The sequence below is a fragment of the Streptacidiphilus jeojiense genome (assembly GCF_000719095.1).
In the GTDB taxonomy this organism is placed as follows: Bacteria; Actinomycetota; Actinomycetes; order Streptomycetales; family Streptomycetaceae; genus Streptacidiphilus; species Streptacidiphilus jeojiensis.
Genome location: NZ_JOEH01000010.1, coordinates 226310 through 282334, shown reverse-complemented (window position 1 = coordinate 282334; position 56025 = coordinate 226310). Strand labels below are relative to the sequence as shown.

The 56025-nt window shown below is 70.9% G+C and carries 50 protein-coding genes (2 of these 50 only partly in view); 22 read left to right on the top strand and 28 right to left on the bottom strand.

Annotated elements, in window-relative coordinates; translation table 11 throughout:
* Positions 1 to 1075 carry the 5' portion of an efflux RND transporter periplasmic adaptor subunit gene (locus IF29_RS43600; protein ID WP_084714331.1) on the bottom strand. The gene continues 503 nt to the left of window position 1, outside the view, so the window shows 1075 of its 1578 coding nt (coding positions 1-1075); its start codon is at positions 1073 to 1075; the stop codon falls past the left edge of the window.
* A 215-nt stretch (positions 1076 to 1290) separates the two neighbouring features.
* Between IF29_RS43600 and IF29_RS0116060 the strand changes: the two genes are divergently transcribed.
* Positions 1291 to 1869 carry a hypothetical protein gene (locus IF29_RS0116060; RefSeq protein WP_030254825.1) on the top strand — a complete coding sequence of 193 codons (579 nt, stop codon included), beginning with the start codon at positions 1291 to 1293 and terminating at the stop codon, positions 1867 to 1869.
* 21 nt (positions 1870 to 1890) lie between these two features.
* Here the strand turns inward: IF29_RS0116060 and IF29_RS0116055 are convergent, their stop codons facing one another.
* The 5 genes from IF29_RS0116055 to hisC form a co-directional block, all read right to left on the bottom strand.
* A complete protein-coding gene (locus IF29_RS0116055; protein WP_051725378.1) occupies positions 1891 to 2544 on the bottom strand; it encodes a hypothetical protein in 654 nt (217 codons plus the stop codon).
* Positions 2545 to 2611: 67 nt separating this feature from the next.
* The gene (locus tag IF29_RS0116050) at positions 2612 to 3667 is read right to left on the bottom strand and encodes an ABC transporter permease (protein ID WP_030254820.1); all 1056 of its coding nucleotides are present in this window, start codon (positions 3665 to 3667) and stop codon (positions 2612 to 2614) included.
* A complete protein-coding gene (locus IF29_RS0116045; RefSeq protein WP_084714328.1) occupies positions 3664 to 4563 on the bottom strand; it encodes an ABC transporter ATP-binding protein in 900 nt (299 codons plus the stop codon). The genes IF29_RS0116050 and IF29_RS0116045 overlap by 4 nt, the downstream gene beginning before the upstream one ends.
* The gene (locus IF29_RS42045; RefSeq protein ID WP_037595368.1) at positions 4563 to 5921 is read right to left on the bottom strand and encodes an efflux RND transporter periplasmic adaptor subunit; all 1359 of its coding nucleotides are present in this window, start codon (positions 5919 to 5921) and stop codon (positions 4563 to 4565) included. The genes IF29_RS0116045 and IF29_RS42045 overlap by 1 nt, the downstream gene beginning before the upstream one ends.
* A gap of 202 nt (positions 5922 to 6123) precedes the next feature.
* Positions 6124 to 7221: a histidinol-phosphate transaminase gene (gene hisC, locus IF29_RS0116035; protein WP_030254815.1), complete on the bottom strand. Its 1098-nt coding sequence runs from the start codon at positions 7219 to 7221 to the stop codon at positions 6124 to 6126.
* A 288-nt stretch (positions 7222 to 7509) separates the two neighbouring features.
* Between hisC and IF29_RS0116030 the strand changes: the two genes are divergently transcribed.
* The 3 genes from IF29_RS0116030 to IF29_RS43595 all read left to right on the top strand — a co-directional run bounded on the left by IF29_RS0116030 (position 7510) and on the right by IF29_RS43595 (position 11416).
* On the top strand, positions 7510 to 8625 hold the full coding sequence (locus IF29_RS0116030) for a LacI family DNA-binding transcriptional regulator (RefSeq protein ID WP_030254813.1): 1116 nt from the start codon (positions 7510 to 7512) through the stop codon (positions 8623 to 8625).
* Positions 8626 to 8758: 133 nt separating this feature from the next.
* Positions 8759 to 9958, top strand: a complete 1200-nt coding sequence (locus IF29_RS42040; protein ID WP_084714325.1) for a metallophosphoesterase — start codon at positions 8759 to 8761, stop codon at positions 9956 to 9958.
* A 360-nt stretch (positions 9959 to 10318) separates the two neighbouring features.
* Entirely contained in the window at positions 10319 to 11416 is a 1098-nt protein-coding gene (locus tag IF29_RS43595) for a hypothetical protein (protein ID WP_051725377.1), read from the top strand.
* Positions 11417 to 11455: 39 nt separating this feature from the next.
* Here IF29_RS43595 and IF29_RS0116015 read toward each other — a convergent pair whose 3' ends face one another.
* Positions 11456 to 12487, bottom strand: a complete 1032-nt coding sequence (locus IF29_RS0116015) for an aspartate-semialdehyde dehydrogenase (RefSeq protein WP_030254806.1) — start codon at positions 12485 to 12487, stop codon at positions 11456 to 11458.
* Between the two features lie 11 nt (positions 12488 to 12498).
* Here IF29_RS0116015 and IF29_RS0116010 point away from each other — a divergent pair, with 11 nt between their 5' ends.
* The 3 genes from IF29_RS0116010 (at position 12499) to IF29_RS44390 (ending at position 17694) form a co-directional block, all read left to right on the top strand.
* On the top strand, positions 12499 to 12738 hold the full coding sequence (locus IF29_RS0116010; protein WP_030254804.1) for a hypothetical protein: 240 nt from the start codon (positions 12499 to 12501) through the stop codon (positions 12736 to 12738).
* Positions 12739 to 12955: 217 nt separating this feature from the next.
* A complete protein-coding gene (locus IF29_RS44395; RefSeq protein WP_198037461.1) occupies positions 12956 to 15319 on the top strand; it encodes a right-handed parallel beta-helix repeat-containing protein in 2364 nt (787 codons plus the stop codon).
* A gap of 113 nt (positions 15320 to 15432) precedes the next feature.
* A complete protein-coding gene (locus tag IF29_RS44390; protein ID WP_063757511.1) occupies positions 15433 to 17694 on the top strand; it encodes a right-handed parallel beta-helix repeat-containing protein in 2262 nt (753 codons plus the stop codon).
* A gap of 69 nt (positions 17695 to 17763) precedes the next feature.
* Here the strand turns inward: IF29_RS44390 and thiC are convergent, their stop codons facing one another.
* Positions 17764 to 19608: a phosphomethylpyrimidine synthase ThiC gene (thiC, locus tag IF29_RS0115995; protein WP_030254798.1), complete on the bottom strand. Its 1845-nt coding sequence runs from the start codon at positions 19606 to 19608 to the stop codon at positions 17764 to 17766.
* Positions 19609 to 19861: 253 nt separating this feature from the next.
* Between thiC and IF29_RS0115990 the strand changes: the two genes are divergently transcribed.
* Positions 19862 to 21241, top strand: coding sequence for a YibE/F family protein (locus IF29_RS0115990; protein WP_051725376.1), 1380 nt, complete (start codon positions 19862 to 19864; stop codon positions 21239 to 21241).
* Positions 21242 to 21316: 75 nt separating this feature from the next.
* On the opposite strand, the gene IF29_RS42030 is transcribed toward IF29_RS0115990, so the two are convergent.
* The 3 genes from IF29_RS42030 to IF29_RS0115975 all read right to left on the bottom strand — a co-directional run bounded on the left by IF29_RS42030 (position 21317) and on the right by IF29_RS0115975 (position 22740).
* Positions 21317 to 21526 carry a hypothetical protein gene (locus IF29_RS42030; protein WP_037595365.1) on the bottom strand — a complete coding sequence of 70 codons (210 nt, stop codon included), beginning with the start codon at positions 21524 to 21526 and terminating at the stop codon, positions 21317 to 21319.
* Between the two features lie 188 nt (positions 21527 to 21714).
* Positions 21715 to 22419 carry a thiaminase II gene (gene tenA, locus IF29_RS0115980; protein ID WP_232242167.1) on the bottom strand — a complete coding sequence of 235 codons (705 nt, stop codon included), beginning with the start codon at positions 22417 to 22419 and terminating at the stop codon, positions 21715 to 21717.
* A 3-nt stretch (positions 22420 to 22422) separates the two neighbouring features.
* On the bottom strand, positions 22423 to 22740 hold the full coding sequence (locus IF29_RS0115975; protein WP_030254792.1) for a cupin domain-containing protein: 318 nt from the start codon (positions 22738 to 22740) through the stop codon (positions 22423 to 22425).
* Between the two features lie 145 nt (positions 22741 to 22885).
* On the opposite strand from IF29_RS0115975, the gene IF29_RS0115970 reads away from it, so the two are divergent.
* Positions 22886 to 23263, top strand: coding sequence for a phage holin family protein (locus IF29_RS0115970; RefSeq protein WP_030254789.1), 378 nt, complete (start codon positions 22886 to 22888; stop codon positions 23261 to 23263).
* 27 nt (positions 23264 to 23290) lie between these two features.
* On the opposite strand, the gene IF29_RS0115965 is transcribed toward IF29_RS0115970, so the two are convergent.
* Positions 23291 to 23701: an SsgA family sporulation/cell division regulator gene (locus IF29_RS0115965; protein WP_030254787.1), complete on the bottom strand. Its 411-nt coding sequence runs from the start codon at positions 23699 to 23701 to the stop codon at positions 23291 to 23293.
* Between the two features lie 518 nt (positions 23702 to 24219).
* Between IF29_RS0115965 and IF29_RS0115955 the strand changes: the two genes are divergently transcribed.
* A complete protein-coding gene (locus tag IF29_RS0115955; RefSeq protein WP_030254785.1) occupies positions 24220 to 24777 on the top strand; it encodes an NUDIX domain-containing protein in 558 nt (185 codons plus the stop codon).
* Positions 24778 to 24804: 27 nt separating this feature from the next.
* Here the strand turns inward: IF29_RS0115955 and IF29_RS0115950 are convergent, their stop codons facing one another.
* From IF29_RS0115950 to IF29_RS0115935, 4 genes are all read right to left on the bottom strand, one after another.
* A complete protein-coding gene (locus IF29_RS0115950) occupies positions 24805 to 26238 on the bottom strand; it encodes a globin domain-containing protein (RefSeq protein WP_232242166.1) in 1434 nt (477 codons plus the stop codon).
* A 435-nt stretch (positions 26239 to 26673) separates the two neighbouring features.
* Positions 26674 to 27012, bottom strand: a complete 339-nt coding sequence (gene trxA / locus IF29_RS0115945) for a thioredoxin (protein WP_030254779.1) — start codon at positions 27010 to 27012, stop codon at positions 26674 to 26676.
* 1 nt (position 27013) lies between these two features.
* Positions 27014 to 27433, bottom strand: coding sequence for a MerR family transcriptional regulator (locus tag IF29_RS0115940; protein WP_030254776.1), 420 nt, complete (start codon positions 27431 to 27433; stop codon positions 27014 to 27016).
* A 72-nt stretch (positions 27434 to 27505) separates the two neighbouring features.
* Positions 27506 to 28387, bottom strand: a complete 882-nt coding sequence (locus tag IF29_RS0115935) for an MBL fold metallo-hydrolase (protein ID WP_030254774.1) — start codon at positions 28385 to 28387, stop codon at positions 27506 to 27508.
* Between the two features lie 173 nt (positions 28388 to 28560).
* On the opposite strand from IF29_RS0115935, the gene IF29_RS0115930 reads away from it, so the two are divergent.
* On the top strand, positions 28561 to 29646 hold the full coding sequence (locus IF29_RS0115930) for an NADH:flavin oxidoreductase/NADH oxidase (RefSeq protein ID WP_030254772.1): 1086 nt from the start codon (positions 28561 to 28563) through the stop codon (positions 29644 to 29646).
* A 24-nt stretch (positions 29647 to 29670) separates the two neighbouring features.
* Here IF29_RS0115930 and IF29_RS0115925 read toward each other — a convergent pair whose 3' ends face one another.
* Positions 29671 to 31068: a serine hydrolase domain-containing protein gene (locus IF29_RS0115925; RefSeq protein ID WP_030254770.1), complete on the bottom strand. Its 1398-nt coding sequence runs from the start codon at positions 31066 to 31068 to the stop codon at positions 29671 to 29673.
* Between the two features lie 114 nt (positions 31069 to 31182).
* Here IF29_RS0115925 and IF29_RS0115920 point away from each other — a divergent pair, with 114 nt between their 5' ends.
* Positions 31183 to 31578 carry a VOC family protein gene (locus tag IF29_RS0115920; protein ID WP_030254768.1) on the top strand — a complete coding sequence of 132 codons (396 nt, stop codon included), beginning with the start codon at positions 31183 to 31185 and terminating at the stop codon, positions 31576 to 31578.
* Between the two features lie 24 nt (positions 31579 to 31602).
* Here IF29_RS0115920 and IF29_RS0115915 read toward each other — a convergent pair whose 3' ends face one another.
* Positions 31603 to 32319 carry a helix-turn-helix domain-containing protein gene (locus IF29_RS0115915; protein WP_030254767.1) on the bottom strand — a complete coding sequence of 239 codons (717 nt, stop codon included), beginning with the start codon at positions 32317 to 32319 and terminating at the stop codon, positions 31603 to 31605.
* 197 nt (positions 32320 to 32516) lie between these two features.
* Between IF29_RS0115915 and IF29_RS0115910 the strand changes: the two genes are divergently transcribed.
* A complete protein-coding gene (locus IF29_RS0115910; RefSeq protein WP_030254765.1) occupies positions 32517 to 33461 on the top strand; it encodes an NADP-dependent oxidoreductase in 945 nt (314 codons plus the stop codon).
* Positions 33462 to 33556: 95 nt separating this feature from the next.
* Here IF29_RS0115910 and IF29_RS0115905 read toward each other — a convergent pair whose 3' ends face one another.
* Entirely contained in the window at positions 33557 to 34162 is a 606-nt protein-coding gene (locus tag IF29_RS0115905) for an ArsR/SmtB family transcription factor (protein WP_037595364.1), read from the bottom strand.
* A gap of 64 nt (positions 34163 to 34226) precedes the next feature.
* Here IF29_RS0115905 and def point away from each other — a divergent pair, with 64 nt between their 5' ends.
* Positions 34227 to 34928, top strand: coding sequence for a peptide deformylase (gene def, locus IF29_RS0115900; RefSeq protein WP_051725375.1), 702 nt, complete (start codon positions 34227 to 34229; stop codon positions 34926 to 34928).
* 22 nt (positions 34929 to 34950) lie between these two features.
* Here the strand turns inward: def and IF29_RS0115895 are convergent, their stop codons facing one another.
* Positions 34951 to 35787, bottom strand: a complete 837-nt coding sequence (locus tag IF29_RS0115895; RefSeq protein ID WP_030254759.1) for a helix-turn-helix transcriptional regulator — start codon at positions 35785 to 35787, stop codon at positions 34951 to 34953.
* Positions 35788 to 35888: 101 nt separating this feature from the next.
* Here IF29_RS0115895 and IF29_RS0115890 point away from each other — a divergent pair, with 101 nt between their 5' ends.
* Positions 35889 to 36596, top strand: coding sequence for an SDR family oxidoreductase (locus tag IF29_RS0115890; protein WP_030254758.1), 708 nt, complete (start codon positions 35889 to 35891; stop codon positions 36594 to 36596).
* 9 nt (positions 36597 to 36605) lie between these two features.
* Here IF29_RS0115890 and IF29_RS44385 read toward each other — a convergent pair whose 3' ends face one another.
* Positions 36606 to 40742: a replicative DNA helicase gene (locus IF29_RS44385; RefSeq protein WP_198037460.1), complete on the bottom strand. Its 4137-nt coding sequence runs from the start codon at positions 40740 to 40742 to the stop codon at positions 36606 to 36608.
* A gap of 469 nt (positions 40743 to 41211) precedes the next feature.
* On the opposite strand from IF29_RS44385, the gene IF29_RS0115875 reads away from it, so the two are divergent.
* Positions 41212 to 42570 carry an MATE family efflux transporter gene (locus tag IF29_RS0115875; protein ID WP_030254756.1) on the top strand — a complete coding sequence of 453 codons (1359 nt, stop codon included), beginning with the start codon at positions 41212 to 41214 and terminating at the stop codon, positions 42568 to 42570.
* A 48-nt stretch (positions 42571 to 42618) separates the two neighbouring features.
* On the opposite strand, the gene IF29_RS0115870 is transcribed toward IF29_RS0115875, so the two are convergent.
* The 5 genes from IF29_RS0115870 to rpsF all read right to left on the bottom strand — a co-directional run bounded on the left by IF29_RS0115870 (position 42619) and on the right by rpsF (position 45899).
* Positions 42619 to 43785, bottom strand: coding sequence for a GNAT family N-acetyltransferase (locus IF29_RS0115870; protein WP_030254749.1), 1167 nt, complete (start codon positions 43783 to 43785; stop codon positions 42619 to 42621).
* Between the two features lie 237 nt (positions 43786 to 44022).
* Positions 44023 to 44469, bottom strand: a complete 447-nt coding sequence (gene rplI, locus IF29_RS0115865; RefSeq protein WP_030254748.1) for a 50S ribosomal protein L9 — start codon at positions 44467 to 44469, stop codon at positions 44023 to 44025.
* Positions 44470 to 44488: 19 nt separating this feature from the next.
* On the bottom strand, positions 44489 to 44725 hold the full coding sequence (gene rpsR, locus IF29_RS0115860) for a 30S ribosomal protein S18 (RefSeq protein ID WP_030254746.1): 237 nt from the start codon (positions 44723 to 44725) through the stop codon (positions 44489 to 44491).
* A 139-nt stretch (positions 44726 to 44864) separates the two neighbouring features.
* The gene (locus tag IF29_RS0115855; RefSeq protein WP_030254744.1) at positions 44865 to 45473 is read right to left on the bottom strand and encodes a single-stranded DNA-binding protein; all 609 of its coding nucleotides are present in this window, start codon (positions 45471 to 45473) and stop codon (positions 44865 to 44867) included.
* A gap of 135 nt (positions 45474 to 45608) precedes the next feature.
* Positions 45609 to 45899, bottom strand: coding sequence for a 30S ribosomal protein S6 (gene rpsF, locus IF29_RS0115850; RefSeq protein WP_030254742.1), 291 nt, complete (start codon positions 45897 to 45899; stop codon positions 45609 to 45611).
* Between the two features lie 369 nt (positions 45900 to 46268).
* On the opposite strand from rpsF, the gene IF29_RS0115845 reads away from it, so the two are divergent.
* The 3 genes from IF29_RS0115845 (at position 46269) to IF29_RS0115835 (ending at position 48963) form a co-directional block, all read left to right on the top strand.
* Positions 46269 to 46631, top strand: a complete 363-nt coding sequence (locus IF29_RS0115845) for a hypothetical protein (RefSeq protein ID WP_380522860.1) — start codon at positions 46269 to 46271, stop codon at positions 46629 to 46631.
* A 126-nt stretch (positions 46632 to 46757) separates the two neighbouring features.
* Positions 46758 to 47876, top strand: coding sequence for a lipid II:glycine glycyltransferase FemX (locus IF29_RS0115840; protein ID WP_030254738.1), 1119 nt, complete (start codon positions 46758 to 46760; stop codon positions 47874 to 47876).
* A 52-nt stretch (positions 47877 to 47928) separates the two neighbouring features.
* A complete protein-coding gene (locus tag IF29_RS0115835; RefSeq protein ID WP_030254735.1) occupies positions 47929 to 48963 on the top strand; it encodes an alanine racemase in 1035 nt (344 codons plus the stop codon).
* 210 nt (positions 48964 to 49173) lie between these two features.
* Here the strand turns inward: IF29_RS0115835 and IF29_RS0115830 are convergent, their stop codons facing one another.
* Together IF29_RS0115830 and IF29_RS0115825 are read right to left on the bottom strand one after the other, a co-directional pair.
* Positions 49174 to 50628, bottom strand: coding sequence for a glycosyltransferase family 87 protein (locus IF29_RS0115830; RefSeq protein WP_051725388.1), 1455 nt, complete (start codon positions 50626 to 50628; stop codon positions 49174 to 49176).
* Between the two features lie 280 nt (positions 50629 to 50908).
* Entirely contained in the window at positions 50909 to 53548 is a 2640-nt protein-coding gene (locus IF29_RS0115825; protein WP_030254730.1) for a transglycosylase domain-containing protein, read from the bottom strand.
* Positions 53549 to 54025: 477 nt separating this feature from the next.
* Here IF29_RS0115825 and IF29_RS0115820 point away from each other — a divergent pair, with 477 nt between their 5' ends.
* The 3 genes from IF29_RS0115820 to IF29_RS0115810 all read left to right on the top strand — a co-directional run.
* Positions 54026 to 54685, top strand: coding sequence for a PadR family transcriptional regulator (locus tag IF29_RS0115820; RefSeq protein WP_030254727.1), 660 nt, complete (start codon positions 54026 to 54028; stop codon positions 54683 to 54685).
* Between the two features lie 95 nt (positions 54686 to 54780).
* Complete coding sequence (locus IF29_RS0115815; RefSeq protein WP_030254724.1) at positions 54781 to 55863, top strand: inositol-3-phosphate synthase; 1083 nt, start codon at positions 54781 to 54783, stop codon at positions 55861 to 55863.
* A 123-nt stretch (positions 55864 to 55986) separates the two neighbouring features.
* Positions 55987 to 56025, top strand: partial view of an MFS transporter gene (locus IF29_RS0115810; RefSeq protein ID WP_232242165.1) — the 5' portion only. It continues 1314 nt past the right edge of the window; only the first 39 of its 1353 coding nucleotides appear in the window; the start codon lies at positions 55987 to 55989; its stop codon lies beyond the right edge, outside the window.

Here is a 56025-nt window from a genome sequence, read left to right as displayed (position 1 = left end):
CGGCCTGGCCGGACTTCAGCTTGAGCGCGTCCGACTCGGAGAAGTCCGCGGAGACCTCCATCCCGGTGGGGTTGGTGATCACCACGAAACCGCTGAGGGTGGAGGAGGAACTGCTGCTACTGCTGCTGCTCGAACTGCCGCCGGAACCGGAGCCGCCGGAGCTGGTGGTGCCGGACACCGTGTCGCCGACCTTGCCGGTGACCGACGCAACCGTGCCGCTGACCGGGGCCTTCAGCACCGTACCGTCCACCGCGCGCTGGGCGGCGTCGACGGAGTTCTGCGCGGTGGTGACCTGCTGCTCGGCCGAGGCCAGCTGGGCCGGGTCGACCGAGGGCGTGGCGCTCGCGGTGACGTCCGTGACATAGCCGGCGTCCTGGACGGTGGCGGCCTTGCTCTTCGACGCGGAGGCCGAGGCGGACGCGGAGGCGGAGGCGCTCGCGGAGGCGCTGGCGGACGGGCTCGGCCTGGCCGAGGCCGACGGGCTGGTGGTCGGGGTGGCGCTGCGGCCGCCGGTGGTGGAACCGCCGCTGCTGCTGCCGCCCGAGGTGCCGCCGGTGCTGGTGTACCCGGTGGTGCTGCCCCCGGTGGTACCGCCACTGCTGCTGCCGCCGCTCGTACTGCTGCCGCTTGTGCTGCTGCCGCCGGAGGAGCTGCCGCCACCGCTGTTGTTGTTGCTGCTGGTGGCCGTGCCGTCCTCCACCGCGGTCAGGTTCGCCTGCGCGGAGGTGAGCTGGGCCTGCGCCTCGGTCAGCGTCTCGTTCGCCGTGGTCGGGTCGACCTTCGCCAGGACCTGCCCGGCGGTGACCTTCTGACCTGCGGTGACGTCCACCTCGGTGAGTGTGCCGCCAGTGGTGAAATTCACACCGGCGTCGGTCGGCGAGGTCAGCGAGCCCGAGCCGGAGACCGTGGCCGTCACCGTTCCCTGCTCGACGGTGGCCGTCCGGGCCGTGCTCTTGGCGGTGCTGCTACTGCCGTTGTTCACGGTCGCGTACGCGGCCCCCGCTCCGGTGACCAGCACCAGGGCGAGGACGGAGTTCAACAGGACGGCTTTCCGCCGTCGTGGGAGCACCTTCATGGCGCACAGACTGGCCCGGTCGCCCTGTCATGCTCTGCGAGTGGTCTGGGAGTTCCCTGTGTGCCGTACGCCGTGCCCGGGCAGCCATAAGCTGACATACAACGCATAGCTGCCGTCCAGCCGGCTGCTACGGTCCTCGGCTACGCTCCGGCTCACAGGCAATTGCCAGACGGCGTCCAGGCGTCCCCCACCCCGGTACGGTTCTGTCTGGCGTCATGACCGCACTCCACCCTCGCGCCCTCGCGGCAGCCGGAGTCCTGAGCCTCGGCGCTCTGGTGCTGTCCGGCTGCTCCTCGTCCGGCACGGCCGCTTCGGCCCAGCCCAACTCGTCGGCCTCGGGCAGCGCCCAGGACTCGGCGTACCGGAACTGCCTGTCCCAGCACGGAGTCACCCTGCCCAGCGGTCGACCCGGCGGCGCCGGGGCGAGCGGCCGGCCGAGCGGCTTCCCCAGCGGTGCCAGGCCCAGCGGCGTCCGTCCCAGCGGCGGCTACGGCGGCGGGGGCTTCGGCTTCGGCGGTGCCTCGGCCAACCCCAGCACGCAGGCCGCGATCCAGGCCTGCGCCTCGGACCGCCCGAGCGGCGCCGCGGGGTTCGGCGGCGGCAAGGGCGGCGGCTTCAACAGCACCGACCTGGCCGCGTTCACCAGCTGCATGAAGGACCACGGGGTGACCGTGGCGGCGAACGGCCTGCGCTCGCTGAACACCACCGACCCCAAGACCGCGGCCGCCTACAAGACCTGCAAGGTGCTGCTGCCGACCAGGAGCAGCAGCCCCTCCCCCAGCGCGACCGGCTGACGCCTCCATCCGGGGCCGCCGTCAGCCCGAAGTCGTCGGGGCGGCCTCGGTGACCGTGGTCGCCGCGACGCTGCCGGAGCTGTCCGTGGTGCCCTCGACCGTCACGGTCTGACCCGGGGTCAGGTCCGTGGTCTTGCCGGTCTTGGTCGTGGTCACCTTGGTGGAGCTCTTGGTCGTCACCTTGATCACGCTCCCGGAGCTGGTGGTCAGGTAGACGGTGCTGCCGTCGACCAGCTTCACCGTGCCGGAGGTCGAACTGGTGGAAGAGCCGGTGCCGGTGCCGCCGGTACCGCCGGGGGCGCCGCCGCCGAACCCGCCGCCCGCACCGCCCTCGGCGCTGAACCCGCCGGGGGCCGCGCCGGTGCGGGCGAACCCGGCGCCGGCCGTGCTGGTGCTGCTCGGGTTCTGCTTCTCGTAGTAGGCGCCGCCGGCGAAGCCCAGTCCGGCGATCATGCCGGCGAACAGCAGCATGCTGAGCAACGGCAGCTTGCGGCGCGGGGGTTCGGCCAGTTCGGCGCTGATGTCGCGGGTGTCCGGGGGTTCGGCGAGGATCGCCTCCGGGTCCTCGCCGCCGGGCAGCGCCGGCACGGCGGAACCGGCCTCGTAGGGCACCGGAAGGTTGACCACCGGTACCCGGGCCGTGGTGGCGAGTTCCTCGGACTGCTTGGCAGCCATGGTCGGTGTCCTCTCTCCGTGATGGGGCCTGTCGTTCACGGCGCCGTTCGCGCCGTCCTTGGTGCCGTCACTCATGGCGCAGCGCCTCGATGGGCCGCAGGCTCGCCGCCCGGTTGGCCGGGTAGCTGCCGAAGAACAGGCCGATGGCGACGGCGATGCCGAACGAGCCCCAGACCGAGGCCGGCATGATCACCGTCCGCTCGGTGACCGTGACCAGCATGATGTTGGTGATCCCGATCCCGCCGACCAGCAGCGAGATCGCCGCCACCGCCCCCAGCAGCACCGTGAAGGTCTTGTTGGTCGAGGCCTGGGTGCTCAGCAGCGAGGTCGCGCTGCTGATCTGGAAGTCGGCCGCGGTGGCGCTGGTGATGCCGTGCTGGTTCATCATGATGGTGCTGATCTCGCTGGTGGCCGCCGTGATGGCGGACGAGGAGGTCGCCTCCACCACGATCTGGGTCAGCGAGCCGAAGCCGGTGAAGGCGTTCTGCACGGTGGTCAGCGGTGCGACCACCACGTCGTCGGACGAGGTCAGGCCGGTGCTGCCCTTGGTGGCCAGCACTCCGACCACCTTGAACGGGGTGCTGCCGATGGTGATGGTCTTGCCGACCGGGTCGACCGTGCCGAACAGGTCGGTGGCGGTGGTGGAGCCGATCACCGCGACCTTGCGGTCGTTCAGGATGTCGTCGTTGCTGAAGTAGTCGCCCTTGTCGACCTTGCTGTTGGTCGCCTCGAAGTACCCGGTGTAGGTGCCGATGATGGAGCTGACCGAGTGCGAGACGCCCTGGTAGATCGCCGTCCCCGAGGTGCTGACCTCGGGCGCGACGCTCTTGATGTCGGGGGCCTTGGTGGTGTCGGCCAGCGCCGTGGCGTCCGAGACGGTCAGCGGCTTGGTGCTGGTCGCGGTGGAGGTGCTGCTGTTCCCGGTGCCCGAGGTGATGGTCAGTGAGTTGGCGCCGAGCGAGGTGATCGACGCCTTGACCGCCGCCGAGGAGCCGTTGCCCACGGCCAGCAGCAGGATCACGGCGGCGACGCCGATCAGCACCCCGAGCATGGTGAGCAGGGACCGGATCTTGTTGGCGGCCAGGCCGCCGAGGGCGAAGAGCAGGGTCTGGAAGGGGTTCATCGGGCGCCTCCGACCGCGTTGGCCCTGACGTTCTGGACGTGCAGGGTGTGCGAGGCGAACTCCACCGGGTCCAGCAGCGCCGGCGGCAGCCCGTGCACCGGGGCCTGTCGGATGTCCTCGTAGATCTGGCCGTCGACCAGCCGGACCACCCGCTTGGCGTGCCGGGCCACCTCGTCCTCGTGGGTGATCAGGACGATGGTGCGGCCGGCCGCGTTGAGGCGGTCGACGATGGCCAGCACGTCGTCGGTGGAGCGGCTGTCCAGGTTGCCGGTCGGCTCGTCCGCCAGCAGCATCGCCGGGCTGGTCACCAGGGCCCGGGCGACCGCCACGCGCTGCTGCTGGCCGCCGGAGAGCTCATTGGGACGGTGGTCCGCCCGGTCCGCGAGACCCACCAGGGTGAGTGCCGCCATCGCCCGGCGCCGCCGCTCCGACTTGCGCACCCCCGCGTAGGCGAGCGGGAGTTCGACCTGGGCCACCGCGGTGGTGCGCGGGACCAGGTTGAAGGACTGGAAGATGAACCCGATCTTGCGGTTGCGGACCAGCGACAGCTGGTGCTCGTCCAGGTAACCGACGTCGATGCCGTCCAGCAGGTAGCGGCCGGAGGTCGGGACGTCCAGGCAGCCCAGGATGTTCATCAGCGTCGACTTCCCGGAGCCCGAACTGCCCATGATGGCGACGAAATCGCCCTCGGTGATGGTCAGGTCGACGCCCTGGGGGTTGCCCTCCAGGTCCTCGGGGCCGCGGAGCGCGTGCACCGCGGCGTCGCCGAAGCCGTACGACTTGACCAGCCGGCGCACCGCGATGACCGGCGGCCGGGCTTTGGGCGCGGCCGCCTCGGCCTGGGCGGCCTTGTCGGCCTTGGTGCGCCTGGCCAGGGCCGAGTGCAGGGGCGACATCACCTACCACCGCCGGCGGCGGCCCCACCGCGGGCACCGCCGGCCGCGCCGGCGCCGCCGCCGAAGCCGCCGCCTGCCGCGCCGCCGCCCGGGAAGCCGTTGTTGGTGGAGGTGGAGACCGTGGTCTCCTTGACCTTCTGACCCTCGGTCAGACCGCTGACGATCTGGATGCCGCTGGTGCCCTCGACGCCCACGGTCACCGAGGTGGTGGTGGTGCTGCCGTCGGCGTTGATCAGCTGGACCGTCCGGGTCGTCCCGGTGCCGGTCACCGCCGCGGTCGGCAGGTAGAGCGCGTTGTCGGCCTCACCGGTGGCCACCGCGACCGTGGCCGAGAGGCCGGTGCGCAGATTGCTGGTGTCACTGGTGATCTTCAGCACCGCCTCGTACTCCACCGCGCTGCTGGAGCTGCCGCCGGTGCTCGACGAGGAGCTGACCGGCAGCGAGCTGACCGAGACGACCTTGGCGTTCAGGGTGGTGTTGGACTCGGCGTTGAGCGTGACCGTGGCGCCCTGGTTCTTCTTCAGCTTGAGCGCGTCGGTCTCCGAGAAGTCCGCGGTGACCTGCATCCCGCTGGGGTTGGTGATCACCACGAAGCCGGTGGGCGTGGTCGAGCTGCTGCTGCTCGTGCTGGTGGTGCCGGAGCTGGAGCCCGAGCTGGAGACCGTGTCGCCGACCTTGTTGCTCACCGAGGCCACGGTGCCGCTGACGCTGGCCTTCAGCACGGTGCCGTCCACCGCGGTCTGCGCGGCGGTGACGGCGTTCTCCGCCTGGGTGACCGCGGACTTCGCGGAGGCCACGGCGCTGGCGCTGACCGTGGTGGTGGTCTTCGTGGTGGCGGTGGCCGTGGCGGTGGGCGTCGCACCGGAGGTGGTACCGGTGGAGCCGCTGGAGCCCCCGCTGCCGCCGGAGGAACCGCCGGAGCCGCTGGAGGTGTTCGAGGTGCTGGCGACCGTCGTGGTGGTGGTCGTCCCCTCCTCGGCGGAGGTCAGGTTGGCCTTGGCCGACACCAGCGCCGCCTCGGCCTGGGTCAGCGTGGCGTCGGCGTCGGTGGGGTCGACCTTGGCCAGTACCTCGCCCTTGGTGACCTTGTCACCGGCCTGGACGTAGACCTTGGTGACCGTCCCGCCGGTGACGAAGCTGTCACCGGCGTCCGAGGGCGAGACCAGGCTCCCCGAGCCGGACACCGTCGCGAGCACGGTGCCCTTCTCCACGGTCGCCGTCGTACTGGTGCTGCTGCTCGCCTTGGTGCTGGAGGAGGTCCCGACGGCTGCGTAGGCAGCCCCGGCCCCGGCCAACAGACCCACCGCGAGCAGGGAGTTGAGCAGGACGGCCCTGCGCCGTCGTGGAAGCGCCTTCATGGCCGGGACTCTGGCCGGGCTTGCCAGCGATCCGCTGGACGGTTCCTGAGAGTCTGCTGACAGCCGCGTCGGCCGCAAAACCGACAACCCGGACCAACTCCCCTGTGCGCGCCGTCGATTCTTACCTTCGGCGACGCCCCGGGGCCTCCGGCTACCAGCAAGCCCCTAATCTCCGGACAGGCCCCTGCTAAGCGTCGGACGGCTACAGGCCCTTGCGGAACACTCCGGCAGTCTCCACGAACAGGTCGTTCGCCTCGACCTCGCCGATGCTGACCCGCACGCCCTCCCCGGCGAACGGCCGGACCACGACGCCGGCCGCCTCGCAGGCCGCCGCGAACTCCAGGGTCCGTTCACCCAGCCGCAGCCAGACGAAGTTGGCCTGCGAGTCCGGCACCGTCCAGCCCTGGGCGGTGAGCGCGGCGACCACCCTGGTGCGCTCGTCGACCAGCGCGTCCACCCGTCGCAGCAGCTCCCGCTCGGCGCGCAGCGAGGCCACCGCCGCGTCCTGGGCCAGCTGGCTGACGCCGAACGGCACAGCGGTCTGCCGCAGCGCCGCGGCGACCGGCTCGTGCGCGACGGCGAAGCCGACCCGCAGCCCGGCCAGCCCGTACGCCTTGGAGAAGGTGCGCAGCACGCAGACATTGGGGCGGTCGCGGTAGAGGTCGATGCCGTTGGGCACCTCGCCGTCGCGGACGAACTCGCAGTAGGCCTCGTCCAGCACCACCAGGACGTCGGCCGGTACCGCGTCCAGGAAGCGCTCCAGCTCGTCCCGGCGGACCGCGGTCCCGGTCGGGTTGTTGGGGTTGCAGACGAAGATCAGCCGGGTGCGCTCGGTGACCGCCGCCAGCATGGCGTCCAGGTCGTGCCCGTCCTCCTCGGTCAGCGGCACCTGCACCGAGGTGGCACCGCTGATCTGGACGATGATCGGGTAGGCCTCGAACGAGCGCCAGGCGTAGACGACCTCGTCGCCCGGGCCCGAGGTGGCCTGCAGCAGCGACTGGGCCACGCCGACCGAGCCGGTGCCGGTGGCGATGTGCGACTCGGGCACCCCGAACCGCTGGGCGAGCTCGGCGACCAGCGCGCTGACGCCCATGTCCGGGTAGCGGTTGAAGCTGTCGGCGGCGGCGACCGCGGCCTCCAGGACGCCGGGCAGCGGCGGGTACGGGTTCTCGTTGGAGGACAGCTTGTAGGCGGGCGCGCCATCGCCGCCGGCGGCCGGCTTGCCCGGCTTGTAGGCCGGAATGCCCCGCAGGGCCTCGCGCAGACGGGGGCCCTGCTGCGGCTGTGGAGTCTCGCTCACGTGGTCTTCCTTCGTACATCACGCCGTGCACCTCGCCGTGCACCCGGTCGAGATCACCATACGAGCCGATCGGCGATATCTCACCCGTGCGGGTGAGATGTTCCACCCGCTGTCCGCCGAGGCTTCCTCGGCGGCACATGCAGTCCATGCAGGAAACGCAGGTATACGAACCCAACTGGTCGTCCCAGGAAGGGCAAAGGGCATAAATGCTCATGGAGAAACGTATCTTCAACAAACCGTCCCAGACCCCCATCTACTGACGGTGATGAGCCATACGATCGGTCAGACATGACAGCAGCAGCAGCCAACCAGAGCGGCCGGCGACCCACCCACGCCCGGCGCATGGAGCGTGCCGGGATCAGGGATGTCGCCGCCGCGGCGGGGGTGTCCATCACCACCGTCTCCGATGCCCTCAACGGCAAGGGCAGACTCCCCGACGAGACCCGCAGCAAGGTGCGCGAGGTCGCCGAGCGGCTGGGCTACCGCCCGTCCGCAGCCGCGCGGACCCTGCGCACCGGGCGCTCCGGCCTGATCGGTCTCACCGTCACCACCTACGGCCAGGAACCCTTCACCTTCACCGAGTTCGCCTACTTCGCGGAGATGGCCCGGGCAGCCACCTCCGCCGCGCTCACCCGCGGCTACGCGCTGGTGGTCCTGCCGGCCACCTCCCGCCACGACGTCTGGGGCAATGTCGCCCTGGACGGCACCGTGGTGATCGACCCGCCGGACCACGACCCCATGGTCGCCGAGCTCTACCGGCAGGGCCTGCCGGTGGTCAGCGACGGCAGACCGGGCAACTGCCCGGTCACCGCCTGGGTCGACAACGACCACGCCAGCGCCGTCCTGGAGATCCTGGACCACCTGGCCGCCGCCGGCGCCCGCCGGATCGGCCTGCTCACCGGGACCAGCACCGACACCTACACCCGGCTGAGCACCGACGCCTACCTCGGCTGGTGCCACCGGGTCGGCCAGGAACCGCTGTACGAGGAGTACCCGGCGCACGACCCCTGCGCGGGCGCCGTCGCCGCCGACCGACTGCTGGCCCGCCCGGACCGGCCCGACGCCGTGTACGGCCTCTTCGACCCCAACGGCACCGACCTGCTCGCCGCCGCCCGCCGCTACGGGCTGCGGGTGCCCGAGGACCTGCTGCTGGTCTGCTGCAGCGAGAGCGACGTCTACGCCACCACCGAACCGCCCATCACCACCCTCTCGCTCAAGCCGCAGCGCATCGGCACCACCGTGGTGAACCTGCTCATCGACGCCATCGAGGGCATCGGACCGGTCCCCGGCACCGACACCCCCGAGGGGCAGCTGATGCCCACCGAACTGATCGTCCGTCGCTCCTCACAGCGACGCCCTCCCCGCACCACAGTCAGCGCACCGCGCGAACCGGGTGAGGAGTAAGAGGTCTTCCGCCTGTCACCGCCGAGAAAAACCATGACAAACGTTCATCTTCGGCGCATCGTCCCACCCGCCTCGCGGGATTGATGCGCCCCAGGTGCGTACACCGCGAAGAGCAGCTTCCTATGATGGGCGAATGACATCGGTGGACCCCTACGCCCGGCCTGACCTGCCGGACCCAGGCCCCCGTACGCCAGAGCGCCCCGACGGGGCTCCCTTCCACGGCGACGGGTCCACGACGTACGACTTCTTCACCCCGCCACCGGAGCGCTACTCCGCCCCGGGCGCCGCACCCGCCCCGGCGGCCCCCGGCCCGGGTTATCCGGCAGCCATGGCCCCGCCGCCCCCACCGCCGGCCCCGGCCCCGCACGACCCGCCGACCCTGGAGCTCGGGCCGCCGCTGGCCGCCGCGCCCGGCGCCCGCCCCGACCCGTACGGCCACGGCCACCCGCCGACCCTGGTCGGACCGATCGGGCACCAGCCGCACGAGAGCCACGAGCCCTACGAGGGCGAGGACCCGGTCGGCCCGCTCTACGTCATCGGCGACATCCACGGCTATCTGCAGGAGCTCCTCGACGGCCTGCACTCCGAGGGCCTCATCGACGACGAGGGCCACTGGTCGGCCGGCCGCGCCCGGGTCTGGTTCCTGGGCGACTTCACCGACCGCGGCCCCGACGGCATCGGCGTCATCGACCTGGTGATGCAGCTGGCCGCCGAGGCCGCCGCCGCGGGCGGCTACTGCCGTGCCCTGATGGGCAACCACGAACTGCTGCTGCTGGGCGCCGACCGCTTCGGCGACGAGGCCGTCCAGTCCAGCGCCGGCACCGCCTCCTTCCTGGCGGCCTGGCGCCTCAACGGCGGGCAGCCCACCGACATGGACCGGCTGGAGGACCACCACGTCGCCTGGCTCACCAGGCTCCCGGCGATGGCCGTCGAGGACGGCCACCTGCTGCTGCACTCCGACACCACCGCCTACCTGGAGTACGGCGACTCGGTCGACGCCGTCAACGACGCCATCCACGAGGTGCTCAACCGCGGCGACGGCGACGAGTGGTGGGACTGCTTCCGCCGGATGACCAAGCGCTTCGCCTTCCGCGGCGACACCGGCCCGGCCGCGGCGCACGAACTGCTGGACGTGCTCGGCGGCCGGCGCATCGTGCACGGCCACAGCCCGATCCCCTACCTGCTCGGCGACGCCCCGTCCGAGGACGGACACCCCGCCAAGCAGGTCACCGGACCGCATGTGTACGCGGACGACCTCGCCATCGCCATGGACGGCGGGGTCACCATGGAGGGCGAGGGCCGGCTGCTGATCGCCCGGCTCCCGCTGGCCTGACCGGAGCCGCCTGACCGGAGCTGTCGGGACCCGACGGCCGAGCGCTGGCCGAGCGCTGGTCAGGTACAGTCCGACCGCTTTTTCGCCCACGAACCGACGGAATGCCAGCGGCACGTGCCAATGGCATCACGTGCCCCAACTGCCCCGGAAATTCCGGAAACCGACTGTCGACCGGTCCGCGCCGACCTCTACCATCTAAGTCCCTGCTGCTTCCGATCCGCCGTTCCGGACCAGGATGCTGACGGGGCGTACGGGGGACAGGTGGCTCCGATCTCCTCCGGGGGCGACCCCGGACCCCGCGTCAACCCGGAACCAGCGGGCAGGATGCAGAGGGCCGACGAGATGAGGGCTGGGTAGAACATGGACAGCGCTCCGTACCTGCAGGCCGAGGACAAGCTCGACTACGAGCGGATCCTGGAGGAGCTCCTCCACAACGAACAGGTCCGCTCCGCCCTCCGCCGCGCGCCCACCGGACCCAACGCCGAACAGCTGCACACCCGGGCCATGCGCGACTCCGCCACCGTCGCCGGCACCGCGGCCGTCGAGTACTCCTACTTCGTCGAACTGCGCGAACAGGCCCGGCGCACCGCCCCCGTCCCGGACTGGGAACGCCTGGGCGGCGACGACCCGGCGCAGTGGCAGGAGCCCGAGAGCCCGCTGATCGCCGCCGAGCGGGCCGGACTGGTCCCGCTGGTCGCCGTGCTGCTGCCGATCCTGTCCGGATTCAGCGCGCTGCTGCTGCTCCTGCTCGGCTACGGCCTGCGCGCGGACGGCCAGAGCCTGGGCCAGCCACTGGTCACCGCCGGCCTGGTCGCCGCCGTGATCTGCGTGGCCGCGATCGCCGCCGACATCATCGGACTGCTGCTCACCGCCGCCCGCGACGCCTCGTCCCCGCCCCAGGGCCGCAACCCCGAGCTGTACGCGGAACTCGCCAAGGCCCGCGAGGCCTGGCACAGCGCGCTGCGCGACCGCGGCCTGCTCCCCTACCTGCTGGCCCAGTTGGGCACCACCCCGCGGCCGCCGCGACCGCGGCCGGCCGGCGTCAGCCTGGTCCGGACCCGTCCGCGGCTGGGGTTCACCAGCCCGGGCTTCACCAGCCCCGGACCTGAGCGGATCACCAACGAGCGCGGCGAGGAGATCGAACCGGAGGAGGGCGGCGAGACCCACTTCACCAGCCCGGGCTTCACCAGCCCGGGACCCGAGGGGATCACCAACCAGCGCGGCGAGGAGTTCGAGTCGGACGACGACGAGAGCCACTTCAGCAGCCCCGGGTACAGCAGCCCGACCTTCGAGGTGGTCCGTGACCCCTTCGAGCACCCCGCGCACCCGGCCGTCTCCGCCCCGGCGCCGCCCGTCCCGCCGTCACGGACCCAGGAGGCGAACGGCCACGGTTCCGCCGGCAACCGCTTCCTCCCCAACGCCGACGACGCCGACGCCGAGGAGGAGCAGCAGTCCTGAGCCCGCCCGACCGGACCCGACCACCCGGCCGACGGCCGGCTACCCGGCCGTGAGCTCGGCGGCGACCAGCTCCGCGATCTGCACCGCGTTCAGCGCCGCACCCTTGCGGAGGTTGTCGTTGGAGATGAACAGCGACAGCCCGTTCTCCGCGGTCTCGTCGGCGCGGATCCGGCCCACGTAGGACGGGTCCTGCCCGGCGGCCTGCAGCGGGGTCGGGATCTCGGACAGCTCCACGCCCGGCGCCCCGGCCAGCAGCTCCCGGGCCCGCTCCGGGCTGAGCGGCGTCGCGAACCTGGCGTTGACCTGCAGCGAGTGCCCGCTGAACACCGGGACGCGGACACAGGTGCCGGACACCTTGAGGTCGGGGATCTCCAGGATCTTCCGGCTCTCATTGCGGAGCTTGTGCTCCTCGTCGGTCTCGTTGAGGCCGTCGTCCACGATCGAGCCCGCCAGCGGCAGGACGTTGAACGCGATCGGGCGGATGTACTGCCTGGGCTCGGGGAAGTCGAGCGCGGCACCGTCGTGGGTCAGCGCACTGGCCTTGCTGCCGACCGCGTCGATCTGGCCCTGCAGCTCGGCCACGCCGTTGAGCCCGCTGCCGGAGACGGCCTGGTAGGTGGCCACCACCAGCGCGGTGAGCTGCGCCTCGCGGTGCAGCGGCTTCAGCACTGGCATGGCGGCCATGGTGGTGCAGTTGGGGTTGGCGATGATCCCCAGCGGACGGTCCGCGACGGCGTGCGGGTTGACCTCGGAGACCACCAGCGGCACCTGCGGGTTCATCCGCCAGGCGGAGGAGTTGTCGATCACCACGGCGCCGGCCGCGGCGACCTTGGGCGCGAGCTCCTTGGACGTCGCACCGCCGGCCGAGAAGATCACGATGTCCAGGCCGCGGTAGTCGGCAGCGGCCGCGTCCTCCACCGTGACGACGCCGTCCTTCCAGGGCAGCTCCTTGCCGGCCGACCGAGCCGAGGCGAACAGCCGCAGCTCCGTCACCGGGAAGTCCCGCTCCTCGAGGATCCGGCGTACAACGCCCCCGACCTGGCCCGTGGCACCCACAATTCCAATCTTCATACCCACAGCGTATGCGTCCCGCCCGGCTGACCGACCCGAATATCCACCGCCCGGACACCGGCCCCAGGCCCCGCCCCGCAAGTCTTCCGCCGCCCGCACACACGGTCGGGAATTCCTTCGCCCTGGACCGGGTCAAGGTCCTCGTCCTGCTGCCGGACGACATGCACCTCACCACCAGAATGGTCGCCGACTACTTCGAGGTCGGCGTCGAGGCGATCGCTGACGTCCTGTCAAGACCGGGTGGACCGTAAGAGGCAACCGACGACCCTCCGTCCGCAGCGGCTGGCGAGCCGGACATACCGACGGACTCATGCCATTCCCGCAGGTCCGGGGTGATCTGTGGCAATTCCCACCCGGAGTGTTCGCCCCGGAACCGTCCGTCCGCCACTCATACCAATCTCTCACCTGGAAAGATCACAGCGGAGAGTAATGTGCGGCCGTTATCCATGTCCATCTCGGGGGTCCCTCTTGGCGCCGTACAGATCCGTCGGCCTTGCCATAGCCGCACTCACCGCCTCGCTGGGCCTCCCGGCCCTCGGGACGCCGGTCGCCGTGGCGGCAGCGACCGTACTCCATGTCGACAACAGCACCGGCGCCCACTGCACCGACCAGGGCACCGGCACGCAGGCCGCGCCGTACTGCACCATCTCGGCTGCGGCGCGGGTCGTCCTCCCCGGCCAGACCGTGAGCATCGCGCCCGGTCAGGGCTACAACGAAGAGGTCGACATCACCCGGTCCGGAACGGCGGACGCACCGATCACCTTCGCCGGCCAGCCGGCCGCCCCGGGGAGCGGTGGAAGCTCCTACGCCCTCGTGGGCGACTCCTTCTCGGACAGCAGCAAGGCGATCCCCTACGCGGTGAAGATCAGCGGAGCCCAGCACGTCGTGGTCCAGGGACTGCTGTTCATGGCCGACGCCGGCGAGGTCCGGGTGGAGAACTCCTCGGACGTCACCGTCCAGCGCAACTTCATGGGCGGCCTGAGCACGGACGCCGCGCAGGTCCAGGTCGCCGGGACGTCGGCCCGGGTCACCGTCAGCCAGAACCAGTTCCAGGACGCGGGCCGTCGCGGTATCGACGTCGCCGCCGGGGCGACCGGGACCGTGCTCAGCAGCAACCTGATCCCCACCGGCGGTGAGAACTCCATCACCGTCACGGACGCGCCCGGAACCGTGGTCACGGGCAACACCCTGATGTCCGGCTGCGCGCCGGCCTTGGTGCTGGCCGGGGCGTCCACCGGAGCGACCGTCGAGAACAATGTGGTCGAGGCCGCGCAGTACGAGACGGCACCGGCCCAGGCCTGCCCGGCCGGCTCCAGCGACACCGGGATCACCGTCGCATCCGGTTCGACCAGCGGTACCAAGGTCGCCTACAACGTCATCGACCCCAAGAGCGGCGGTTCGGCCTACTCCTGGGCCGGAACCAGGTACGCGACCGTCGCGGCCTTCACGTCGGCCAGCGGACAGGGCTCGCACGACCTGGTCGCCGACCCGCTGATCGCCGGGGACAACGGCTACCCCGACCGCAAGTCGCCGGTGATCGACTCCGCCGACGCCAACGCCCCCGGCGAGACGGCCACCGACTTCGACGGTGTCTACGCGCAGCCGCGCCTGGACGTCAGGACCGTGGCCAACACCGGTACCGGGGTGGGCTACTACGACCGCGGAGCCGACGAGTTCAGCGGCGTCGGCTCCTCGTACACCCCGGTCGCCCCGGTGCGCGTGCTGGACACCCGGGCCGCCGTCGGCGTGGCCACCACGACCCCGGTCGCGGCCGGCGCCACGGTGAACCTGCCGCTGGCGGGCACGCACGGCATTCCGACCGACGTCCAGAACCTCGCGGTCGTCCTCAACGTCACCGTGGCCAACACCAGCGCCGCCGGATACCTGTCGGCGTTCTCCCTCTACGACGGCGCCCAGCCCGGCGGTCCCGCGCTCTCGACCCTGACCTGGAGCAAGGGACAGGTCATCGCCAGTTCGGTCACGCTCCCGATCAACGAGAACAGCGTCTCCTTCACCAACCACAGCTCGGGGACGGTGGCCATCGTCGCCGACCTGTCCGGCTACTACGCCATGGACGGCACCAGCGGCTTCAGCGCGCTGCCGCCGAGCCGGATCCTGGACACCCGCAGCGCCGTGGGTGTGTCCACCAGGACACCCGTCCCCGCCGGCGGTGTCATCTCGGTGCCCGTCAGAGGTGTCGGCGGCGTGCCCGCCAATGCCACCGCGGTCGTCCTGAACGTCACCGGGACGCAGCCCACCAAGTCCACCTACGTGTCCGTGTACCCCGACGGGCAGAGCCGTCCAACCGTCTCCAACCTCAACCTGAGCGCGGGTCAGACGCTGCCGAACCAGGTGATCGTGCCGGTCGGCGCCGACGGGAAGGCCAGCTTCTACAACTACAACGGCAGCGTGCACCTGGTCGCCGACGTGGCGGGCTACTACAGTCCGACCGCGGTGCAGACCTTCCACCCGTCCAACGGCTACAACTTCCTCGACACCAGGACCGCGCTCGGCGTGTCGACGACCACACCGCTGGGAGCGGGCGCGACGGTCTCCGTCCTGCCGTACAACTCCCAGTTCATCAACCAGGGCGACACCGTGAGCGCGGTGGTGCTCAACATGACGGTGACCCGGCCGACCTCCGCCGGGTACCTCACCATGTACGCGGCCGGCAAGGCCCGGCCCACGGCGTCCAACCTCAACTGGGTGACCGGGCAGACCGTCTCCAACCAGGTGACGGTCCCGGTGGGGACGGGCAGCAAGGTCAACATCTTCAACTACGCAGGCACCGTCCATGTGATCGGTGACTACGCGGGCTACTTCGCCCCCTGACCCTCACCCCGACGGGGGCCGCCCCACTCCGCCGAACCGGCGCGGGGGCGGCCCCCGTCGGCTGCCACGCGTCACCACCCTGCTCCGCACACCCAGACCTCCCGGGGGACCCCATGCGCCGCAAACGAATCGCACCACCGGCCGCGCTGCTCATCGGCGCCGCCCTCGCTCTGCCCGCGCTCACCGGCACCGGCACCGCGGACGCCGCCACCGGCACGCTGTACGTGAACAATGCCGCCGGCGCCCACTGCAGCGACAAGGGCACCGGTACCCAGGCCGTGCCCTACTGCACGGTCGTCGCCGCCGCGGCCGCGGTCCAGCCCGGCCAGACCGTGCTGGTGTCCTCCGGGACGTACCCGCAGGAGCTGGACATCACCCGCTCCGGCACCGCCACCGCGCCGATCACCTTCAAGGGACTGCCCGGGGAGTACGGCGGGGACAGCTCGCTGCCGCAGATCGGGGACGCCAGCGACCCGTCGACCTCCACGCTCCACGGAATCCTGGTCAAGGGCGCCCAGCACGTGGTGATCGACGGCTTCAGCCCCGTCGGCCAGTACGACTCGATCGGGGTCACCGGCGGATCCCAGAACGTCACCGTCGAGCGCAGCGTCCTGACCACCACCGGGATCGCGGTGTCCGGTTCCAGCGGCACCGTGGTGACGACCAACGTCCTGCGCAACATCGAGTACGCGGGCGTCTCCGTGACCAAGTCCCCCGGCACCGTGGTGACCGGCAACACGGTGACCAGCTGGTGCGAGAGCGGCATCCAGTTCGACGGTGCCTCCCCCAACGGTGTCGTCGAGAACAACATCGTGGACTCCGCCGCCCTCGGCAGCCCCGGTGACGCGGCCTGCCCGGCCGGCTCGCAGGACACCGAGGTCCTGGTGCCGACGGGTTCCACGACCGGGACCAAGGTGGCCTACAACTTCCTCGGCACCAAGAGCGGCGGCCCGGCGTACCAGTGGGGCGCGAAGACCTACACCAGCGCCGCCGCCTTCGCGGCCGCCAGCGGCCAGGGCTCCCACGACGTCCTGGGCGACACCGGTGCGGTGGGCGACTCGTCGCAGAACACCGTCGCCGTGGACTCCGCCGACGCCGGGGCACCCGGTGAGCTGAGCACCGACATCCTCGGCAACCCCCGGGTGGACGTCCGCTCGGTGCCCAACACCGGCACCGGCGTGGGCTACTACGACCGCGGTGCGGAGGAGACGAGCACCGGCAACTCCTACGCCCCGATGTCACCGGTGCGGGTGCTCGACACCCGTTCCGCCGTCGGTGTCAGCACCACCACTCCGGTGGCCGCCGGCAAGTCGGTCACCCTCGACCTCAGCGGCACCCACCGGATCCCGGCCGGCGCCGAGGCCGTCGCCCTGAACGTGACGGCGACCGGTGGCAGCACCAACGGGACGCTCAAGGTCACCCCGACCCACCCGTACGACGGTGGGGGGGACCAGGTGCCGATCGACCAGATCAAGGCGGTCAACCTGACCTGGAGCCGCGGTGAGAACGTCGCCAACATGGTGACGGTGCCGGCCGGCAGAGACACGGTCACCTTCACCAACACCGGTTCGGGCACCGTTCACATCGTGGCCGACCTGGAGGGCTACTTCTCCCAGACCGCCCCGAACGGCTACAACACCACGGGACCGGTCCGCATCCTGGACACCCGCGCCGCCAAGGGCGTGCCCGGAACCGCACCGATCGGCTCCGGCAGGACCGTCGCCCTCCCGGTCACCGGAAGCAACGGGGTCCCCGCCAACGCCACGGCGGTCGTGCTCAACGTGACGGTCACCCGACCGACCACCGGCGGATACCTGACCGTCTATCCGGACGGGATCGCCCGGCCGGTCGTCTCCAACCTCAACTTCTCCGCCGGTCAGACCGTCCCCAACCTGGTCATCGTCCCGGTGCACAACGGAAAGATCGACTTCTACAACTACTCCGGCAGCACCCATGTGATCGCCGACCTCCAGGGCTACTTCAGCCCAGGCGGCCTCTCCACCTTCGATCTGTCGACACCGCAGCGGATCCTCGACACCGTCGCCCAGAGCGGGGTGCCGACCGGCCCGACCCCACTGGCGGCCGGCGCCTCCCTGACCGTCGACATCAACGACATGCTCGGCTTCGGGGGCCTCGACACCAAGTCGATCGCACTGAACCTCACCGTGCTGGACACCACCGGCAGCGGCTATCTGACGGTCTACCCCTACGGGTCGGCACAGCCCTTCGTCTCCAACGCCAACTGGAACGCCGGGCAGAGCGTCTCCAACCTGACGCTGGTGCCCGCGAAGACCGGCAAGGTCGTGATCACCAATCACAGCACCGGCTCGATCGACCTGCTCGGCGACTTCGAGGGCGCGTCCATCAACTTCTGACCGGAACACCTGGACGACGGGAGCCGCCCGGCAGCCGAGGCTGCCGGGCGGCTCCCGTCCGTCCCGGCCTCAGTCGGCCAACGGAAGGTAGATCCGGCCCCCCGAGGACCTGAACTCCTCAGCCTTGGCCCGCATCCCCACCTCCACCTCCACCTCTGCCTCCACCGCACTGTCGCCACCGGCGGGCGCCGTCCCGTCGCCGAAGCTCTCCCTGATGCCGTGCGAGATCTTCATCGAGCAGAACTTCGGACCGCACATCGAGCAGAAGTGCGCCGTCTTGGCGGGTTCCGCCGGGAGGGTCTCGTCGTGGAAGGCGCGGGCCGTCTCGGGGTCCAGGGCCAGGTTGAACTGGTCCTCCCAGCGGAACTCGAAGCGGGCGTCGGAGAGGGCGTCGTCCCAGGCCTGGGCGCCGGGGTGGCCCTTGGCGAGGTCGGCGGCGTGAGCGGCGATCTTGTAGGTGATCACGCCGGTCTTGACGTCGTCGCGGTCCGGCAGGCCGAGGTGCTCCTTGGGGGTGACGTAGCAGAGCATCGCGGTGCCCCAGGAGGCGATCATCGCGGCGCCGATGCCCGAGGTGATGTGGTCGTAGCCGGGCGCGACGTCCGTGGTCAGCGGGCCGAGGGTGTAGAAGGGCGCCTCGTCGCAGAGCTCCTTCTGCAGGTCCATGTTCTCCCGGATCCGGTGCATCGGGACGTGCCCCGGCCCCTCGATCATCACCTGGACGTCCCGGGACCGCGCGATCCGTCCCAGCTCGCCGAGGGTCGTCAACTCCGCGAACTGGGCCTCGTCGTTGGCGTCGGAGATCGAGCCCGGGCGCAGCCCGTCCCCCAGCGAGAAGGTCACGTCGTAGGCCCGGAGGATGTCGCAGAGCTCCTCGAAGTGCGTGTGGAGGAAGTTCTCCTGATGGTGCGCCAGGCACCAGGCCGCCATGATCGAGCCGCCCCGGGAGACGATCCCGGTCCTGCGCCCGGCCGTCAGCGGGACGTAGCGCAGCAGCACGCCGGCGTGCACGGTCATGTAGTCGACGCCCTGCTCGCACTGCTCGACGACGGTGTCCCGGTAGACCTCCCAACTCAGCTCCTCGGCCCGGCCGTCCACCTTCTCCAGGGCCTGGTAGAGCGGCACCGTGCCGATCGGCACCGGGGAGTTGCGCAGGATCCACTCCCGGGTGGTGTGGATGTTGCGCCCGGTGGAGAGGTCCATGACGGTGTCGGCGCCCCAGCGGGTGGCCCAGGACATCTTCTCCACCTCCTCCTCGATCGAGGAGGTGACGGCCGAGTTGCCGATATTGGCGTTGATCTTCACCAGGAAGCGGCTGCCGATCAGCATCGGCTCGACCTCGGGGTGGTTGACGTTGGCCGGCAGGACGGCCCGGCCGGCCGCGATCTCCTCGCGGACCAGCTCCGGCTCCATCCCCTCCCGCAGCGCCGCGAACTCCATCTCGGCGGTGACCTCGCCCCGCCGGGCGTAGCCGAGCTGGGTCACCGCCGCGCCCGCGCAGGCCCGCCGGGGCCGGCGCGGCCTGCCGGGGAACACCGCGTCAAGGTTGGCCAGACCCAGGCCGCCACGCGGCGCGGTGTGCTTCAGGCCGTCGTCCTCCGGACGCGGCTCGCGGCCGTGGTAGTCCTCGGTGTCGCCGCGCTGGCCGATCCAGCCGTCCCGCAGCGGCGGCAGCCCGCGCCGGACGTCGGGCTCGAACGCCGGGTCGGTGTACGGCCCCGAGGTGTCGTACAGCGGGACGGTACGGCCGTTGCCCAGCCGCACCTCCCGGTAGGGAACGCGCAGGTCGGGGCGCGATCCCTGGTGGTACGCCTTGGTCCAGGCGGGGGTGGGGTAGCCGGTCCCGGTGCTGGACGGGCTCTGGACGGCGTGCTGCTGGGCAGCATGCTGCTGTGCGTCGTGCGTGCTGGTCATCAGACCCACTTCTCCCTACGCCGGCATTACCCGGTCAGGTTCCTGCGGTCGGCGCAAGCAGCTGCCGTACGAACTCCGCGTACGGCGGTCAGCGCCCTCTCAGCCCGGTGCTCCGAGCTCCCGCGTCTGCAATCTAGACGCGCTCACCGTAGCGACCGCGACTCGCTGTGCGCCAGGGGGCCTCCGTCCTGCCGGCTCTCACCTGCTTCCGGTACGGTGCACTGCCGCAGCGCATCCGGAAGGGACTGTTCCCGTGGCCGACCACCCGCACGAGCACGAGCACAGCCCCTCCGTGAAGGGGGCCTCGGTGAACGGGCCCTCCTTCCAGGGGCACGGCCACAGCCACGACCACGGTCCGGCCACCCCCGCCTCCCGCCGGCTGCGGGCGGTCATCGCCGCCGTGCTGATCCCCTTCGCGGTGGCCGTGGTCGCCGGGATGGTGCTGATGTGGCCGGGCAGGCTGCCCGCGCACGCGTCCACCGGGCTGGGGTTCGACCAGCCCACGGTGAGCGGCAGGGTCACCGCGACCAAGGCGGCGCCCTGCGACGCGGGAGCCGCGTCCACCGCATCGGCGACGTCCGCGACCGCGGACGCCTGCTCGCTGGTCAGCGTGGCCATCACCAGCGGCAAGGACTCCGGCAGGACCGTCCAGCTGACGCTCACCCCGGACCAGACCGCCGTCTACAGCGCGGGGGAGAAGGTGGTCCTGGACTACTCCCCGACCGCCCCGGCGGCACTGCAGTACACCATCGGCGACGCCGACCGCTCGATGCCGATGGCGATCCTGGCCGGGATCTTCGCCCTGGCCGTGGTCCTGGTCGGACGGCTGCGCGGACTCGCCGCCCTGGTCGCGCTGGGGATCAGCTTCGCCGTGCTCTCGCAGTTCGTGCTGCCGGCCATCCTCAAGGGCGAGGACCCGCTGCGGGTCGCCGTCGTCGGCGGCGGCGCGATCATGCTGATGGCGCTCTACCTGTGCCACGGCCTGTCCGCGCGCACCTCGGTCGCGGTCATCGGGACGATGGTGTCGCTGGCCCTGATCGGCGTGCTGGGCGAGGTCTTCATCGGGCTGACCCATCTCACCGGGAACACCTCGGACGAGACCGCCCTGGTCCACTCCCTCTTCACCGGGATCAAGCTCCCCGGGCTGCTGCTGGCCGGCGTCATCATCGGATCCCTGGGTGTGCTCAACGATGTGACGGTCACTCAGGCCTCCTCGGTCTGGGAGCTGCGCGCGGCCGACCCGACCATGGGCGCCCGGGCGCTGTACCGGTCCGGTATCCGGATCGGCCGCGACCACATCGCCTCCACGGTGAACACCCTGGTGATGGCCTACGCCGGAGCCGCGCTGCCGCTGATGCTGCTGTTCACCATCGCCAACCGGGGTGTCTGGACCGTCGCCACCAGCGAGATCGTCGCCGAGGAGGTGGTCAGGACGCTGGTCGGCAGCATCGGCCTGATCGCCTCGGTGCCGCTGACCACCTTCCTCGCCGCGCTGGTGGCCAGCCACAACGGCCGCCCCGCGGCGGCGCCGGCCTCGATCCCGGCCCAGGCCCGGACAACGGCCGCAGCCATGGCCACGACCGCGAGTGCGACCGAGGCGGGAACGGCCGGCCGGCACCGCCACCGCCGCTAGCACCACCGCTGTCAGCGCCAGGGCCCCGTACCGGATTCCGGTACGGGGCCCTGGTGAACAGAGGTCAGGTCGGCGTCAGCGCGACGCCCGCTTCACCAGGATGACGACCACGGCTCCCAGCGCGACCACGAACAGCACCTTGATGATCCAGCCGAAGAGGAAGCCGATCACCCCGAAGATCGCGCCCACCACCGCGGAAGCCACCCACAGCGCCACGATCAGTACGATCACCGGAACCACGATGTTGCGCATCCAGCCAGGGAGCGTCTTCCAGATCTCGTTCATGTTGTCCGTCCTCCCCCGCGGGGTCTGTCGTCCCGGGGCCTCGGGGCCACCGGCCCGACTGCTTCTTCCTGTTGACTCGATCGTAAGGCCGCAGCGGGCGCCGGTGGACGTTTCGCACCCCTGAGAGAACCCGGATAAGCCCCCTACCGCCGACCCCCGGGACGGTCGTCCGCAGGTCGGGGTCGCTTTCAGACCGGCCAGCCCTCACCGCGCCAGGCGGCGTCCCAGAACATCCACTCGTAGCGCGCGGTCGTCGCGAAGTGCCCCACGGCGCGCCGCCGTTCGAGCGGGGAGAGCTCGGCGCCGACCCGGTCGGTCAGTTCCAGCACCCTCCGGACCACGGCCTGGAACGACTCATCGCCGTAGCTCTCGATCCAGCGGGCGTAGAGGGGGTCGGGCGAGGAGGTGCGCAGCAGTGCCTCGCCCACCCTGGCGTAGATCCAGTAGCAGGGGAGCACCGCCGCCAGCCCCTCGGCGAAGGAGCCGCCGTAGACAGTGGCGAGCAGGTAGCTGGTGTAGGCGCGGGTGGTCGGCAGCACCTCGGCGTCGTCCACCGGGGCGCCGGGACCGTCCAGACCCAGGTCCTTCAAGAAGGCGGCGTGCATCTCCTGCTCGGCCGCGAGCGCGCCGACCGCGTCGTCGGCGAAGGCCCGCACGTCCGCCTCGGTCGGGGCCTTGGCGGCGCAGACCGCGAGCGCCCTGGCGTAGTCGCGCAGATAGTGCGAGTCCTGGACCACGAAGTGCCGGAAGGCCGCCCGGGGGAGGGTGCCGTCGGCGAGTCCGAGCAGGAAGGGGTGGTCCAGGACCGCCCGGTAGGTGGACTCGGCGGAGTGCCACAGCTCGTCGCTGAAGCGGTCGGAGCGGTCGGAGCGGTCGGAGCGCACGGGTTCCACGGCTCAGCTCTCCGGGGGCGAGAAGACGACGAGCACCCGCAGGTCCTCGCTGATGTGGTGGAAGCGGTGCGGCATGCCCGCGGGCACATAGGCGACACTGCCCCGACCCACGGTCGTGGTCTCGTCACCGACGGTGAGGTAGGCCCTGCCGCTGACCACCACGTAGACCTCGTCCTGCTTGTGCGGCTGCTGCGGGTCCTGCCCGCCCTGGTCCAGCGCGTACAGGCCGACGGACATTGTGCGCTCATTGAGAAAGCGCAGGTAGGCGCCCTGATTGGCGGCGCGTTCGGCGTCCAGGTCGTCCATCCGGAATACCTGCATCGGATTCCCCACTCCCAGCGGTCGGTTAGGCGTATTCAACCAGTCGGGGCGGTCACGTCCGCACTGCGTACCAGGTAGGTATCAGCCCGCAACACACGACCGCCAGGGCTTCCGCCGCGGCCCGGACTCCTGCGACGATCACCCCATGTTGCGCTTCGTAGTCAAGACTCTGATCAACGCGGCGGCCATCTGGGTCGCGACGGCGGTTGTCTCCGGCATCACCCTCACCTCGGGCGACTGGCAGCACAAGACGCTCACCGTCATTCTGGTGGCGCTGCTCTTCGGCGTGGTCAATTTCGTGATCAAGCCGATCGTAAAGCTGTTCTCGCTGCCGCTGTTCTTCCTCACGCTGGGGCTGATCACCTTCGTGATCAACGCCCTGATGCTCTGGCTGACCTCCTGGGCCTCCGGCAAGCTGAGCCTGGACTTCCACGTGGACGGCTTCGTGGCCGCCCTGCTCGGGTCGCTGATCATCAGCATCGTGGCCTGGGCCCTGCACATGGTCTTCCGCGACGAGGACTGACCGCCCGCCGGGACGCTCCCGCCGGGGTCAGCCCGCGCGGCGGGAGTGCCCGTGTCCGTTGAGGATGAGTTCCAGCGCCGCGTCCAGGTCGCTCACCGTCTGCTCGCCGCCCATCGGCAGCAGCCGGTCGGTGCGCCCGAGGAAGGCGATCAGCGGCAGCGCCGGCGAGTAGAGCACGGCCTCACCGGCAGGGGAGCGCAGCCGGATCCGGACGTCCTGGAAGTCGGGGTCGGGGCCCGGCACCGGCTCGACCACGATGTCGCCCTCACCGGTGCTGCGGCTGATCCCGTCCAGCAGCAGTTCGCGGGCGAAGACCCAGCGGACCGGCGGATCGCCGGGCAGGTGGAAGGTGAGCTCGACCGCGTAGGGGTCGGCGGCGTCGTAGCGCAGGCGGACGTCGACGTCGAAGGCGAGCTCGCTGGTGACCTGGAGGCTCATCACCAGCCGCCCGGTGCAGTGACTCCCCGAGTCCTGGCTCCGGGCGCTCTCGTCGTCCGCTGCGTGCATCGCTCAGCACCTCTCGTTCCCGGGGTCGCACGGACCCGCGCCTGGATGTGTCGTCGTCGTGCCGGATCCGCGCCGGGGCGCGGATCTCACACGGTGAGGGAGAACCGCTCCATCACCTGCCCCATCCGCACACTCAAACGCTCCGCGACGCCGGAAAGTCTCGGCCTTTCGGCGGTCTCCATATCCGGGTCCCCCCTGTCTCGCGGCATACCCGGACATACATATGCAATGGCAGTGCTCAACTACCGCATTGGTCCGGCTTCTTCACATCATGCACGCTTTCCTCCGCTTCTGCCTCGACCAAACGGCTGGTTCGTGCCCCCGCCGACCGGAGGGGGTCGACCCCGGGTTGTGCGGCTGTAATCGCGCGCGCCCTGTTTCACCAGCCGCCCCGCGCGGCACACTGCTGGGAACGGAACGCCGCACTGCCGCAATACCCGGAGGACTCCATGCCACGTCCGTTGGTCAAGCGAACCGCTCGCGCGATCCTGCTCGACGGTGACCTGCAGAGCCCCGAACTCGTCCTGATCAAGCGCACCAAGCCGGGTCGGCCGCCGTACTGGATCACCCCCGGCGGCTGTGTGGAACCCACCGACCCCACCGTCGTGGACGCCCTGCACCGGGAGCTCTCCGAGGAGCTCGGCGGCAAGGCCGGGAACGTGGTGCCGGCCTTCGTCGACACGGTGAGCACCGCCCTGCACGACACCGTGACCGACAGCGGCGCGGGAGCAGGCGGCCCGGGAGTCGGCGGCGCGGGCGACGGCGTCATGAACGACGAGGTCAAGGTCCAGCACTTCTTCGCCTGCCGGGTCGAGTCGATCGACCTCTCGCAGCGCCACGGCCCCGAGGTCGACGAGCCCAACGGCGAGTACGAGGTGGTCCGCCTCCCCTTCACCCGCGAGGGGGTGACCTCGGTGAACGTGGTGCCGCCGTCGCTGCGGGCGTACCTGGCGGCGAACATCGAGGGCATCACCGCACTGCTCGCGGACGACCTCGGCCCGCGGTAGCGGCGCCGGTCGTACCGGTCCGCCGGGTCATGCCGGGTCCGCCAGGTCGTGGTGGATCCGGGCGCCCTGCACCCCCTCCTCCCGCAGCACCGCGACGGTGCGCCGGATCATCGCCGGCGGCCCGCTCACGAACGCCTCGTACTCGTCCCACGGCCCGTAGCGGTCGACCACCGCCGGGAGCGATCCGGAGAAGCCCGCCCCCTCCGGCCGCCCCTCGGACACCGCGGTGCGCACCGCGAGCCAGGGGTGGCGCCGCGCCAGTGCCTCCAACTCCTCCCTGGCGTACAGCTCCTGCTCCCGCCGGGCGCCGTAGAACACCTCCACGGTGCGGGCCCGGCCGTGCTCGGCCACCGCCTCGACCATGGCGATCAGCGGGGCGATCCCGGTACCGCCGCCGATCAGCAGCAGTGGCGCGTCGCCGTCCAGGTCGACGTGCATGGTCCCGGACGCGGGTCCCAGCCTGAGCACGTCCCCCGGGTTGGTCCGGTGCACCAGGGCGTTGCTCACCCACCCCGCGGGCACTGCCTTGACGTGCAGCGTCACCAGCCCGTCGGCACGCGGGGCGGTGGCCGGCGAGTAGTGCCGCCACACCCGCGGCCACAGCGGCACCTCCAGGGTGGTGTACTGCCCGGCCAGGTACGGGTAGCGCTGGTCGGTGCGCAGGGTGACCACCGCGACCTCGCCGGCCCGGCGGTCGACGGCGACCACCTCGGCCTGCCAGGAGGCCGGCGCGACCCGGGCGTCGGCCTCGGCCGAGGCCATCATCACCTCGGAGACGGCCCGGTAGATCCGGCGCCAGGCCAGCTCGGTCTCCGGGTCCCAGTACCGCCCGCAGTAACGTTCCAGCGCTGTCAGCAGCGCCTCGCCGACCGGCCCGTAGTGCTCGTTGAGGACTCCGTACTTGCGGTGCCCCCTGGCCAGCCGGTCCAGGTACTCGGTCAGCGCGGCCGGGTTGTCGGCCGCCTGGCCAGCCGCCAGCAGCGCCCGGAACAGCCGGTCCCGCTGCAGGTCCATGGCGGCCGGGAAGAGCGCGCGCAGTTCCGGGTGGCGCAGGAACAGCACCGCGTAGAAGTGCGCGGTGGCCCGGTCGGCGACGGACTCCAGCACCCCGAGGCTGCGCCGTACCAGGGCGATGTCCGCGGCCGTCGGCCCGGCCTGGGCGGCGGCCGCCTGGGCCCGCCCGGCCAGCGGGAGCACCGCCACGGCTGCCTGGGGGACCAGCGGTGGCGGCGTCGAGGGCATCGGCGGGACCCCGGACCCGCCGGCCGGGCCGAACGTCCCCGCCGCCGAGAGGGCGGGGGCGGGCAGCACCGGCGCGGGCAGCACCGGGGAGGTGTAGGGCTGTTGCGCCGTGACACCCCAGGCCCGGGTCCAGGCGTCGCCCGGTCCCACCCAGTTGAGGCCGGGCGCGTCGGTGATGATCGGGGCGTAGGTGGGGCGAGCGGGCAGGTTGTCCACCACGCCCGTGGGCGGCGCGAGCGGCGCGACCGGCTCCGGCCCGGGTATCGCCTCCTCCGCGGTCGGCTCCTCCTGGCTCTCGGACGGCGGAGGGGGCGGCGGCGGGGGAGGGGCGGACAGTGGGGGCTGTGACTGTCCGGACGACGGCTTCGACTGCTTCGGCTGCCGAATACGCGGCAGGCCGTTTCGATTGAGAGCGCTTCCGATCGACACCTTTCGGTTTCTTCTCCCGTCGTATCAGCGCAGTCCGACAGCGACGATTCGTGCGGCGGCGGCGGGCAGACCTCCTGCCAACCGCAGCGTGGCATGAGCAAACAGCTCATCCCATAAATAGTGAGAAGAATGGGGCGCGCGGGACGCAAACGCGCTACCGTCCGCAGTTCCCACACGCCCCCCGAGGCGCCGCCCAGGTCCGAACCCGCGCCGGCCGGCCCGCCGTCAGTCCGCGCACCACTCCTCGAGCTCCTGCAGCAGCCGCCGCTTGGGACGGGCCCCCACCAGCGACTTCACCGGCTCACCCGCCTGGAAGACGATCAGCGTCGGCATCGAGAGCACCCCGTAGGCGGCCTGCGTCACCGGGTTGGCGTCGACGTCGAGGGTGACCACCTTCAGCCGGCCCCGCTGCTCCTCGGCGACATCCGCCAGAACCGGTGCCAGCATCCGGCACGGCGGGCACCAGTCCGCGGTGAAGTCCACCAGAACCGGAAATTCGGATTCCAGGACTTCGGACGCGAACGTCTCGTCCGTCACTTTCACCACATCGGTACTCGTGGTCATCTCAGTTCCCCTCCACCCATTCACTCGGCTTCACTTCGCACAACGGTTCGCCCGGGTGCTCCGCCGACGCCTCCACCTGCGCCCGCAGCAGCTGCCCCTGCACCTGTTCCCGCACCGCCTGCAACCGCTCCAGGCACTCGTCGATCTCCGCGAGCTTGCGCCGGTACACCTCCAGCGAGGCCGGGCAGGAATCCCCGGACGGATGCCCGGCGCGCAGGCAGTCGACGAACGGCCGGGTCTCCTCCAGCTCGAATCCGAAGTCCTGCAGCAGCCGGATCTGCCGCAGCAGCCGCAGGTCCTCCTCGCCGTAAGCGCGGTAGCCGTTCACCGCCCGCCTGGCCGGGAGCAGTCCGCGCGACTCGTAGTACCGCAGGGTGCGCGTCGTCGTCCCCGCGCGCTGCGCCAGCTCACCGATCCGCATGCCCTGCCCCGCCTTCCGCCGTGCCTCTGCACACGACGGTAGACCTTGACGCCGACGTCAAGGCCAGCACGGCTACTCGGCGGGATCCCCGTCGGCGGTGTCGGCCTCGGCGGCGTCGGCCTCCGCGGTGTTGGCCTCCGCGCTCAGTTCCAGCAGCACCGGCAGGGTCAGCTCGGCGTAGGTCTCGTTCATCGCCGACACCAGCGCCGCCGCGTCACGCGGATGCTCCGCCAGGCGCTCGTCGAACGCGCGCAGATAGTCCGCGGTGAAGTCCAGCACCCGTTGCGCGTCGTCGTCCTGGCCCGGGGCCCGGTGCCCGGCCACCACCCGGGCCGTGCCCAGGCCGCGCAGCACCTCCAGATTGGCCATCCAGTCGGCGCGCTCCCCGGGCGTGGTCTCCGCGGTCCAGAGGTGCGTCCCGTTGTAGACCAGGTCGCCGGCGATCAGCGCGTCGGCGCTCGGAACATGGACCACGCTGCTCGCCGAGCAGTCGCCCTGGCCCAGCGCCAGCACGTCCACCGCGGCCCCGTCCACCCGCAGCCGGTGGCCCGGCAGCGGTCCCGGCACCACCGGGAAGGAGGTGACGTCGTCGCCGAAGACCGGTTGCCACTGCGCCACCTTGGCCAGCCCGGTGGCGATGATGCCCTCGATCACCTCGGGCACCGCGTACACCGGGGTCCCCGGGAAGAGGCGGAGCACCTCGGCGGTGCCGAAGTAGTGGTCCGGATGCGGATGGCTGATCAGCACCGCCGTCAGCCGGCCGGTCCGCCCGGCGACCCACTCGGCCAGCTCCCGCCCGGCGCTCAGGGTCAGCTGGGTGTCGACGAGCAGCGCCTCGGTCGGACCGTGGACCAGCGCGGACGTGCTGAAGAACGCCGACTCGGGGCCGGTGAAGACCTCCACCTCGATCCCGGCCGCCCCGGCGCCGGCGTCCCCGGCTTCGCTGTCCGTCATCGCGCTACTCCTCCGCTGCGGGCGATCGTCCCCCCAGCCTGCGCGCATCGGGTGGACCCCGCCGCCTCCCCCGCGCGAACGGGTGAGCATATTCATGCACTTGCAAATATTGTCTACGCTTTCTATCGTTGAACGCGGCACTGTTGAGCACCAGCAACCGAGGACGACGACCGATGAGCAAGCTGTTCGAGCCGCTGACCCTGCGCGGAGTCACTCTTCCCAACCGGGCCTGGATGGCTCCCATGTGCCAGTACTCGGCCGCCTCCGAGGGCCCGGACACCGCCACCCCCAACGACTGGCACTTCCAGCACCTCGCCTCCCGCGCGGTCGGCGGCGCCGGGCTGATCCTCACCGAGGCCACCGCGGTCAGCCCCGAAGGCCGGATCAGCTCCGCCGACCTGGGCATCTGGAACGAGCACCAGCAGCAGGCCTTCCGGCGGATCACCGCCTTCGTCGAGGCGGCCGGCGCCGTCCCCGGCATCCAGCTGGCCCACGCCGGACGCAAGGCCTCGGTCAACGCCCCCTGGGTGGACCGGGGCAGCGCCGTCCCCGCCGACCGAGGCGGCTGGCAGACCCTCGGCCCCAGCCCGCTCCCCTTCGACTCCCACCCGGCACCGGCGGAACTGACGACCGACCAGATCGCGCTCGTGGTCCGGCAGTTCGCCGAGGCGGCCGAACGCGCCCTGGCCGCCGGGTTCAAGGTCGCCGAGGTGCACGGCGCCCACGGCTACCTGGTGCACGAGTTCCTCTCGCCCTACTCCAACACCCGCACCGACGGCTACGGCGGCTCGCTGGAGAACCGGATGCGCTTCGCACTGGAGGTGGTCGACGCCGTCCGCGCCGTCTGGCCCGAGGAACTGCCGCTGTTCTTCCGCAGCTCCGCCACCGACTGGCTGGAGGACACCGGCACTCCCGGCTGGACCGGCCAGGACACCGTCCGGCTGGCCAAGGAGCTGCAGGCGCACGGCGTGGACCTGCTCGACGCCTCGACCGGCGGCAACGTCCCGGACGCCGACATCCCGGTCGCGCCCGGCTACCAGGTCCCCTTCGCCACCGCCGTCCGCGAGCAGACCGGACTGCCGGTCGCCGCCGTCGGCCTGATCACCGACCCGCACCAGGCCGAGTCCGTCATCGCCTCCGGCCGCGCCGACGCCGTCCTGCTCGGCCGGCAACTGCTGCGCGACCCCTACTGGCCCCGGCACGCCGCCCGCGCCCTGGAGCACGAGCTGCCGAGCACCCCGCAGTACGCCCGCGCCTGACGCCGCCCCAGCTGACCCCGCCCCTCACAGCCCCCTCCAGCCCGCCGGGTCGACACCGCCAGGGGTCGGCCCGGCGATCGGGTAGGGCTCGCGGGTGAGCACCGTGGTGCCGAGGTCCAGATGGCTGACCGACCCGTCCGGGCCGCGGACGATCCGCAGGCTCTCGCCGTTCCAGTAGCCCTCCGTCGCGGTCCAGCTGCCGTCGGCCTCGGCGCGCAGCGGGATGCCGCGCAGCTGGCCGGTGACCGACGTCAGCTCCAGACCCCGCTCGGCCCGCAGCCGCAGCACATAGCCGGTCGGCCCCCAGTACCAGGGGCCGGTGAGGGCGAGCAGGTCCGGATCGACGGAGGGCAGCGGACGCCAGGGGTCGGGGATCCGGGGTTCGTGTTCGACGGTGATCCGCAGCAGGTCCGCGGCGAGGGTGCCGACTCCGCCGATCCCGGTGGTGGTGTTGGTCAGCACCACGGCCGCCAGTCGCTGCTCGGGCACGATCCACAGCGCCGCCAGGAACCCCGGCATGGAACCGGTGTGGCCCGCGTGGGCGAGCCCGTTCGCCTGCAGCAGCTGCATGCCGAGGCCGTACCCCTCACCGGCGTGGACCGCGCCGGTCGGCTGCCGCATCTCGCCGAGGGTCGCGGCGTCGAGCACCTTCCCGTCGCCCTCCGCGAGGAACCCGGCCCAGCGGCACAGGTCCCCCACCGTCGACCAGAGCTGGCCGGCCGGGGCCATCCGGCCGGTGTCCTCCAGCGGCTCCGGCAGCAGCACGTCCGCCCACGGATGCACCGCCCAGCCGCCGGCGTGCGGCGCCTCCGGCAGCACCGTGGTCCGCCCCATCCCCAGCGGTTCCAGCACCTCGCGCCGCAGCACCGCACCCCAGGACTCGCCGCGCAGCCGCTCCACCAACGCGCCCAGCAGCGCGTATCCGACGTTGGAGTAGTGGAACTCGCGCCCCGCGGGGTGCCGCGTCGACGGCTGCTGCACCACGTCCACCAGCCCGGGCCGCAGCGCGCCCGGTGTCCGCTCCCACCAGGGCCCGGCCGACTCCGTGGTCAACCCGGCGCTGTGCGACAGCAGTTGTCCGATCGTCGCCCGCCCGGCCGTGCCGAACTCCGCCTCGGACGCGGTCTCCGGCAGGTACTTCACCAGCCGGTCGTCCAGCTCCAGCAACCCCTCGTCACGCAGCCGCAGCACCAGCACGGCGGTGAACGTCTTGGTGATCGACCCGATCCTGAACTGCACATCGGGATCGGGCTCGTGCCCCTCCACGCAGCTCCGCGCCCCGTCCCACACCCGCCGCCCCTCGCGCACCACCGCCGCGACCAACGACGGCGCCCGCCCCTCGCTCTGGGCCACCGCGATGCGGTGCAGCAGGGCACGTCGGGTGGCGGGCAGCAGGTCGGCGAAGCTCTCCGGAGAATCCATGCGGCGACGGTAACCCCGGGTTCCACGGACAGGCCAACCCATATCGCGGCGCACCGTCCGGGCCCGTCCGATTCGTTCAAGACCGCTGGGGTTCCCGGCGCCTAGCGTGGACGCATGACTCCTCGACTCGACCTCATCAGCATCGTCACCGCCGACATGGCGGCCGCGCTCGCCTTCTACCGGCGCCTGGGCCTCGACATCCCGCTCGGGGTCGAGGACGAACCGCATGTGGAGACCACCCTGCCCGGCGGGTTCCGGGTCGCCTGGGACACCGTCGCGACCGTACGCAGCCTCGACCCCGGGTGGACGCCGCCGCAGGGCGGCCACCCCAGTGCGCTGGCCTTCCGGTGCGAGGACCCCGCCGAGGTCGACAAGGTGTACGCGGAGCTCACCGCTGCCGGCTACCGCTCGCACCGGGAACCCTGGGACGCCTTCTGGGGCCAGCGCTACGCGGTCGTCCTCGATCCGGACGGCAACCCCACCGACCTCTTCGCCCCGCTGCCCTCCTGACCGACGCCGGGCCGGCTGCTGCGCTCACCCGTCCGCCGCCGGCCTCCCCAGCAGTTCCCGCAGCGGCACGCCGGCCAGCGCCCGCACCTCCCGGGCCAGGTGCGGCTGGTCGGCGTAGCCCACGTCCGCCGCGACCAGCGCGAACGGCGCGCCGCCGCGCGCCGCCGCCAGGGCCCGGTCCAACCGCAGCACCCGGTCCAGCACCTTGGGCCCGTACCCGAAGACCTCCAGGCAGCGCCGGCGCAACTGACGCTCGCTCAGGCCCAGTTCGTCCGCAAGCAGGGCCACCCGCACCCCGCGCCGCAGGCCGTCCAGCACCCCGGAGCGGACCCGGTCCCGGTCCGGATCCGGTTCGACCCCGGACCGCCGCGCCGCGGCGACGGCCTCCAGCTCCGCTCCCGGATCCGCTGCGGCCCCCACCCGCTCGGTCAGCTCCCGGACCATCCGGTCCGGCCACAGGCCGTCCAGCGCGACCCTGAGGTCCCGCAGCTCCCAGGCCGGCACCCCGAGCACCGAAGCCGCCGTCCCCGGCGCGAAGCGCAGGCCGGTGATGCTGTCCCCGGCCCTGCTCTCCCCCACCTGCGCCACCGTGTCCGGACCCGCGACGACCAGCGCCCCGTCCATCCAGATCAGGTCCATGCAGCCGTCCGGCAGCACCCGGAACCGCTCGGCGACCGGCCCGGTACGGCGCGTCCACAGCACCGCGCCCGGCACCGCCACCGCCGCCCGCTCCTGGTACATGCCCCCAGTATCGCGTCGGGGCCGTACCGACGCCCGGAGTCCATCAGGCTGTCCCGGGCTCCGTCACGAGCCCAGGATTCCCGGTCCTAGGTAAAGCGCTCCGCTCGTCGCCGCGGCGGTCCCGTGGAAGTGTCTTCCTGAGGGCGGAACCGCCGCCCGCACGCACTCTCCACCGCTCCAGGACGAAGGCGATCACGATGTCCGACCTCACCCTCCCCACCACCGCCAAGGCCGTCACCTTCTCCGCGTACGGCGAGCCCGACGAACTGCGGCTCACGGACACCGCCGTCCCTCAGCCCGGCCCCGGACAGGTCCTGCTCCGGGTCTCCGCCGCGGCCGTGAACGCCCTCGACTGGAAGCTCCGACGCGGTTTCATGCAAGGGATCTTCCCGGTCACCTTCCCGCACGTACCCGGCCTGGAGGCGGCCGGAACGGTGGTCGCCCTCGGCCCAGGCGTCGACTCCTGGCAGCTCGGCGACGAGGTGCTCGGCCTGGCACTCGCGGCCTACGCCGAGTACGCCGTCGCCGACGCCGCCACCCTGGCCGCCCGACCCGCCGACCTCCCGGTGGAGACGGCAGGAGGACTGCCGGTCGTCGCCGACACCGCCGTGCGGGGCCTGCGGCTGCTGAACCTGAAGCCGGGGGAGACCCTGCTGATCCACGGAGCCGCCGGTGCGGTCGGCACCCTGGCCGTCCAGTTCGCGGTCGAGGACGGCGTCCGGGTGATCGGCACGGCGGGGGAGCGGGACCAGCAGGCGCTGCGCGAACTCGGCGCCACCCCGGTGCTCTACGGGGACGGCGTCATCGACCGGGTCCGCGCGGCCGCGGCCGGCGAACCCGTGGTCGCGGTGCTGCACACCAGCGGCGACGGCGTCCTGGCCGACTCGGTGGCGCTGGTGGGCGGCCCGGACCGGGTGGTCACCATCGCCGCCGCCCAGGAGGCGGGGCCGCTCGGGGTCACCTTCACCAGCGGCGGCACCACCGAAACCGCCGTCGAGGGCCTGAGCCGGGCACTCTCCCTGCACGCGGCGGGCACCCTGTCGGCCCCGGTCCGCACCACCCTCCCGCTGGCGGACGCGGCCGCCGCCCAGCGGCTCAGCGAGCAGGGCGGCGGCCGCGGCAAGATCGTGCTGCTGCCCTGACCCCGATCCGGCCCTGACCCCGATTCACCAGTGCATCGCCGCAGGCGGTGCAGTCGGTGCAGTCGGTGCAGTCGGTGCAGTCGGTGCAGTCGGGCTCAGCGACCGTCGCCACCGGCCTCCCCGTTGCCGTCCGGTCCACCGGGCAGCAACGGGAACAGCCGGGTGATCAGGGCCACCGGCAGGGCCCGCTCCGGGCGGGACTCCGGCTGCTGTTCGCGCCGCCGGTAGCCGGCCAGCACCTGCCGCACCGCCTCTGCCACCCCGCCCAGCTCCTCCGGGGTGAGGTAGACGACGGCGCTGAACGCCTCGTCCCGGCCGCGCCACTGCTCCGGGGCCCGGTCCCGCAGGTCCAGCCAGCGCTGGTAGCTCTCGTCCTCCAGCCCGCGCGCCAGCTCGCCGAAGCCCTCGGCCGGAAGCGGCTCCGGCTCCGGCTCCGTCCGGCGCAGCCGCCAGGGCCGCACCCGGCCCCCACTGTGCGGCGCCTCCTCGATCAGCCCGTAGCGCGCCAGCTGCCGCAGATGGAACGAGCACAGCCCGGAGCTGTACCCCAGCCGCGCGGCCGCCTCGGTGGAGGTCAGCGTGCCCCCCTCGGCGAGCAGGTCCAGCAGCCCATCGCGCACCGCATGGCGCGGCAGCGCTCCGGTACCCGCCGCTGGCCCCGCCCCGGCATCGGCGTCATTCCGCATTTCTTCCTCGGTCACTTTGCAAAGCCTGCTACTTTGCAAAGCAGTCCACAAGCGTCCCCACGCCCCGAGTGAGGAATCGATGTCCGAGACGCCCCTGATCCACAACCGGCACACGCCCCGCAGCACGGTGGACCGCCGGGTCCGGGTCCAGGGCGAGCCGGTCGACAGCTACCCTGCGCTGCCGCCCGAGGCGCAGCGCGGCTCGATGCTGCGGATCACCGAGGTCGGCGAGGAGATCCTGGGACGGCGCTGCCGCGAGGTGACCGGCTCGGAGTTCGGCAGCCCCGAACTCTCCCGCCTGGTCGACGACATGTTCCGCACCATGCACGTCGCCGAGGGGGCAGGCCTTGCCGCCAACCAGGTCGACGTCGACCTGCGGCTGTTCGTCTTCGACTGCCTGGACGAGGACGGCGTCCGCCACGTCGGCCACATCGCCAACCCGGTCCTGGACCAGCCCGACCCGACCCACCGGCGCCTGATCGACGACGCCGAGGGCTGCCTCTCGGTGCCCGGCGCCGACATGGTCGTCCCCCGGACCGAGCGCACCACCGCCCGGGGCTTCGACAAGGACGGCAACCCGCTGGTCATCGAGGGCCGGGGCTACTTCGCCCGCTGCCTCCAGCACGAGACCGACCACCTGGAAGGCCGGCTCTACCTGGACCGGCTCTCCAAGCGCGACCGCAAGGACGCACTGCGGCAGACCGCCGAACGCCGCGAGGCGGTCTTCGCCGGCCGGACCCGCCGCGCCTCAGAGCTCGACAGCCGCTTCGGCACCACCTGACGCTGCGCCGGTCGACGCTCCGTCAACCCCGCTCCGCCAGTGCCTGGGTGCCGACCACGGCCAGCAGCGCCAGCCGTTCGGCGTCCTCGGTGCCGGGCTCGGCCGTGTAGACCATGATCCGCAGATCGCTGCCGGCCACGCTGAGCACATCGCAGTCCAGCGTCAGCGAGCCCACCTCGGGGTGGTCGACGGTCTTGCGCGACGCCTCCTGGTGCCCCACCGCACCGGAGTCCCAGAGCTCGGCGAAGCGCTCGCTGCCGGCCCGCAGGTCCGCGATCAGCCGCCGCAGCCGCAGGTCCGCCGGATAGCGGAGCGCCGTCGCGCGCAGGTCGGAGACGACCGCGGTCTCCAGCGCCCGCCGGGACTCCGGCGTGTGCCGGACCCTGGTGCCCGCCCCCAGGAAGTTCCGCCACGCCCCGTTGCGCTCCCTGCCGTGCCGCTCGCCCATCAGCGCGATGTACAGCGGGTTGGCCAGCAGCAGCGTCCAGGCCGCGTCGGAGACCGCGACCGGCGTCCCGGTCAGCCGGTCCAGCATCCGCTGGACGCTGGGCGTGATGTAGCCGGGCACCGTGCCCCGCCCCGGCGCGACCAGCCCGGCGACCCGGAACAGGTGCTCGCGCTCGTCCCCGGACACCCGCAGCGCCCGGCCCAGCGCCTCGACCACCTGCTCGGACGGGTTGGCCGCCCGGCCCTGTTCCAGCCGGGTGACGTAGTCGACCGAGATCCCGGCCAGCAGGGCCAGCTCCTCCCGGCGCAGCCCGGCCGCGCGCCGATGGCCGCCGACCGGCAGCCCGGCAGCCTCCGGCGGGACCCGGTCGCGCCAGCGCCGCACCGTCCGCCCGAACTCCGTGGTAGCCATGCCCCCACTCTGCACCGCCGGGCACGCGGGTGCCTGGTACTGGTAGTCCCAGGAAGCAGGGACGTCTGGCTGGGCGCCGGTCCGGACCGCATCGTGGAGGCATGACAACAACACTGATCACCGGAGCCAACAAGGGCCTCGGCTTCGAGGCCGCCCGTCAACTCGTCGCCGCGGGCCACACCGTGTACATCGGCAGCCGGGACCCGGAGCGCGGCCGCCGGGCCGCCGAGGAACTGGGCGCGCGCCTGGTCGTCATCGACATCACCGACGACGCCTCCGTCACCGCCGCGGCGAAGGAGATCGAGGCCGAGGGCGGCCTGGACGTGCTGGTGAACAACGCCGGCATCGAGGAGCGGGCGCAGGACAACAGCGTCATCGGCGCCGCGGACCTCACCGCCGAGCTGATGCGGCGGACCTTTGAGACCAATGTCTTCGGCACGGTGCGGGTCACCCACGCCTTCCTGCCGCTGCTGCAGCGTTCGCCCGCCCCCGTCATCGTCAACCTCAGCAGCGGCCTGGCCTCGCTCACCCGGGTCAGCACCGCCGGCACCCCGACCTACGCCTACCCCGGCATCGCCTACCCGGCGTCCAAGACGGCCGTCAACATGATCACCGTCCAGTACGCCAAGGCGTTCCCCGCCATGCGCATCAACGCGGTGGAGCCCGGCTTCACCAAGACCGACCTCAACGGCAACACCGGCATCCAGACCGTCGAACAGGGCGCCGAGATCATCGTCCGAATGGCCCGCCTCACCCCGGACGGCCCCACCGGCACCTACGTCGACGCCGAGGGCCCACTGCCCTGGTAGCCGGCTCGCTCAGCTCTGGGCCATGTCCACGAAGCGGGAGTAGTGGCCCTGGAAGGCCACCGTGATCGTCGCCGTGGGCCCGTTGCGGTGCTTGGCCACGATCAGGTCGGCCTCGCCGGCTCGGGGGGATTCCTTCTCGTAGGCGTCCTCACGGTGCAACAGGATGACCATGTCGGCGTCCTGCTCAATGCTGTTGTGCAGGACCGTGCCATTGGCGATGAAGTTGTGCGTTCCGAGCACCGTGGCGTCGAACACCGGCCGGTCGCCGATACTCTCCACTTCGACAATCGAATCCCACAACACGTCACTCGTTGCGAGCAGATCGAGTTCCGCATCCTGGAGAATCTCCGCCACCTGGTGAAGCCGACTGCGGCTCGGTGCGGCACGGTAGATCGTGGAGCCGCAGTAGGCCGTACCCAGTTGCTCCTGGAACGCACGGGTGGTGACAGCCCGCTCCTCCATCGCTGCCCTGACCCGGTCCCACACCTGCACGGGGACGGTGTCGAGATTCGTGTTGGCGACAACCGCCGCCAGGCGGTGCAGTGCCTTGTTGACCTGCACCGCGCGTGCGCCGTGCACACCGATGTCGTGCAGGAACCGCCGCTGATCGGTTACTCCGCTGACATCCACGGTCCATCCTGGGCGGCCCTTGGTGTTTCCGACCCTCCTCAACCGCGCCTGGATCTCGCACCGCAGCAGGAGCTGCTGAAGGTCCCGTGCCAGCCGCTCTGACGTCGTCGCGTAGTAGACCCTGACTGCTCCCGCGTTGGAGACAGTCACCGAGCCGTCCGTGGCCCACAGGTGACGCAGGAACAACCGCACCTGGTCATCTGGAAGGCCGAAAACCGCACCCGGCAGGAACTTCTCGTACGACCGCTTCCCGTACAGGCCGAACCGGTCCAACCAGGCAGCGATGGGATTGCGTCGTCCGCGGGCGAGTCTGTACGGAGCGGGCAGGTAGGTGTGCCACCAGTTCTCCTGCGCCTCACGGCGGGGAGTGACGCCGAAGTGCGCCGCTGCCAGCTCCACCGCGTCCAGGTTGGCCTCGTCGTTGCTGGTGTAGTGGATGGGCTGGCGGGGAGCCATGCATCCGTCGCCGATCAGGTGCGCCAGCATGACCACCTCGGCCTCAGGCCATGCGGTGGTGTTCTCCGGGGTTCCGATCCTCCGGGGGACCGCCACTCGGTCGCCCATCAGCAGGTCGCCGAGCGGCTTCCAGCCGTCGTACGTGAGGAACGGGTGGTTCGCCGTCGCCTCCACCTCCCTGCCCGATGCGAGCCGCACCCGGAACACTTCCTTCGTCCCACTCGGGAAGGCATGCGTGAGCGTCCGGCTGACCAGCTTCATCCGCTCGTCCACCGACCACACCGGGACGTCTCGCGCCCCGGACTCCATCAGCTCGCCGATCGTCACCTCCGCACCGGTGTCGGCCCGCAGCAACCGCGTCCCCGCCGTCACGCATCCCGACTCACGGAGGTCGGAGACCATCGGCCTCTTGTCCGTCCGCTGTTCAGGACCACGGTTCAGCTGCGACAGCGCGATGACCGGGAGTTCCAGCTCCTTGGCGAGCAGCTTGAGGTTTCGCGACATCTCGGAGACCTCCTGCTGCCGGCTCTCGGGCCGTCGCGAGCCGCCGTTCTGCATCAGCTGGAGGTAGTCGATCACCACCAGCCGCAGGTCGTTGCGCTGCTTGAGGCGGCGGCACTTGGCCCGAATCTCCATCATCGACAGATTGGGGGAGTCGTCGATGTAGAGCGGAGAATCGTTCAACTCCGGCATCCGCCGCGCCAGTCGGGTCCAGTCCTCGTCAGTCATGTTCCCGGACCGCATGTGGTGCAGCGCGACCCGGGCCTCCGCCGAGAGCAGACGCATGGCGATCTCGTTGCGCCCCATTTCCAGGGAGAAGAAAACGCTCGGAATCTTGTGCTTCACCGAACAGGAACGGGCGAAGTCCAGGGCCAGCGTGGAGTTGTGAACGACGATGTCGTTGGCGACGAAGTTGTGCGTACCGTCCACAGTGAGGTCGTAGACCTCGGCTTCTCCGTCCGGGAGCACGGATTCGACCCGGTCCCACTGGACATCGGAGGTGGCGATGTCCGCCAGCATCTGAGAGTCCAGCGCCTTCGCAAGCTCCAGCAGCCGGTGGCGACTGACCTGCTGTCCGACATGCCAGTTGTGCGTCCGGGACCGCCCTGTACGGGCGCTGATCTCGGCCCAGCTGCAGTCACCCTTCTCGGCCTTGATCAGGTCCCAGACCTCGGCGGGGATCAGGTCCAGATTGGGCTGCCCCACACGCTCGCCGCAAGCCGCCAGAACTTCTGCGACCTGACGTTCCTTCGAGAAGATGCCGACCCGCGCCGCGAACGTGCGGATCTGGTCGATGTCATGGATGAGGACCTGGAACGCAACCCGCCGCTCGCCCTGGTAGGCGACGGTACGGCGGACCACCTTGGCCACGATGCCGAGGCGGAGAAGGAGGTGGGCGACATCGTCGGCCAGCTGCTTGCTGACGGAGCAGTAGCCGATCTGCGGCTGGTTGCCCGGCCTGGACACCGAGGCCCAGCCGTCAGTGGCGTAGAGGCGGGACAGAAAGAGCGCGATCTGGTGCTCAGGGAGCCGGAAGAAGACCTCGGGAACGAACTTGGTGTGGCTGCTCGCCCCCATCAGGCCCCATTCCGACAGCCGGGCCGTCAGCGGGTTCTGCCCCAGCGTCGCGGCGGAGAAGCCCAGCCGGGAGGGGTGCTCGTGCTCGTCGACACCGAGCAGGGAGCAGTCTGCGTCACGGCATCCCTTGGGCACAGCCTGATGTACCCGAAGCAGGGAGTCCTTCGCCCATCGCGCGGCATCCGCGCGGATCGCTTCGGAGTAGGCGGTCAACTGCGGTGTAGCGCTCGTCAGGGAGCCGTCTCCCAGAAGGTAGCCCGTCAGCGCCACCAGCGAACTGGGCAACTCGACCGAAGGCAGACACGGCAGGGACCGAGGCACCGCGATCCGATCCCCTGGACGCAGTTCCTCCAGGGGAACCCAACCGCGCAGTGACCGGAAGGGATGGTTCGCCGTGGCCGCGATGGACCGGCCGAGCTGGGTCGTCAGTTTGAAGGTCGCCCGGCGACCGTTCGGGATGAAGTCGGACGGCCTGATCGGGGCCAACTTCCAGTCATCCCGAAGGGTGTGCACGGTCAGCCGCTCACCGGCCTGCCCTCGCCGTACGAAATCCTCGACCGTAATGCGCTCGCCGCTGTCAGCCTCAACAAGGATTGTCGTGGATGCGACACACTTTCCCATCGCGGGCCTCGCCGCGACGACGATCATCTGGCCCGGGTGCAGGCCGTTGGTGAGGGAGTCCAGGTCGGCGAAGCCGGTGGGGACGCCGGACATCTGGCCGCTGCGGGAGCCGATGGACTCGATCTCGTCGAGGGCGCCCTCCATGATGTCGCCGAGGGGGGCGTAGTCCTCGTTGGTGCGCTGCTCGGTGACGGCGTAGATCTCGGCCTGGGCGGCGTTGACGATCTCGTCGACGTCGCCCTCGGCGGCGTAGCCCATCTGCGCGATGCGGGTGCCCGCCTCGACCAGCCGGCGCAGCACCGCGCGCTCGTGGACGATCTCGGCGTAGTACTCGGCGTTGGCGGCCGTGGGGACCGAGTTGACCAGGGTGTGCAGGTAGGAGGGGCCGCCGACGCGGGTGATCTCGCCGCGCTTCACCAGCTCGCTGGCGACGGTGATCGGGTCGGCCGGTTCGCCGCGTGCGTAGAGGTCGAGGATGGCGCTGTGGATCAGCTCGTGCGCGGGCCGGTAGTAGTCGACCGGCTTGAGCACCTCGACGACGTCGGCGATCGCGTCCTTGGACAGCAGCATGCCGCCCAGCACCGACTGCTCGGCGGCCAGGTCCTGCGGGGGCACCCGCTCGTAGCCGGCCGAGTCGCCGCGCGAGTCGCCCTTGCCGCCGCCGGCGTTGTCGTAGGAAGAACGGTCCGCCTGGTTGCCGCCGCTGGCCCTGCCGCCACCGCCGCCACCGGGGCCGCTGCCGCCGGAGCCGCCCTTCCCCTTGAACGGCAGCCGGTCGCCCGGACCCTCGCTCGGGGGCGGCGGCCACTCCTCGTCCGGGGGCGGCACCTCGTCGTGGTCGTCGTACGGCACGTCGCTCACCGGGCACCTCCGCCGGAGGCCCCTTCGCGTCCCTGCTCCATGCCGCGCCTCCTGGTCGTTCCGCCCCGTACCCGTCCGCCCCGCCGTCACTCTCTTCTATACGGCACCCCACTGACACCGGAGCACCTGCACCCCCTGCGGCGCGTCGGCGGAACGCTCACGCTAAGGGGGGATCAGCCCATCGGCCAAGATGGTTATCCACAGGCCATGTGGATGACGGGCCCCGGACTGTGGAGAACCGACCCCAAGCTGTGCACGGCTCGGGGGACAACCTGTGGATAACCCGAAGATCTTTCCACCGTCAACTCGCTGACCTGGAATAACACCCATCATCTCCTGTGCAGGAGAAAAATTTCACACGGAGCATGAAGATCACGACCAGGGGTGCCCGAACCGCTACGCGGAGCATGCGCGTGTAATACTCAAAATACGCGTGCACACATTACCTGTGGATGACTACGGTAGGACCATGCGATCGACCTCCCCCGCCCTCCCCCAGCCGCCGGTCCGCCGGACCAGGCACGACCGGGAGATCCTGGCTCTGGCGGTGCCGGCCTTCGGCGCCCTCATCGCCGAACCGCTGTTCCTGATGGCGGACTCCGCCATCGTCGGCCACCTCGGCACCGCCCAGCTGGCCGGCCTCGGGGTGGCCGCCTCGCTGCTCTCCACCCTGGTGGGGGTCTTCGTCTTCCTCGCCTACGCCACCACGGCGGCCGTCGCCCGCCGGATCGGCTCCGGCGACCGCCCTGCCGCGGTGCGGCAGGGCATCGACGGCATCTGGCTCGCGGTCTTCCTGTCCGTCCCGGTCGTCGCCCTGGCCGTGGGCCTGGCCCCGGCGCTGATCCGGCTCTTCGGCGCCTCCGCCACCGCCACCCCCTACGCCGTCGACTACCTGCGGATCAGCGCCCTCGGCATCCCGGCCATGCTGATCGTCATGGCCGCCACCGGCGTGCTGCGCGGCCTCCAGGACACCCGTACCCCGCTGGCCGTGGCGGTGGCCGGCTTCACCGTCAACCTGCTGCTCAACCTGGGCCTGGTCTACGGCGCCAGGCTGGGCATCGCCGGCTCCGCCCTGGGCACGGTGATCGCCCAGTGGGGCATGGCCGCCACCTATCTCGCCGTCGTGGTCCGCGGCGCACGCCGGCTGGGGCTGCTCAGCACCCGCACCGACCTGCGGCCCGACCTGCCCGGCATCCGGGCCTGCGCCACCGCGGGGGCGCCGCTGCTGGTCCGCACCCTCAGCCTGCGGGCCATCCTGCTGATCGCCACCGCGGTCGCCGCCAGGCTCGGCAACACCGCGATGGCCTCCCAGCAGATCGCCATGTCGCTGTGGAACTTCCTGGCCTTCGCGCTGGACGCGATCGCCATCGCCGGACAGGCCATCATCGGCCGCTACCTGGGCGCCGACGACACCGGCGGCGCCCGTGCGGCGACCCGGCGGATGGTGGAGTGGGGGATCGGCACCGGCGTCCTGCTGGGGGCGCTGCTGCTGCTCGCACGCCCCCTCTATCTGCCGCTGTTCACCGACGATCCCGCGGTCAAGCAGCAGTTGGGCACCGTCCTGCTGATCGCCGCGGCCACCCAGCCGCTGTGCGGTGTGGTCTTCGTACTGGACGGCGTGCTGATGGGCGCTGGCGACGGGCCCTACCTGGCCTGGGCCATGCTGGGCACGCTGGCGGCGTACGCCCCGGTCGCGCTGACCCTCGGCAGCAGCAGCCTGGTGGCGCTCTGGGGCGCCATCGCCCTGTGCATGGCCGTCCGGCTGCTGTTCCTGGCTCTGCGCGCCCGCACCGGCGCCTGGCTGGTCACCGGAGCGGTACGAGCCTGAGCGGTGCGGGGCCCCTGGGCCCCGGAGCGGCTACGGGCCCGAGCGGCCTCAGCGCAGCCGCCGCTCGTAGAAGGCCGTCCCGTGCAGCGGCCGCCCGCCCATCCCCCGGTACGGCGCCTCCGCGGCCCGGTCCCCCTCCGGGACCCGGTAGCCGCGCAGGGTCCGGTAGCCCGCCTCCCCCAGTGCCCGGTACAGCTCCCGCGCCAGCAGGGTGAGGTAGCCGCGCCCCTGCCACTGCGGCAGGGTGCCCGAGGCGACCAGCGCGGCCTGGTCCGGGTGGTCGCCCCGCCAGGCCGCCGCGCGCAGCGCCAGCCGCTGCCGCTGCGAGGGCCGGCCCCGGGTGGCCACCAGGAACGGCGACACGTCCGGGACCGCCAGCAGGAAGGCCACCGGCTCGCCGGCCCTGGTGAGGTACAGCGGCAGCCGCTCGTCCAGCACCCGGCTCAGCCCGGCGGCCCGCTCGGCGAAGTCCGCCGCGGAGACCTCGGTCCGCTGCTCGACCTGCTCCGCCGAGGCGTTGAGGATGTGCCGCAGCGCCGGCATCACCCGTCGCAGCGAGCGCCGGCTCCCCCGGTGCACCCGCAGCTCCTCGTCCTGCATCCGCTGCTCGTCGACCACGAAGGCCTTCTCCGGGCGGAGCCGCCCGGGGTCGTCCAGCCCCTCGCAGATCCAGGTCCGCCCGGGCCAGCGCCGGGTGAAGCCCAACCGCTCGTAGGCGGTCGGGTAGTAGGGCGGGCTCCAGCCGCCCCCGCTGAAGCCGCGCTCGTCGAAGCCGGAGACCAGCACCCCGGGGGACTGGTCCGGCAGCAGTTCCACCGGGCCGAGCAGCAGGTCGCAGCCGCTGACGGTGCCCGCCTGCTCGGCCAGGTCCAGCAGTTCCTTGGCCGGGTCGGCGCCGTCCACCACCAGCGCCGGATCGCTGCGTGCGTCGGCGAACTCGGTCAGCCCGAACAACTGGACCTGCCGGCCGACCCGGGCGTCCAGCGCGCTGTTGCGGTGCAGGCAGGTGCGGCCCACCACCCGGCCGCGGCAGTCGCGGGCCAGGTAGAGGTCGACCGGGCCGTAGCGGCGCTGCGGCCCGGTCCCCTCGTACCAGGCCCTGATCCGGCGTTCCGGGACGGGCACGTAGTGGGACCGCGGATGGAGGCGCAGCGGCAGTTCGCAGAACTCCCGCAGTGACGCCTGGTCGGTCACCTTGGTGACCTCGATGGCCATGACCTCTCCCTGATAAGTTACCGGTCAGTACCACTTCATCGTGCGCGCCACCGGGGAGCCTGGAATCCGTGCGGTTACTCAGGCCGCTACTCAAAACCGGTACTCAGAACTCCGCCGTCCGCTTCTGAGTACGCACCTTCTGAGTACGCGCGGGAACGCCGGAAAGGCCGGTCCCCCGTGAAGGGAACCGGCCTTTCCGAGGGCCCGGCCGAACGGCAGGGCCCGGTACTGCTTGCGTCAGGCAGCGACCACGTTGACGTTGATCTTGGCGACCACGTCGGAGTGCAGCTTGACGGTGACCTGGTGGGCACCGGTGGTCTTGATCGGCGAGCCGATCTCGACGCGGCGCTTGTCGACCAGCGGGCCGTCGACGGCCTTGATGGCCTCGACGACGTCGCCCGGGGTCACCGAGCCGAAGAGCCGACCCGCGTCGCCCGCACGCACGGCGAGCTTCACGGAGACGGCCTCGAGCTTGGCCTTGACCTCGTTGGCCTGCTCCAGGGTCTGGATCTCGTGGATCTTGCGGGCGCGACGGATCGCGTCCACGTCCTTCTGGCCGCCCTTGGTCCAGCGGATGGCAAAGCCACGCGGGACCAGGTAGTTGCGGGCGTATCCGTCCTTGACCTCGACGATGTCGCCGGCGGTACCGAGGCCGGAGACCTCGTTCGTGAGGATGATCTTCATTGTTCGGTCACCCTCCTATTCAGCGAGCGGTCGAGGTGTAGGGCAGCAGAGCGACCTCGCGGCTGTTCTTCACAGCCGTGGCCACGTCGCGCTGGTGCTGGGTGCAGTTGCCGGTGACCCGGCGGGCGCGGATCTTCCCACGGTCGGAGATGAACTTGCGAAGCAGGTTCGTGTCCTTGTAGTCGACGTAGGTGATCTTGTCCTTGCAGAAAACGCAAACCTTCTTCTTCGGCTTGCGTACAGGCGGCTTCGCCATCATGTACTCCAACTGGTGTTCACGATCCGGTCGTTGCCCTCGCGGTTGCGAGGACGACGCCCGGGTCGCACGGGATCAAGTCTGAGCGGGCCCCGCCCCGGAGGGAGCGGCCCAGCACACTGCTGTCGTCCGATGAGGACTAGAACGGGGGCTCGTCCGAGAAGCCGCCGCCGGCCGGGGCACCCCAGCCGCCGCCGTTGCCGCCGGACTGCTGTCCGCCGCCCGCCGGGGCGCTGGACGCCCAGGGGTCGTCGGACGGAGCGGACTGGCCGCCGCCGGAGTTCTGCGAACCCCAGCCACCGCCGTTGCCGCCCTGCTGGCCGCCGAAGCCACCGCCGCCGCCGTTGCCGCCGCCGAAGCCACCGCCGCCCTGACCGCCGGTCCGCTGGGCCTTGGTGACCTTCGCGGTGGCGGAGCGCAGCGACGGGCCGACCTCGTCGACCTCGACCTCGTAGACGGTGCGCTTCTCACCCTCCTTGGTGTCGTACGTGCGCTGACGCAGACGACCCTGGACGATGACGCGCATACCGCGCTGAAGCGACTCCGCGCAGTTCTCCGCCGGCTGACGCCAGACGTTGCACGTGAGGAAGAGGCTCTCGCCGTCCTTCCACTCGTTCGTCTGACGGTCGAAGGTGCGGGGGGTTGACGCGAGGCGGAACTTCGCGACGGCCGCACCCGACGGCGTGAAACGCAGCTCGGGGTCGTCGACGAGGTTGCCGACGAGGGTGATGACGGTCTCGCCTGCCATGGTGGTTTACGACCTCTCGGTGGGAGCGGTTCCGTTCAGTGCAGTGCTCACCGCGCCGGCCGTACGGACGGCCGTGCGGTGCAGTGCCTCATTGCTCCGGGGACTGCTCCCCGGAACGGGGCACTTGGAGAAACCTCAGTGGGTGTCCGGGCGGAGCACCTTGGTGCGGAGGACCTGCTCGCTCAGGTTGAGCTGCCGGTCGAGCTCCTTGACGACCGCAGGCTCAGCCTTGAGGTCGATCACCGAGTAGATGCCCTCGGACTTCTTGTTGATCTCGTACGACAGGCGACGACGGCCCCAGGTGTCGACCTTCTCCACGTTGCCGCCGCCGGTGCGGACGACATTGAGGAAGTTCTCGATCAGGGGGGAGACAGCGCGCTCCTCGACATCGGGGTCGAGGATCACCATGACCTCGTAATGACGCATGTGGAACCCACCTCCTCTGGACTCAGCGGCCACGGTCTTTCCGTGGCAGGAGGGTTTTTGAACGCGTCGCAACAGTAGTGGTCGGCACTGACAACGAGGCGGAGAACCGCAACGACACTGGGGAGAGGGCGTCGGAGACCGACGGAATCCCACCAGGATCAGCGCACGGGTCGCGGCTGAAAGCCGCGCCACACCGGTGCAGACGGTCCAGCCTACAGGCACCCGAATGGGGTCTTGAAATCCACCCCCGAATCGCCGCAATCTGTATACATCGGGTAGGGGGCGCGCTACAGTGCGCCATCCTCATCCGTGGCCGTACGGCCGCTCCAGGCCGACGGCTCCGGCAACCGCCCCAAGGAGGCGGGTCCCATGGCACATTCGATCGGTCCCTCACAGCCGCAGCAGAGCCAACCGTCCTCTTCGCTGCCCTCGCTCGCGCCGATGTCCCCGTACGGGCCCGGCTCACGGCTGCACGCCGGCGACGGCAAGGCGCATCCGCTGGCGGACACCCTGGCCGGGGTCACCCTGATCCTGGCCGCCATCGCCATCGCCACCTGCATGTTCCGCAGCCTGCACCTGGTCGCCTCGTGGACCGGCCTGGCCGGCATCGTCACCGCGGCCTGGGGCCAGTACATCTCCGTCACCACCAAGGAGCGCTTCGTGCTGGTCTGCGCCGGGGTCGCCGCCGCGGCGGGCTTCGGCATCGGCCTGGCGCACGGCGGGCTCTACTGACCGCACCGGCACGCCGCCTTCGGCCGGAACCGGCCGAAGGCTCTCAGCAGCGTCCCTATGGGGGTGCCCCACCTGGGCAGTAGGCTTCGCGATTGACGCGAACTGAAGCCCGAGGAGCACCCCCATATGAGCCTGCGCCTGAGGACCATCAGCCGGGAGGAGCACCTGGCCTTCATCAGGAGCCTGCCTTCCGCGAGCCATATGCAGGTCCCCTCCTGGGGTGATGTGAAGGCCGAGTGGCGCTCGGAGAGCATCGGCTGGTTCGACGACCGCGGCGCGGTGGTCGGCGCCGGCCTGGTGCTGTACCGGCAGATCCCGAAGGTCAAGCGCTACCTGGCCTACCTGCCCGAGGGCCCGGTCATCGACTGGTTCGACCCGAACCTGGACCGCTGGCTCCAGCCGATGCTGGACCACCTCAAGTCGCAGGGCGCCTTCACCGTGAAGATGGGCCCGCCGGTGATAATCCGCCGCTGGCAGGCCGAGACGATCAAGAGCGCCATCGCCGGCAAGGAGGCCAAGCGGCTCCGCGACGTCGAGGCCGACTGGTACGAGCCGCGGGCCATCGACACCGCCGACCGGCTGCGCCGGATGGGCTGGCAGCAGGGCGAGGACGGCGGCGCCGGGTTCGGCGACGTCCAGCCCCGCTACGTCTACCAGGTGCCGCTGGCCAACCGCTCGCTGGACGACGTCCTCAAGGGCTTCAACCAGCTGTGGCGCCGCAACATCAAGAAGGCCGAGAAGGCCGGCGTCGAGATCGTCCAGGGCGGCTACGACGACCTGCCGGTGTTCCACCAGCTCTATCTGGAGACCGCCGAGCGCGACCAGTTCATCCCGCGCCCGCTCTCCTACTTCCAGCGCCAGTGGAAGGCGCTGACCGCCGAGGACCCCAACCGGATGCGGCTGTACCTGGCCTACCACGAGGGTGACGCGCTGGCCGGGACCACCATGATCACCGTCGGCGAGCACGTCTGGTACTCCTACGGCGCCTCCACCGTGCACAAGCGCGAGGTCCAGCCCAACAACGCGATCCAGTGGCGGATGATGCGCGACGCCTACGCGCTCGGCGCCACCGTCTACGACCTGCGCGGCATCAGCGACACCCTGGACGAGAGCGACCACCTGTTCGGGCTGATCCGGTTCAAGGTCGGCACCGGCGGCCAGGCCGCGGAGTACCTGGGCGAGTGGGACTTCCCGCTCAACAAGCTGCTGCACAAGGCGCTCGACATGTACATGAACCGTCGCTGACGGTCCGTTCCCCGCTCGAATCCCTGTCTCCCCGGAAGGTACCCTCCACCCCATGGCGCTCTCTCTGTACGTGGACACCCCCCGCTGGCGTGCCCACCAGCGCTCCGTCGTGGACGCCTTCCCCGGGCTGGTCCCGGTCGCCAAGGGCAACGGCTACGGCTTCCGCAACGTCCGGCTGGCCGAGGAGGCCGCCCGGATGGGCGCCGACGTGCTGGCGGTCGGCACCGCCTACGAGGCATCCGAGCTCAAGGACTGGTTCGGCAAGGACCTGATCGTGCTGACCCCGTACCGGATCCGCGAGGACACGGTGCCGCTGCCGCAGCGGGTGATCCGCACCGTGGGCACCATCGAGGGCGTGCGCGGGCTGGTCGGCGGTCGGGTGATCATCGAGTGCATGACCAGCATGCGGCGGCACGGGGTCACCCCCGAGGACCTGCCCAAGCTGCGCGCGGCCGTCGACGACGTCCGGGTCGAGGGCTTCGCCGTCCACCTGCCGATGGACCGGCCCGAGGGGGTCGACCCGCTGGCCGAGACCGCGCAGTGGGTGGACCGGCTGCGGGCGGCCGGGCTGCCGCTGCGGCGGATGTTCGTCAGCCACCTCCGCAAGGAGGAGGTCGCCGAACTGGCGCGCCGCTACCCGGACGTGCACTTCCGGCCCAGGATCGGCACCCAGCTGTGGCTGGGCGACCACGGCGCGATGGACAGCCGCGGCACCGTCATGGATGTGCACCCGCTGGTCAAGGGCGACCGCTTCGGCTACCGCCAGCACCGGGCGGCCGGCGACGGCCATCTGCTGGTGGTCGCCGGCGGCACCGCCCACGGGGTGGGCCTGGAGGCCCCGAAGAACCTCTCCGGCCTCACCCCGCGCGCCAAGAGCCTGGCCCGGGCCGGCCTGGCCACCCTGAACCGCACCGCCTCCCCGTTCAGCTGGAACGGCACCAAGGTCGCCTTCGCCGAGCCGCCGCACATGCAGGTCTCGCTGCTGTGGCTGCCGGGCGAGGTCCAGCCCCCGCAGGTGGGCGACGAGTTGAAGGCGACCCTGCGGCACACCACGACGCTCTTCGACCGGATCGTCGACCAGGCCTGAACGCCCCGCCGGGACCCCTACCGGGTGAGACCGGTGCGGACCCCGCGGGTTCATCCGATCGGGTCGCTGCCCGAATTGTTCCCGACCGATCGTACGGCCGTACGCCTCAACTGGTGCTTTCTCACGCCGGGTTGACGCAACGGGAACCGCCCCTGTGGACAACTTGTTGTCCACAGGGGCGGGGTGAGTTATCCACAGGAGTGCCTGTGCTCAATCCGGCACGGTGTCCGGGTACTTGACCGCCCCGCCGTGCTTCGCCGACTTCGACGTCTTGGCGAAGATGTCAACTGCCCTGTCCAGAACGCCACCTGACGGATCGTCACTGCCGTCCCAGCGCACCGAGTCGTACTCCGGCATGAGGATGTCGCGGATGACCATGACGCACAGGTAGAGCGTCCCCAGGATGTGGACAACGATCGCCCCGTGGTACCAGTCCGTGGGCAGCCCCTTCTGGGCGGAGCTGGAGGTGTAGGCGAAGTTGTACCAAATAGCAAGGAAGTACAGGACCTCGCAGACCTGCCAGACCAGGAAGTCCCGCCAGCGCGGACGGGCCAGCGCCGCCAGCGGCAGCAGCCAGAGCACGTACTGCGGCGAGTAGACCTTGTTGGTGAGCGTGAACGCCGCGATGATCAGGAACGCCAGCTGGGCGAAGCGCGGCCGGCGCGGGGCCGCCAGTGCCAGCCAGGCGATACCGAGGCAGCAGAGCGCCAGCAGCATCGTGATCACCGTGTTGACGGTGTTGACGGACCAGTTGATGACCCCGTTCTGGCTGAGGATCAGCCAGAACGAGCCGTAGTCGATGGTCCTGGTCTGGCTGAAGACGTAGAAGGTGGCCCAGCCCTTGAAGTTGAGCAGCATGAACGGCAGGTCCACGACCAGCCAGGCGGCCGTGGCGGCGGCCAGCGTCTGGCCGAAGGCACGCATCCGCCCGGCCCGCCAGCACAGCACCAGCAGCGGGCCGAGCAGGAACACCGGGTACAGCTTGGCGGCGGTGGCCAGGCCGATGAAGACGCCGGCCCACACCGTGCGGCGGCCGGCCCACAGGGCCATGCCGACGGCGGTGAGCGCGACCGCGAGCAGGTCCCAGTTGATCGTCGAGTCCAGCGCCAGCACCGGCGCCAGGGCGAACAGCAGCGCGTCCCAGGGGCGGCGGCGGTGGGTGCGCATCACCGCGATCACCGCGATCACCGCGCAGACCATCAGCATCCCGGCGTTCAGCAGCCAGAAGACCTGCTCGCGGTGGACGTCCCCGCCGCCCGAGGGGGTCAGCCAGGCGGCCAGCCACATGAACAGGCCGGTGAGGACCGGGTACTCCAGGTACTGCATGTCGGGACTGGGGTTGGGGATCTTGTCCAGGTAGGGGATGTTCCCGATGGAGAAGCCGCGCAGCGTGAACAGGTGCGGGATGTCGCTGTAGCAGGCGTGGTCGTACTGGGCGGTCGCGCCGTAGAACCAGCCGGTGTTGTAACAGGGGATCTTCTGCACCATGCCGAGGGCGAAGACCACGATGGTGCAGATCGCCAGCACCCGGGCCGCCGTCCACCAGCCGACGCCCAGCAGGGCGCGCCGCCCCGGTGCCCCGCCGAACAGCTCGCTCCCGGCGGCCGCGACCGGGTCCTCGTCGGCGGGCACCACGACGGTGTCCTCGGGCGGCGGTGCGGGCATCGTCAGGGTGCCCCGCTCGGCCGCGCGCACGGGGGCGCTCTCGGGGGTGCTGTCCGGCTCGGGCGCCGCTGCCTCGTCACGCTCGCTCGACGTCATGCCGGACATCCTGCCGCACGTTCCTGTCCCCGCACCGGGCACCCGGCAGTTGGGCCCCGGCCGGGGCCCGGAACGGGCTAACTGTCCACTTTTCCGGGACAGGTCCGCCGGAAAACGCCGCCGGCCCCGGTCCGGACCACCTGGGTGGTCCGGACCGGGGCCGGGAGGAGGCCCGCGGGACCGGTCAGCCGCCGAAGATCGACGAACTCGACGCCGAGGCCGATGACGAGTGGCCCGGTTTGGTGCGGGTCGCACTCGCCGAGGCCGAAGCCGAGGCCGAGGTCGACCCGCCGCCGGTGCAGCCGAAGTCGAACGCACCGCAGGTGTTCGTCGCGGTCGCGCTGGCCGAGAGCGAGGCGGTCGGCGACAGCGAGACCCTCGGCGTCGGGCTCGGCGACAGCGCGGACGGCTGGCTGGCCGAGGCACTGGCGGAGGCGCTCGCGGAGGCGGACGGGGAGGGTGCCCCCGACTCGTTGGCGCCCTTGCCCAGCTTGGGAGCGGCCGGGAAGTCGACCGTCGGGGTGCCGTTCAGGGCCGCCTCCATGAAGTTCAGCCAGGCGGTGGCGGGCAGCGCCCCACCGAAGAACTTGCCGGTGCCGGAGTCGCCGGTGCCCTCCATGCTCTCCAGGGTCGGGTTCTTGGGGTTCTCACGGAACATGGTGACCGCCGTGGCCAGCTGCGGGGTGTAGCCGATGAACCAGGCCGACTTGAACTCGTCGGTGGTACCGGTCTTGCCAGCCACCGGGCGGCCCAGCGCCTTCACGCTGGTGGCGGTGCCCTTCTGGACGACCTCCTGCAGCATGCTGTTGATGGTGTTGGCGGTGTCGGCCGACATTACCGATGCCGACTTGGGCTTGGACATCACCGGCTGGTCGGCGGTGGCCGCCCCGTTCATGGTGACCTTGGTGACCGAGTAGGGGTCGTGGTAGACCCCGCCGTCGGCGAAGGTCGCGTAGACGTTGGCCATCCGGATGGCGCTCGGGGTGGAGGTGCCGATGTAGAAACCGGGGGTGTCGGGGGCGAAGATGCTGCTGGACAGCCCCAGGCTGCTGGCCATCGAGGTGACGTTGCTGTAGCCGACGTACTCGCCCAGCTGGACGAACGGGGTGTTGATCGAGTTGTCCATCGCCGTCCGCAGGGTGACGTACCCCGGCATGTCGGTGTTGTCGTTCTGCTGGTGCAGCAGGCCGTCCGGCGACTTGTCCTTGGGGTCGGTGTCGGTGATCAGCGTGCCCTGCTGGTTCCTGATGGTGATGCCGTTGTCACCGTTGAACTTGCTGTCCGGGGTGATCGCCGAGTAGGTGGTCCCGGGTGTCAGCATCGCGCCCTTCTCCAGGGCGGTCGCCATCACGATCGGCTTGAAGGTCGAGCCCACCGGGACACCGGAGGAGTTGGCGTTGTTGACGAAGTGGCCCTTGTCCATGCCCGGACCGCCGTAGAGCGCCACCACCGCGCCGGTGGCCGGATCGACCGCGGCCGAACCGGTCTGCACGTCGGTGTCGTACTTGGGCCGCTTCTTCGGGTCGATGTGGTCCTTCGTCATCTTGTCGACGGCGGCGGACATCTCCTGCACCTTCTTCTTGTCGAAGGTGGTGTAGACCCGGTAGCCGCCGGAGGCGAAGTTGGCGTCGGTCAGCTTGGGAGTGGTGTGCTCCTCGACGTAGTTCTGCGCCGTCTGCACCAGGTAGCCGACCTGGCCGGTCAGCGTGGCGTTCTGGGCCCAGGCCTTCGGCGTGGGGAACTGGGCCGGGGTGTAGGTGGCCCGCTCGGCCGCGGTGATCCAGCCGTTCTTGGCCATCCGGTCCAGCACGTAGCTCCAGCGCTGCACCGCGGCGGCCTTGACCTTGGGGTCGCTGGTGACGTCCTGGTAGTAGCTGGGCTGGTTGACCGTGGCGGCGATGAAGGCGCCCTGGGAGACGTTCAGCTGCGAGGCGTGGATGCCGTAGTAGGCCTCGGCCGCGGCCTCGATGCCGTTGGCGCCCCGGCCGTAGTAGTTGCTGTTGAGGTAGCCCTCCAGCACTTCACTCTTGGTGTAGTGGCCGTTCCCGATCTTGATCGAGATCATGATCTCGCTGAACTTGCGGGAGACGGTCTGCTGGGAGTTGGACAGGATGCTGGTCTTCACCCACTGCTGGGTGATGGTCGACCCGGACTGGATCTGGCCACCGGTCACCATGTTCTTGACCGCGCGCAGGATGCTGGTGGCGTCGATGCCCGAGTTGGTCATGAAGGTCTCGTCCTCGGCCGCCATGAAGTCGTCCTGGACCTTCACCGGGACGTCCTGCAGCGAGACGTTCTGGCGGTTGACCGTGCCGGTGGTCGCCATCACCGAGCCGTCGGCCCAGTAGAAGATGTTGTTCTGCTGCTGGGTGGTGGGGTTGATCGGGGGGACCGTGGTGTTGGCGTAGGCGTAGCCCACCACGCCCACGGAGACCGCGAAGAACAGCAGGGCGCCGCTGAGCAGTTGCTTGAACGAGGGCACCCAGTGCATGACCCCGGTCTTGCCCCAGCGCGGGTAGTCGATGAAACGCTTCGGCCGGGGCCCGGTGGGGGCTGCCGCGGCCTTGCGGCCCCCCTTGCCCTGGGCCGCCTTGCGCATCTCGGCGCGGGTCAGCCTGGGCTGCTGGCCGGTCATGCCGTTGCGCGCGGTCTGGCCCTGCGGGCGAGCGGTCCGGCGCGGCGCGGTCGGAGCCGGCCCCGAGCCGTTGCCGCTCTGCGTCCGGCCCTGCGGCTGGCCGCCTCTGGCGGGCGGCGGCGGCTGCGGGCCGCGCCGCCCGGAAGGGGCACCGTCCGGATTCGACTGTTTGCGCCGATGTTCGCTCATGCTTCCAGCTGCTCCTCGAACAGGCCGCGCGGCCTGAAGGCGGTGGTCCACTTCCGATTCGTCGCGGCCCGGCCGGCCTGCGCGCGAGTCCCCCGGGGCACCGACCGGGTCGGCCGTACGGCACCGGGGGCGGCGGCGCCCCAGCTGTCACTTCGGTTCCCGGCTTCCTGCATAGCCGACAGAGTACGCAGGCGTTCAAGGCGGCTAAACGGGCAGTCCCCATGATTCGGGGCAAACTGCCCGCAGATACTTACGAAAGCCTCAGCGCTTCCCCACCCGGAACGCACCGTGGAGCGATAGCCAGGAGCCCCGGAGGGCCCGCCCGAGGACCGGCTCGAGGACCCACCGGAACACCCGCTGTGATCACCTTCACCGAGTCGCCTCTTGCTCGAACGGCAGTTGCGGCCTATCGTCTCGATGTATCGACTCGATACATCGGGACGGCATAGCAGCAGCGACGGAGAGGTGAGGGACAGCGTGAGCAGGCGCTCCGGCATCCTTGAGTTCGCCGTCCTCGGGCTGCTGCACGACGCCCCGATGCACGGCTACGAACTGCGCAAACGCCTGAACGTGCTGCTTGGTTCCTTCCGTGCTTTCTCCTACGGCACGCTCTACCCGTGCCTGAAGGGGCTCGTCGCCCAGGGCTTCCTGGTCGAGGACAACCCCGGTACCGAGTACATCCCGGCCACCGCGCTCAACGGCAAGCGGTCGAAGATCGTCTATCGGCTCACCCCGGAGGGCAAGCAGCGCTTCGAGGAGCTGCTCGCCGACTCCGGTCCCGACGCCTGGGAGGACGAGCACTTCGGCGTCCACTTCGCCTTCTTCGGTCAGACCGACCGGGCCGTGCGGATGCGGGTCCTGGAGGGCCGCCGCAGCCGCCTGGAGGAGCGGATGGAGCGGATGCGCACCTCGCTGGCGCGCACCCGGGAGCGGCTCGACGGCTACACCCTCGAACTCCAGCGCCACGGCCTGGAGTCGGTGGAGCGCGAGGTCCGCTGGCTCAACGAGCTCATCGAGACCGAACGCGCCAACCGCAACGGCGGGACGGCCCCACAGATTTCGGACGGCAGGGAACGGCCGGCAGGCAATGCCGCACCGCCCCCCGACCGCCCGGTGCGTTCCCCAGAGGAGCGCTGACCCCGGAGCGGACCGGGTTGACGGGTGGCACTGCATGTACCGCCGAAGTACCGCACTGAAGTTTTCCAAATCGATCACAACAGGGAGCAGCCGAAATGAGTTCGGTTCGCGTAGCCATCGTAGGTGTGGGCAACTGCGCCGCCTCGCTTGTCCAGGGCGTCGAGTACTACAAGGACGCCGACCCGAACAGCCGCGTGCCGGGCCTGATGCACGTGCAGTTCGGTGACTACCACGTCCGCGACGTCGAGTTCGTCGCCGCGTTCGACGTGGACGCCAAGAAGGTCGGCCTCGACCTCGCCGACGCCATCGGCGCCAGTGAGAACAACACCATCAAGATCTGTGATGTGCCGACCACCGGTGTCCAGGTCCTGCGCGGCCCGACCAACGACGGCCTCGGCAAGTACTACCGCGAGACCATCGAGGAGTCCTCCGAGGAGCCCGTCGACGTCGTCCAGGTCCTGAAGGACCGCCAGGTCGACGTGCTGGTCTGCTACCTCCCGGTCGGTTCCGAGATCGCGGCCAAGCACTACGCCCAGTGCGCCATCGACGCCAAGGTCGCCTTCGTCAACGCCCTCCCGGTCTTCATCGCCGGCACCAAGGAGTGGGCCGACAAGTTCACCGAGGCGGGCGTCCCGATCGTCGGCGACGACATCAAGTCCCAGGTCGGTGCCACCATCACGCACCGCGTGATGGCGAAGCTCTTCGAGGACCGCGGTGTCCTGCTGGAGCGCACCATGCAGCTGAACGTCGGCGGCAACATGGACTTCAAGAACATGCTGGAGCGCGACCGGCTGGAGTCCAAGAAGATCTCCAAGACGCAGGCCGTCACCTCGCAGATCGTGGACCGCGACCTGGGCGCCAAGAACGTCCACATCGGCCCGTCCGACTACGTGGCCTGGCTGGACGACCGCAAGTGGGCGTACGTCCGCCTCGAGGGCCGTGCCTTCGGCGACGTGCCGCTGAACCTGGAGTACAAGCTCGAGGTCTGGGACTCCCCGAACTCGGCCGGTGTCATCATCGACGCCGTGCGTGCGGCGAAGATCGCCAAGGACCGCGGCATCGGCGGCCCGATCCTCTCCGCGTCCAGCTACCTGATGAAGAGCCCGCCGGTCCAGTACTTCGACGACGAGGCCCGCGACAACGTCGAGAAGTTCATCCGCGGCGAGGTCGAGCGCTGAGCGCTCGGCACTGAACCCGGCACCACGCCCTGCGGGCGGTCCTCCCGTTTCACGTGAAACGAGCGGACCGCCCGCAGGCGTTTGGGCATGCACATCTCCGCTGCGACGTGGCACGCTGTGCAGGTGTCGATCACCCGCGGTGCGCCCGCCCCCCAGGGCCGC

What these genes read in the sequence shown, in the direction of transcription:
- IF29_RS0115975 (WP_030254792.1), bottom strand. Translation starts at nt 22,740, where the DNA reads ATGCAGGTATTCCGGATGGACGACCTGGACGCCGAACGCGCCGCCAAT.
- thiC (WP_030254798.1), bottom strand. Translation starts at nt 19,608, where the DNA reads ATGACCAGCACGCACGACGCACAGCAGCATGCTGCCCAGCAGCACGCC.
- IF29_RS0115845 (WP_380522860.1), top strand. Translation starts at nt 46,269, where the DNA reads ATGGCACATTCGATCGGTCCCTCACAGCCGCAGCAGAGCCAACCGTCC.
- IF29_RS0115895 (WP_030254759.1), bottom strand. Translation starts at nt 35,787, where the DNA reads ATGGCTACCACGGAGTTCGGGCGGACGGTGCGGCGCTGGCGCGACCGG.
- IF29_RS44390 (WP_063757511.1), top strand. Translation starts at nt 15,433, where the DNA reads ATGCGCCGCAAACGAATCGCACCACCGGCCGCGCTGCTCATCGGCGCC.
- IF29_RS0116045 (WP_084714328.1), bottom strand. Translation starts at nt 4,563, where the DNA reads ATGTCGCCCCTGCACTCGGCCCTGGCCAGGCGCACCAAGGCCGACAAG.
- IF29_RS0115925 (WP_030254770.1), bottom strand. Translation starts at nt 31,068, where the DNA reads ATGGATTCTCCGGAGAGCTTCGCCGACCTGCTGCCCGCCACCCGACGT.
- IF29_RS0115955 (WP_030254785.1), top strand. Translation starts at nt 24,220, where the DNA reads ATGCCACGTCCGTTGGTCAAGCGAACCGCTCGCGCGATCCTGCTCGAC.
- IF29_RS0115920 (WP_030254768.1), top strand. Translation starts at nt 31,183, where the DNA reads ATGACTCCTCGACTCGACCTCATCAGCATCGTCACCGCCGACATGGCG.
- rpsR (WP_030254746.1), bottom strand. Translation starts at nt 44,725, where the DNA reads ATGGCGAAGCCGCCTGTACGCAAGCCGAAGAAGAAGGTTTGCGTTTTC.
- IF29_RS0115965 (WP_030254787.1), bottom strand. Translation starts at nt 23,701, where the DNA reads ATGAGCCTCCAGGTCACCAGCGAGCTCGCCTTCGACGTCGACGTCCGC.
- IF29_RS0115835 (WP_030254735.1), top strand. Translation starts at nt 47,929, where the DNA reads ATGGCGCTCTCTCTGTACGTGGACACCCCCCGCTGGCGTGCCCACCAG.
- IF29_RS0116055 (WP_051725378.1), bottom strand. Translation starts at nt 2,544, where the DNA reads ATGGCTGCCAAGCAGTCCGAGGAACTCGCCACCACGGCCCGGGTACCG.
- trxA (WP_030254779.1), bottom strand. Translation starts at nt 27,012, where the DNA reads ATGACCACGAGTACCGATGTGGTGAAAGTGACGGACGAGACGTTCGCG.
- IF29_RS0115890 (WP_030254758.1), top strand. Translation starts at nt 35,889, where the DNA reads ATGACAACAACACTGATCACCGGAGCCAACAAGGGCCTCGGCTTCGAG.
- IF29_RS42030 (WP_037595365.1), bottom strand. Translation starts at nt 21,526, where the DNA reads ATGAACGAGATCTGGAAGACGCTCCCTGGCTGGATGCGCAACATCGTG.
- IF29_RS0115970 (WP_030254789.1), top strand. Translation starts at nt 22,886, where the DNA reads ATGTTGCGCTTCGTAGTCAAGACTCTGATCAACGCGGCGGCCATCTGG.
- rplI (WP_030254748.1), bottom strand. Translation starts at nt 44,469, where the DNA reads ATGAAGATCATCCTCACGAACGAGGTCTCCGGCCTCGGTACCGCCGGC.
- IF29_RS0115915 (WP_030254767.1), bottom strand. Translation starts at nt 32,319, where the DNA reads ATGTACCAGGAGCGGGCGGCGGTGGCGGTGCCGGGCGCGGTGCTGTGG.
- IF29_RS0115830 (WP_051725388.1), bottom strand. Translation starts at nt 50,628, where the DNA reads ATGCCCGCACCGCCGCCCGAGGACACCGTCGTGGTGCCCGCCGACGAG.
- IF29_RS0116015 (WP_030254806.1), bottom strand. Translation starts at nt 12,487, where the DNA reads ATGAAGATTGGAATTGTGGGTGCCACGGGCCAGGTCGGGGGCGTTGTA.
- IF29_RS0115910 (WP_030254765.1), top strand. Translation starts at nt 32,517, where the DNA reads ATGTCCGACCTCACCCTCCCCACCACCGCCAAGGCCGTCACCTTCTCC.
- IF29_RS0115855 (WP_030254744.1), bottom strand. Translation starts at nt 45,473, where the DNA reads ATGGCAGGCGAGACCGTCATCACCCTCGTCGGCAACCTCGTCGACGAC.
- IF29_RS42040 (WP_084714325.1), top strand. Translation starts at nt 8,759, where the DNA reads ATGACATCGGTGGACCCCTACGCCCGGCCTGACCTGCCGGACCCAGGC.
- IF29_RS0115940 (WP_030254776.1), bottom strand. Translation starts at nt 27,433, where the DNA reads ATGCGGATCGGTGAGCTGGCGCAGCGCGCGGGGACGACGACGCGCACC.
- IF29_RS0116030 (WP_030254813.1), top strand. Translation starts at nt 7,510, where the DNA reads ATGACAGCAGCAGCAGCCAACCAGAGCGGCCGGCGACCCACCCACGCC.
- IF29_RS0115840 (WP_030254738.1), top strand. Translation starts at nt 46,758, where the DNA reads ATGAGCCTGCGCCTGAGGACCATCAGCCGGGAGGAGCACCTGGCCTTC.
- IF29_RS0115875 (WP_030254756.1), top strand. Translation starts at nt 41,212, where the DNA reads ATGCGATCGACCTCCCCCGCCCTCCCCCAGCCGCCGGTCCGCCGGACC.
- IF29_RS0116010 (WP_030254804.1), top strand. Translation starts at nt 12,499, where the DNA reads ATGCGTCCCGCCCGGCTGACCGACCCGAATATCCACCGCCCGGACACC.
- IF29_RS0115825 (WP_030254730.1), bottom strand. Translation starts at nt 53,548, where the DNA reads ATGAGCGAACATCGGCGCAAACAGTCGAATCCGGACGGTGCCCCTTCC.
- IF29_RS43595 (WP_051725377.1), top strand. Translation starts at nt 10,319, where the DNA reads ATGGACAGCGCTCCGTACCTGCAGGCCGAGGACAAGCTCGACTACGAG.
- IF29_RS0116060 (WP_030254825.1), top strand. Translation starts at nt 1,291, where the DNA reads ATGACCGCACTCCACCCTCGCGCCCTCGCGGCAGCCGGAGTCCTGAGC.
- rpsF (WP_030254742.1), bottom strand. Translation starts at nt 45,899, where the DNA reads ATGCGTCATTACGAGGTCATGGTGATCCTCGACCCCGATGTCGAGGAG.
- IF29_RS0115935 (WP_030254774.1), bottom strand. Translation starts at nt 28,387, where the DNA reads ATGACGGACAGCGAAGCCGGGGACGCCGGCGCCGGGGCGGCCGGGATC.
- IF29_RS0115930 (WP_030254772.1), top strand. Translation starts at nt 28,561, where the DNA reads ATGAGCAAGCTGTTCGAGCCGCTGACCCTGCGCGGAGTCACTCTTCCC.
- IF29_RS0116050 (WP_030254820.1), bottom strand. Translation starts at nt 3,667, where the DNA reads ATGAACCCCTTCCAGACCCTGCTCTTCGCCCTCGGCGGCCTGGCCGCC.
- IF29_RS0115815 (WP_030254724.1), top strand. Translation starts at nt 54,781, where the DNA reads ATGAGTTCGGTTCGCGTAGCCATCGTAGGTGTGGGCAACTGCGCCGCC.
- IF29_RS42045 (WP_037595368.1), bottom strand. Translation starts at nt 5,921, where the DNA reads ATGAAGGCGCTTCCACGACGGCGCAGGGCCGTCCTGCTCAACTCCCTG.
- IF29_RS0115870 (WP_030254749.1), bottom strand. Translation starts at nt 43,785, where the DNA reads ATGGCCATCGAGGTCACCAAGGTGACCGACCAGGCGTCACTGCGGGAG.
- def (WP_051725375.1), top strand. Translation starts at nt 34,227, where the DNA reads ATGTCCGAGACGCCCCTGATCCACAACCGGCACACGCCCCGCAGCACG.